This window comes from Tropicibacter alexandrii, from assembly GCF_003667315.2.
Classification (GTDB): Bacteria; Pseudomonadota; Alphaproteobacteria; order Rhodobacterales; family Rhodobacteraceae; genus Tropicibacter; species Tropicibacter alexandrii.
Window position 1 is genome coordinate 1 of record NZ_RCTZ02000009.1, and the last position, 56,878, is coordinate 56,878.

General features: G+C 64.9%; 51 protein-coding genes and 1 pseudogene (1 of these 52 cut by a window edge). 27 read left to right on the plus strand and 25 right to left on the minus strand.

The genetic code is table 11. From position 1 onward, the window contains the following. On the minus strand, positions 1–355 hold a 355-nt coding region (locus D8Z78_RS12845), incomplete at its 3' end, for a response regulator (protein ID WP_240672113.1). Next, on the minus strand, positions 352–636 hold the full coding sequence (locus D8Z78_RS12850; protein ID WP_121630676.1) for an STAS domain-containing protein: 285 nt from the start codon (positions 634–636) through the stop codon (positions 352–354). The genes D8Z78_RS12850 and D8Z78_RS12845, both read right to left, overlap by 4 nt. Positions 637–1,104: 468 nt before the next feature. Between D8Z78_RS12850 and D8Z78_RS12855 the strand changes: the two genes are divergently transcribed. The 6 genes from D8Z78_RS12855 to D8Z78_RS12880 all read left to right on the plus strand — a co-directional run bounded on the left by D8Z78_RS12855 (position 1,105) and on the right by D8Z78_RS12880 (position 5,879). Next, positions 1,105–2,148, plus strand: coding sequence for a pyridoxal-phosphate dependent enzyme (locus D8Z78_RS12855; protein WP_121630677.1), 1,044 nt, complete (start codon positions 1,105–1,107; stop codon positions 2,146–2,148). Next, positions 2,141–3,307 carry a M24 family metallopeptidase gene (locus D8Z78_RS12860; protein WP_121630678.1) on the plus strand — a complete coding sequence of 389 codons (1,167 nt, stop codon included), beginning with the start codon at positions 2,141–2,143 and terminating at the stop codon, positions 3,305–3,307. Before D8Z78_RS12855 ends, D8Z78_RS12860 begins: the two co-directional genes overlap by 8 nt. Continuing rightward, positions 3,304–4,044 (plus strand): maleate cis-trans isomerase family protein, encoded by a 741-nt coding sequence (locus tag D8Z78_RS12865; RefSeq protein ID WP_121630679.1) that lies wholly within the window; start codon positions 3,304–3,306, stop codon positions 4,042–4,044. The genes D8Z78_RS12860 and D8Z78_RS12865 overlap by 4 nt, the downstream gene beginning before the upstream one ends. A gap of 72 nt (positions 4,045–4,116) precedes the next feature. Further along, positions 4,117–5,034: a thioredoxin family protein gene (locus tag D8Z78_RS12870; RefSeq protein ID WP_121630680.1), complete on the plus strand. Its 918-nt coding sequence runs from the start codon at positions 4,117–4,119 to the stop codon at positions 5,032–5,034. A gap of 27 nt (positions 5,035–5,061) precedes the next feature. After that, the gene (locus D8Z78_RS12875) at positions 5,062–5,700 is read left to right on the plus strand and encodes an LON peptidase substrate-binding domain-containing protein (protein ID WP_121630681.1); all 639 of its coding nucleotides are present in this window, start codon (positions 5,062–5,064) and stop codon (positions 5,698–5,700) included. Then, positions 5,697–5,879, plus strand: coding sequence for a Trm112 family protein (locus D8Z78_RS12880; protein ID WP_121630682.1), 183 nt, complete (start codon positions 5,697–5,699; stop codon positions 5,877–5,879). Before D8Z78_RS12875 ends, D8Z78_RS12880 begins: the two co-directional genes overlap by 4 nt. 33 nt (positions 5,880–5,912) lie before the next feature. On the opposite strand, the gene D8Z78_RS12885 is transcribed toward D8Z78_RS12880, so the two are convergent. Beyond that, positions 5,913–6,884 (minus strand): threonine ammonia-lyase, encoded by a 972-nt coding sequence (locus D8Z78_RS12885; protein ID WP_121630683.1) that lies wholly within the window; start codon positions 6,882–6,884, stop codon positions 5,913–5,915. Between the two features lie 179 nt (positions 6,885–7,063). On the opposite strand from D8Z78_RS12885, the gene D8Z78_RS12890 reads away from it, so the two are divergent. The 5 genes from D8Z78_RS12890 to D8Z78_RS12910 all read left to right on the plus strand — a co-directional run bounded on the left by D8Z78_RS12890 (position 7,064) and on the right by D8Z78_RS12910 (position 12,641). Beyond that, entirely contained in the window at positions 7,064–7,558 is a 495-nt protein-coding gene (locus D8Z78_RS12890) for a hypothetical protein (protein WP_121630684.1), read from the plus strand. A 507-nt stretch (positions 7,559–8,065) separates the two neighbouring features. Beyond that, positions 8,066–9,079 (plus strand): amino acid ABC transporter substrate-binding protein, encoded by a 1,014-nt coding sequence (locus tag D8Z78_RS12895; protein ID WP_121630685.1) that lies wholly within the window; start codon positions 8,066–8,068, stop codon positions 9,077–9,079. 118 nt (positions 9,080–9,197) lie between these two features. Beyond that, positions 9,198–10,448 (plus strand): amino acid ABC transporter permease, encoded by a 1,251-nt coding sequence (locus tag D8Z78_RS12900; protein ID WP_121630686.1) that lies wholly within the window; start codon positions 9,198–9,200, stop codon positions 10,446–10,448. A 12-nt stretch (positions 10,449–10,460) separates the two neighbouring features. After that, positions 10,461–11,843, plus strand: a complete 1,383-nt coding sequence (locus D8Z78_RS12905) for an amino acid ABC transporter permease (RefSeq protein ID WP_121630687.1) — start codon at positions 10,461–10,463, stop codon at positions 11,841–11,843. A 24-nt stretch (positions 11,844–11,867) separates the two neighbouring features. Beyond that, entirely contained in the window at positions 11,868–12,641 is a 774-nt protein-coding gene (locus D8Z78_RS12910; RefSeq protein WP_420824318.1) for an amino acid ABC transporter ATP-binding protein, read from the plus strand. A gap of 48 nt (positions 12,642–12,689) precedes the next feature. Here the strand turns inward: D8Z78_RS12910 and D8Z78_RS12915 are convergent, their stop codons facing one another. The 4 genes from D8Z78_RS12915 to D8Z78_RS12930 form a co-directional block, all read right to left on the minus strand. Further along, complete coding sequence (locus tag D8Z78_RS12915; RefSeq protein ID WP_128910783.1) at positions 12,690–13,154, minus strand: hypothetical protein; 465 nt, start codon at positions 13,152–13,154, stop codon at positions 12,690–12,692. Positions 13,155–13,237: 83 nt separating this feature from the next. Next, a complete protein-coding gene (locus tag D8Z78_RS12920) occupies positions 13,238–14,209 on the minus strand; it encodes a sensor histidine kinase (RefSeq protein WP_121630690.1) in 972 nt (323 codons plus the stop codon). Next, positions 14,206–14,877, minus strand: coding sequence for a response regulator transcription factor (locus D8Z78_RS12925; protein ID WP_121630691.1), 672 nt, complete (start codon positions 14,875–14,877; stop codon positions 14,206–14,208). Before D8Z78_RS12925 ends, D8Z78_RS12920 begins: the two co-directional genes overlap by 4 nt. Further along, positions 14,855–16,330, minus strand: a complete 1,476-nt coding sequence (locus D8Z78_RS12930) for a DUF4153 domain-containing protein (RefSeq protein WP_121630692.1) — start codon at positions 16,328–16,330, stop codon at positions 14,855–14,857. Before D8Z78_RS12930 ends, D8Z78_RS12925 begins: the two co-directional genes overlap by 23 nt. A gap of 271 nt (positions 16,331–16,601) precedes the next feature. On the opposite strand from D8Z78_RS12930, the gene D8Z78_RS12935 reads away from it, so the two are divergent. Continuing rightward, complete coding sequence (locus D8Z78_RS12935) at positions 16,602–19,082, plus strand: M10 family metallopeptidase (protein ID WP_164932959.1); 2,481 nt, start codon at positions 16,602–16,604, stop codon at positions 19,080–19,082. 52 nt (positions 19,083–19,134) lie between these two features. On the opposite strand, the gene D8Z78_RS12940 is transcribed toward D8Z78_RS12935, so the two are convergent. The 8 genes from D8Z78_RS12940 to D8Z78_RS12975 all read right to left on the minus strand — a co-directional run bounded on the left by D8Z78_RS12940 (position 19,135) and on the right by D8Z78_RS12975 (position 28,326). Further along, complete coding sequence (locus tag D8Z78_RS12940; protein ID WP_121630694.1) at positions 19,135–20,655, minus strand: FGGY-family carbohydrate kinase; 1,521 nt, start codon at positions 20,653–20,655, stop codon at positions 19,135–19,137. Positions 20,656–20,663: 8 nt separating this feature from the next. Further along, positions 20,664–21,347 carry an HAD family hydrolase gene (locus D8Z78_RS12945; RefSeq protein WP_121630695.1) on the minus strand — a complete coding sequence of 228 codons (684 nt, stop codon included), beginning with the start codon at positions 21,345–21,347 and terminating at the stop codon, positions 20,664–20,666. Then, the gene (locus D8Z78_RS12950) at positions 21,344–22,813 is read right to left on the minus strand and encodes a mannitol dehydrogenase family protein (protein ID WP_121630696.1); all 1,470 of its coding nucleotides are present in this window, start codon (positions 22,811–22,813) and stop codon (positions 21,344–21,346) included. Before D8Z78_RS12950 ends, D8Z78_RS12945 begins: the two co-directional genes overlap by 4 nt. Before the next feature lie 119 nt (positions 22,814–22,932). Beyond that, positions 22,933–23,937, minus strand: a complete 1,005-nt coding sequence (locus tag D8Z78_RS12955) for an ABC transporter ATP-binding protein (protein WP_121630697.1) — start codon at positions 23,935–23,937, stop codon at positions 22,933–22,935. A gap of 45 nt (positions 23,938–23,982) precedes the next feature. Continuing rightward, positions 23,983–24,813 carry a carbohydrate ABC transporter permease gene (locus D8Z78_RS12960; protein WP_121630698.1) on the minus strand — a complete coding sequence of 277 codons (831 nt, stop codon included), beginning with the start codon at positions 24,811–24,813 and terminating at the stop codon, positions 23,983–23,985. A 126-nt stretch (positions 24,814–24,939) separates the two neighbouring features. Then, positions 24,940–25,806 (minus strand): carbohydrate ABC transporter permease, encoded by an 867-nt coding sequence (locus D8Z78_RS12965; protein WP_121630699.1) that lies wholly within the window; start codon positions 25,804–25,806, stop codon positions 24,940–24,942. 106 nt (positions 25,807–25,912) lie between these two features. Beyond that, entirely contained in the window at positions 25,913–27,220 is a 1,308-nt protein-coding gene (locus D8Z78_RS12970) for an ABC transporter substrate-binding protein (RefSeq protein WP_121630700.1), read from the minus strand. 164 nt (positions 27,221–27,384) lie between these two features. After that, a complete protein-coding gene (locus D8Z78_RS12975; RefSeq protein ID WP_121630701.1) occupies positions 27,385–28,326 on the minus strand; it encodes a sugar-binding transcriptional regulator in 942 nt (313 codons plus the stop codon). Between the two features lie 200 nt (positions 28,327–28,526). Between D8Z78_RS12975 and D8Z78_RS12980 the strand changes: the two genes are divergently transcribed. The 7 genes from D8Z78_RS12980 (at position 28,527) to D8Z78_RS25225 (ending at position 34,674) form a co-directional block, all read left to right on the plus strand. Continuing rightward, entirely contained in the window at positions 28,527–29,951 is a 1,425-nt protein-coding gene (locus D8Z78_RS12980; RefSeq protein WP_121630702.1) for a circularly permuted type 2 ATP-grasp protein, read from the plus strand. A 1-nt stretch (position 29,952) separates the two neighbouring features. After that, the gene (locus tag D8Z78_RS12985) at positions 29,953–30,894 is read left to right on the plus strand and encodes an alpha-E domain-containing protein (RefSeq protein WP_121630703.1); all 942 of its coding nucleotides are present in this window, start codon (positions 29,953–29,955) and stop codon (positions 30,892–30,894) included. Positions 30,895–30,898: 4 nt separating this feature from the next. After that, complete coding sequence (locus tag D8Z78_RS12990; RefSeq protein WP_121630704.1) at positions 30,899–31,696, plus strand: transglutaminase family protein; 798 nt, start codon at positions 30,899–30,901, stop codon at positions 31,694–31,696. A gap of 31 nt (positions 31,697–31,727) precedes the next feature. Then, positions 31,728–32,441, plus strand: a complete 714-nt coding sequence (locus tag D8Z78_RS12995) for a proteasome-type protease (protein WP_240672114.1) — start codon at positions 31,728–31,730, stop codon at positions 32,439–32,441. A 55-nt stretch (positions 32,442–32,496) separates the two neighbouring features. Beyond that, positions 32,497–33,264, plus strand: coding sequence for an HAD-IIB family hydrolase (locus D8Z78_RS13000; RefSeq protein ID WP_121630706.1), 768 nt, complete (start codon positions 32,497–32,499; stop codon positions 33,262–33,264). Further along, positions 33,257–34,477, plus strand: a complete 1,221-nt coding sequence (locus tag D8Z78_RS13005) for a glycosyltransferase family protein (RefSeq protein WP_121630707.1) — start codon at positions 33,257–33,259, stop codon at positions 34,475–34,477. Before D8Z78_RS13000 ends, D8Z78_RS13005 begins: the two co-directional genes overlap by 8 nt. Positions 34,478–34,545: 68 nt before the next feature. Beyond that, the gene (locus tag D8Z78_RS25225; protein WP_255446350.1) at positions 34,546–34,674 is read left to right on the plus strand and encodes a hypothetical protein; all 129 of its coding nucleotides are present in this window, start codon (positions 34,546–34,548) and stop codon (positions 34,672–34,674) included. 86 nt (positions 34,675–34,760) lie between these two features. Here D8Z78_RS25225 and D8Z78_RS13010 read toward each other — a convergent pair whose 3' ends face one another. Together D8Z78_RS13010 and lepA are read right to left on the minus strand one after the other, a co-directional pair. Next, positions 34,761–35,453: a hypothetical protein gene (locus D8Z78_RS13010; protein ID WP_128910784.1), complete on the minus strand. Its 693-nt coding sequence runs from the start codon at positions 35,451–35,453 to the stop codon at positions 34,761–34,763. A 186-nt stretch (positions 35,454–35,639) separates the two neighbouring features. Further along, positions 35,640–37,442 (minus strand): translation elongation factor 4, encoded by a 1,803-nt coding sequence (gene lepA / locus D8Z78_RS13015; protein ID WP_121630708.1) that lies wholly within the window; start codon positions 37,440–37,442, stop codon positions 35,640–35,642. Between the two features lie 816 nt (positions 37,443–38,258). Here lepA and D8Z78_RS13020 point away from each other — a divergent pair. After that, on the plus strand, positions 38,259–39,140 hold the full coding sequence (locus D8Z78_RS13020) for a hypothetical protein (RefSeq protein WP_121630709.1): 882 nt from the start codon (positions 38,259–38,261) through the stop codon (positions 39,138–39,140). Between the two features lie 4 nt (positions 39,141–39,144). Here D8Z78_RS13020 and D8Z78_RS13025 read toward each other — a convergent pair whose 3' ends face one another. Genes D8Z78_RS13025 through D8Z78_RS13035 form a run of 3 tightly spaced genes read right to left on the minus strand, consistent with a single transcriptional unit; the run spans position 39,145 to position 42,183 of the window. After that, positions 39,145–40,173: an ABC transporter substrate-binding protein gene (locus tag D8Z78_RS13025; protein WP_121630710.1), complete on the minus strand. Its 1,029-nt coding sequence runs from the start codon at positions 40,171–40,173 to the stop codon at positions 39,145–39,147. Next, positions 40,167–41,516 (minus strand): sensor histidine kinase, encoded by a 1,350-nt coding sequence (locus D8Z78_RS13030; RefSeq protein ID WP_121630711.1) that lies wholly within the window; start codon positions 41,514–41,516, stop codon positions 40,167–40,169. Before D8Z78_RS13030 ends, D8Z78_RS13025 begins: the two co-directional genes overlap by 7 nt. Continuing rightward, entirely contained in the window at positions 41,509–42,183 is a 675-nt protein-coding gene (locus D8Z78_RS13035; protein WP_121630712.1) for a response regulator transcription factor, read from the minus strand. The genes D8Z78_RS13030 and D8Z78_RS13035 overlap by 8 nt, the downstream gene beginning before the upstream one ends. A gap of 147 nt (positions 42,184–42,330) precedes the next feature. Here D8Z78_RS13035 and D8Z78_RS13040 point away from each other — a divergent pair, with 147 nt between their 5' ends. The 5 genes from D8Z78_RS13040 (at position 42,331) to D8Z78_RS24970 (ending at position 48,714) form a co-directional block, all read left to right on the plus strand. Beyond that, positions 42,331–43,299, plus strand: coding sequence for a Bug family tripartite tricarboxylate transporter substrate binding protein (locus tag D8Z78_RS13040; RefSeq protein WP_121630713.1), 969 nt, complete (start codon positions 42,331–42,333; stop codon positions 43,297–43,299). 94 nt (positions 43,300–43,393) lie between these two features. After that, on the plus strand, positions 43,394–43,825 hold the full coding sequence (locus tag D8Z78_RS13045; RefSeq protein WP_121630714.1) for a tripartite tricarboxylate transporter TctB family protein: 432 nt from the start codon (positions 43,394–43,396) through the stop codon (positions 43,823–43,825). 3 nt (positions 43,826–43,828) lie between these two features. Further along, positions 43,829–45,364 carry a tripartite tricarboxylate transporter permease gene (locus D8Z78_RS13050; protein WP_121630715.1) on the plus strand — a complete coding sequence of 512 codons (1,536 nt, stop codon included), beginning with the start codon at positions 43,829–43,831 and terminating at the stop codon, positions 45,362–45,364. Positions 45,365–45,580: 216 nt separating this feature from the next. After that, on the plus strand, positions 45,581–46,906 hold the full coding sequence (locus D8Z78_RS13055; protein ID WP_164932960.1) for a CHASE domain-containing protein: 1,326 nt from the start codon (positions 45,581–45,583) through the stop codon (positions 46,904–46,906). Continuing rightward, the gene (locus D8Z78_RS24970; protein ID WP_240672122.1) at positions 46,843–48,714 is read left to right on the plus strand and encodes a hybrid sensor histidine kinase/response regulator; all 1,872 of its coding nucleotides are present in this window, start codon (positions 46,843–46,845) and stop codon (positions 48,712–48,714) included. Before D8Z78_RS13055 ends, D8Z78_RS24970 begins: the two co-directional genes overlap by 64 nt. 3 nt (positions 48,715–48,717) lie before the next feature. Here D8Z78_RS24970 and D8Z78_RS13065 read toward each other — a convergent pair whose 3' ends face one another. Next, positions 48,718–49,635, minus strand: coding sequence for an MYG1 family protein (locus D8Z78_RS13065; protein ID WP_121630718.1), 918 nt, complete (start codon positions 49,633–49,635; stop codon positions 48,718–48,720). A gap of 164 nt (positions 49,636–49,799) precedes the next feature. Next, complete coding sequence (gene ileS, locus D8Z78_RS13070) at positions 49,800–52,784, minus strand: isoleucine--tRNA ligase (protein WP_121630719.1); 2,985 nt, start codon at positions 52,782–52,784, stop codon at positions 49,800–49,802. 409 nt (positions 52,785–53,193) lie between these two features. Between ileS and D8Z78_RS13075 the strand changes: the two genes are divergently transcribed. After that, the gene (locus D8Z78_RS13075; protein ID WP_121630720.1) at positions 53,194–53,598 is read left to right on the plus strand and encodes a group III truncated hemoglobin; all 405 of its coding nucleotides are present in this window, start codon (positions 53,194–53,196) and stop codon (positions 53,596–53,598) included. Next, on the plus strand, positions 53,595–54,764 hold the full coding sequence (locus tag D8Z78_RS13080) for an FAD-dependent oxidoreductase (protein WP_240672115.1): 1,170 nt from the start codon (positions 53,595–53,597) through the stop codon (positions 54,762–54,764). The genes D8Z78_RS13075 and D8Z78_RS13080 overlap by 4 nt, the downstream gene beginning before the upstream one ends. 85 nt (positions 54,765–54,849) lie before the next feature. Here D8Z78_RS13080 and D8Z78_RS25355 read toward each other — a convergent pair. The 3 genes and pseudogenes from D8Z78_RS25355 to D8Z78_RS13095 form a co-directional block, all read right to left on the minus strand. Next, positions 54,850–55,101: pseudogene (locus D8Z78_RS25355) on the minus strand (CBU_0592 family membrane protein); the annotation flags it as partial. Between the two features lie 144 nt (positions 55,102–55,245). Beyond that, the gene (locus D8Z78_RS13090; protein ID WP_121630721.1) at positions 55,246–55,962 is read right to left on the minus strand and encodes a VIT1/CCC1 transporter family protein; all 717 of its coding nucleotides are present in this window, start codon (positions 55,960–55,962) and stop codon (positions 55,246–55,248) included. A gap of 53 nt (positions 55,963–56,015) precedes the next feature. Beyond that, positions 56,016–56,878, minus strand: partial view of a DUF2339 domain-containing protein gene (locus D8Z78_RS13095; RefSeq protein ID WP_121630722.1) — the 3' portion only. It continues 1,879 nt past the right edge of the window; the window shows 863 of its 2,742 coding nt (coding positions 1,880–2,742); the start codon falls outside the window, past its right edge; the stop codon is at positions 56,016–56,018.

Below are 56,878 nucleotides of genomic sequence, written 5' to 3' on the forward strand. Positions count from 1 at the left end.
AAACGGTTCCCAGGGTTTCCCTTTTCCATAGCTTACCTTCCGAGCTTTTGGCTCTCCGGTAAACCCGGTCTGGTTCACGGGCTTTCAATTCGTCCGAGCTTTCGGTGGTCAGGACGAGGATCGGAACAGTGGTTCGGTTGGGGCCGCTGCGCAGGCTGTCGATGACGCCAAAGCCGTCCATCTTCGGCATGTTGATGTCGGTAATCACCACGTCCGGGTCGACATCCGGGAAAACCTCGACACCTTCCTGACCATCGCAGGCGGAGTGGAACTCGAACCCCGCACCTTCGAGAGAGACGCGCAACAAGTTTCGGATCGTACGCGAGTCGTCGATTGCCAGCACCTTTGTCGTCATTGCATCGTCTCCTGGTCGAAATGGTCGGCGGATAGCCCGAGGCGCTTCAAACCCTCGCGGAAAGAAGGTGTCATGTCGGTGACCTGAAAGGATGCACCGTCCATTGCCCATTGTTTTTCCGCGACCAGCAGCAATTGCAGCCGGTGGGAATCGAGGCGGTTGACATCGCGCGCCGAGACTGTGACCGGCGCTCCGCGAGCGTTCAGCAGAAAGGCGACGAGCGGGTCTTCACCCGAACGGGCGCGGGAAACCCCAAGCGCATGGAAATTGATATCTGGCATCGTGAAACTGCATCCCTAGTGGCACCGTTCGCGCCGATGCACGGCACGTTTTCGAAAAGCAGGAATACGCGCGCTGTCTTAACAAAGCGTTCCGGGATTTGTGGTCTCGAAAGGCACGGTTTGTACCTGTCACAGCCGGGCACGCAGGGTCCCGGTGCCACATAAATTCTTTTACATCAGGATCTTGCAGAGCATCCCAAGGTGCATGTGTGGGGCTCGGCCTCGGGTGCCGGTATAAGCATGGAAAATTGCAACTATCTGTTCCAAACTTTGCCCGGGGCTGTCTGGGCGCGCTCAGGCCACATGTCGTCGCTCGATCATGTCGCAGGCGGGGGTGATTCACGGATAGGCCTGCATCCGCTTGGCCGTCCAAGGCGCGCAGGTCGGAAAACGACGGCATATGCCGGAGAAGCCGAGATTTCCGACCGGACCTGCGCTAGGCTCCTGCGCAACGGACAGGAGAATACGATGACGCTGGACAAGCAGAGCAACCCGTTTCGGGGCACCGGGCTGGGGCTGGATTCCCCTTGGCCGATCGTCGAGGCACGGGACGTGTCCATGCTGTTGGCCAAATGCCCTGCGCATGCGCAAACGCCGTTGCAGGACGCACCCGAGCTGGCCGCGCGTCTCGGCGTGGCGCGGGTCAGCCTGAAGGATGAGCGTGACCGGATGGGCCTTGGCAGCTTCAAGGCGTTGGGGGCCGCGTTTGCCATTGCGCGCGAGGCTGCCGCGACCGGCGACGAGTGGGTCACGGCCTTGCAAGGCCGCACCTATGTTACCGCGAGCGCGGGCAATCACGGTCTGTCCGTGGCCGCCGGGGCGCGTCTGTTCGGGGCGCAGGCGGTGATCTACCTGTCGCGGACGGTGCCGGAGGCGTTCGCGCAGCGGCTCACTGCCAAGGGGGCCAAGGTGGTCCGCGAAGGTGCCGATTACGAGGCCAGCATGCGGGCCGCCGCCGCCGCGGCCGAGGCGCATGGGTGGACGCTGCTGTCAGACAGTTCGTGGCCGGGCTATACCGAATTGCCGCTGCGCGTGATGGAAGGGTATCTGCAACTTGCCGCCGAGGCCGCCGCGCAGGTCGACACGCCGCCAACGCATATCCTGTTGCAAGCGGGGGTCGGCGGGCTGGCCGCCGCCGTTGCCGCTCATGCCCGGCATGTTTGGGCAGACGGGCCGCAGATCGTCGTGGTCGAACCGCAGGCCGCCCCGGCCTTGATCGAGAGCATCCGGGCAGGGGGCGTGGTGGATACGTCCGGGCCGGACAGTTGCATGGGGCGTCTCGATTGCAAGACGCCGTCGATGATCGCCCTGCAAGGGCTGGCGCGGGATGCCGACCTGTTCGTCACGATCACCGAGGAGCAGGCGGAGCAAGCGGTGCGCGATCTGGCCGGGATGGGCATTGCGACGACGCCCTCGGGTGCGGGCGGCATCGCGGCGGCGCTGGCCGGGTTGGACCTGCCGCCTGACGCGCATGTGCTGGCCATCCTCAGCGAGGGGCCGGAGGATGCCTGAGACGTCGCTGATCTTCCCGGCCTCGGAATACCGTGCGCGCATCACGGCCTTGCAGGCGCGCATGGCGGTTCAAGGTTTGACGGCACTTTTGCTGACCAGCCCGGCGGACGTATTCTATACGACCGGGTTCCTGACGCGCTTCTGGGAAAGCCCGGCCCGTCCGTGGTTCATCGTGGTCCCCTCACAGGGCGACCCGGTTGCGGTGATTCCCGCCATCGGCGCCGACCTGATGCGCCGCACATGGATTCCCCGGATCGAGACCTGGGACGCCCCCGACCCGCGCGATGACGGGGTCAGCCTGCTGGCGGGCGTTCTGGGCGACATCGTCCCTGAAAGCGGTGCCATCGGCCTGCCGATGGGTCTGGAAACACATCTGCGCATGCCCGTGGCCGACTACGAGACGCTGCGCGCCCGCCTTGCCCCACGCCGGTTCGAGGACGCCACCGGCTGCGTTCAGAAGGTGCGAGAGATCAAGTCCGAGGCCGAGATTGCCAAGATCCGCGCCTCTTGTGCGCTGGCGGGACGTGTCTTTGACCGGGTGCCGGAGTTTGCCGGTGAAGGGCGCCCGCTGGACGCGGTCTTTCGCGACTTCCAGATTGCGCTGCTGCAAGAGGGGGCCGACTGGGTCAGTTATGTCGCGGGGGGCGCCGGGCCGGACGGCTATGGCGACGTGATCTCGCCCGCGTCGAGCGACCCGCTGCAACGGGGTGACGTACTGATGCTGGACACCGGCGCGGTGAAGGACGGGTATTTCTGCGATTTCGACCGCAACTACGCCATCGGCCCGGCCTCGGACTGTGCCCGCCGCGCGCATCACGCGCTTTGGCAGGCGACCGAAGACGTCATGGCGGCGCTGCGCCCCGGGCATCTGGCCTGCGATGTGCACCGCCTGTTCGACGAGGCGCTGCGCGGGCAGGGGGCAGAGACGGGGGGCGGGCGACTGGGCCATGGGCTGGGCGTGACGCTGACGGAATGGCCGTCCTTCACGCCGCTGGACCGGACGCCATTGCGTGCGGGCATGGTGCTTACGCTGGAGCCGGGATGCGCCACGCGCGACGGTCGCATGCTGGTGCACGAGGAAAACATCGTACTGCGCGAGGATGGCGTCGAGCTGTTGTCGCCGCGCGCCCCTGCGGACCTCCCGGAGATCGGCTCATGACGCCGTTCGCCTACGAGATCGAGGAAGACACGCGGCCCCGGCTCGGGCTGATCGTGTTGCAGGTGGACGAGACCATCGAGCAGGACTTCCGGCACCTTTTCACGCCCGACAGGGCGCGGCTGCATGTCAGCCGGGTGCCCTCCGGCGCGGAGCTGAACCCTGACACCATCGCCGGGATGGCGCATGACCTGCCCGCTGCGACACGGCTGTTGCCGGTCGCCGCGCCGCTCGATGCCGTGGCTTATGCCTGCACCTCCGGCACAACCCTGATCGGCGCGGACCAAGTGCACCAGATGATCCGCGCGAATTGCCCGGCGCGGGCGGCCACCGACCCACTGACCGCCGCGCTTGCAGCCTGCGCGCGGTTGGGCGTCACGCGGCTGGGGATCGTGTCACCCTATATCGCATCGGTGGCGGTGCCGATCCGGCGTGCCTTCGAGGCGGCTGGGCTTATGGTGCCGCACACGCTCTCCTTCGGCGAAGAGATCGAGGCCCGGGTGGCCCGCATCGCCCCCGCCTCCATCGCCGAGGCCGCCCGCGCGGTTGCGTCCCAAGGCGGGATAGACGCGGTATTCCTTTCCTGCACCAACCTGCGCACCCTCGACATCATCGCCCCGCTGGAGGCGGAGCTGGGCCTGCCTGTCCTCAGTTCGAACCAGGTCCTTGCATGGCACATGGCCGCCCTTGCCGGGATCACCGATCTGCCCGCCAAAGCGGGACGCCTGATGCAGTCCTGACATGGGCCGGGCTTGCATCCTTGAAGGCGGTACGCCATCTAGGCAGGGAAACGCCAAGGAGCGGAGGCAATCATGTTGGAATTGGGTCAGGGTCAAGGGCAGGCGCCGGCAGACGATCTGGTGAAGGACATCACCGAGGCGGAATTCATGGCCGAGGTCGTGGATGGCTCGCAAACGGTGCCGGTGATCGTCGATTTCTGGGCGCCTTGGTGCGGCCCGTGCAAGCAGCTTGGCCCGGCTCTGGAAGAGGCGGTCAGGGCGGCCAAGGGCGCGGTGCGCATGGTCAAGGTCAACGTCGACGAGGCGCAGATGATCGCCGGTCAGTTGCGCATCCAGTCGATCCCGACGGTCTATGCCTTCTGGCAGGGCCAGCCGGTGGACGGCTTTCAGGGCGCGCTGCCCGGCTCGGAACTGAAGGCCTTCATCGAGCGGGTCGTGACCGCTGCCGGGGGCGATGCCTCAGGTGGTCTCGATGATGCGATTGCCGCCGCCGAGGAAATGCTGGAGCAGGGGGCCGCAGCGGATGCCGTGCAGGTCTTTGCCGCGATCCTCGAAGAGGACCCGATGAACGCCAAGGCCTATGGCGGCATGGTGCGCAGCTATATCGCCGCCGGTGATCTGGAGCAGGCCGAGGCGGCGCTGAATGGCGCCCCGGTCGAAATTTCCAAGTCGCCCGAACTGGAGGCCGCGCATGCCCAGCTGGAACTGGCCAAGCAGGCGGCGAATGCCGGTCCCGTGGCGGAACTGACAGCCGCGGTCGAGGCCAATCCCGACGACCATCAGGCGCGCTACGACCTCGCGCAGGCGCTTTATGCCAAGGGCGACGGGCAGGCTGCCGTCGATCATCTGCTGGAACTGTTCCGCCGGGATCGCGAGTGGAACGACGGTGCCGCCAAGGCGCAGCTTTTCACCATCTTCGAGGCGCTCAAGCCGAACGATCCCGTTGTTCTCAACGGCCGGCGGAAACTGTCGTCGATGATATTTGCCTGAGCCGGTCGGCGGGCTAGCTGTCACGACATGACTTGGCTTACCGACCTGCCCGGGATGATCCCCGTTTTTCCCTTGCCCGGCGCACTGTTGCTGCCCCGGGCACGGCTGCCCCTTCACATCTTCGAACCGCGCTATCTGGCCATGCTGGACGACTGCCTGAAGACCGATACGCGGCTGATCGGCATGGTGCAGCCGATGGTCACGCCGGGCCGACCCGAAGGCCTGCACAAGATCGGCTGCGCGGGCCGTGTCACGCAATTCTCCGAGACGGAGGATGGCCGCTACATGATCACGCTGGCCGGGATTTCGCGCTTTCGGATCGTGCAGGAGGTCGAGGGCTTCACGCCTTACCGGCGCTGCGAGGTGCGCTGGGACGGGTTCGAGGCGGACCGCAAGTCGAGCGATTGCGATGACCGGTTCGACCGGCGCGCCTTCATGGCGCTGCTGGATCGCTACTTCACCGCGCGCGACCTGTCCGCCGATTGGCAGACCTTGCAGGATGCGGAGGACGAGCTGTTGATCAACTCGCTGTCGATGCTGCTGGACTTCGGCCCCGAGGACAAGCAGGCGCTGCTGGAGGCGCCATCGCTTGCGACGCGGCGCGAGACGCTGGTAACGCTGATCGAATATGCCCTGCGGGGCGGCGAAGAGGACAGGATCCAATGACCGACGCCTTGTATGACCGGCGTATGCTGGAGGCTTTGATCTGCCCTGTGACGCAAGGCCCGCTGGACTATGACGCGGCGGCGGGCGAGCTGATCTCGCGCAGGGCGTCGCTGGCCTATCCGATCCGCGACGGCATCCCGATCATGCTGGCCGACGAGGCGCGCAAGATCGAGGATTAGGCGTGCCTGTCGTAGGATGGGTGATCACCCATCCTACCCGAGCAACGCCAGCGCGCGGGCAAAGACTTCCGGCGTGACGTTGCCGCCAGAGATCGTCGCGACCACCGTGTCGCCCGCCAGCGCCTCGCCGTGGAACAGCGCCGCTGCCAGCGCCACGGCGCCACCCGGCTCTGCCACCACCTTGAGATGCGCAAAGGCCAGCGCCATCGCCCGCAGGACCTCGTCGTCGCTGACCACCAGCCCCGACGCGCACAGGCGGGACGTGATCGGAAAGGTCAACGCGCCCGGCATCGGTGTCAGGATCGCGTCGCACAGGCCCCCGGCCTCGGTGGCGTTGCCCAGCCGTACGCCCGCCGCCAGTGAGCGTGCCGTGTCGTCATACCCTTCGGGTTCCACCGGGCGCACCCGCAGCCCCGGCGCCCGCGCCTCCAGCGCCAGCGCGATCCCGGCGGTCAGACCGCCTCCGCCGCAGCAGACCAGCACATCGGCCCGCTCCACGCCCTTCTCTGCCGCTTGGGCAGCGATTTCGAGGCCGCAGGTGCCCTGACCGGCAATGACTTGGAGTTCGTCATAGGGCTTGATCAGCGTCAGGCCACGTTCGGAGGCCAGCCGGTCGCCGATCTCTTCGCGCGCCTCGCGGCCCCGGTCGTACAGCACGACCTCGGCGCCCAAGGCGCGCGTATTCTCGATCTTGGGTTTCGGCGCGTCGGACGGCATCACGATCACGGCGGGCGCCCCAAAGGCGCGGGCCGCTGCCGCAACGCCCTGCGCGTGGTTGCCCGAAGAATAGGCCAGCACGCCCCGCGCGCGCGTCTGCGGGTCCAGCGCCGACAGGGCGGACCAGCCGCCCCGGAACTTGAAGCTGCCGGTATGCTGCAGGCATTCCGCCTTGACCAGCACCCGCCGCCCGGCGAGGTCGTCCAGCCGTGGCGAGGACAGCAGCGGCGTCCGGCGCGCATGCCCGTTCAGGCGCTCTGCCGCGGCCTCGATCATCGTGATATCCATCGGTCCCCCTTTTTTCGCCGACGCTAGCGCCGGATCGATCCCCTGCAAAGCCGGATCGTGCGGCGGCTGCCCCGGTTGCGCATCGGAAGCAACAGGTTCGGCGGTTTACTGCGGAAGCGCGGTTTCGAGATTGGCGACATTCATCGCTTTGGCTAGGGTCCCGGCAAAGGAGGCGCGCCATGATTCACAGCCTTTTCCGGGGTCTGGTCCTGTCTTGCCTGCTGGCGGGGGCTGCGTTGGCGCAGACCGACGATCATGGCGACGATCACGACCATATCGAGGATTGCCCGCCGTTCGAATGGGGCGGCTATATCGATCCGGGTCAACAGACCTACGAACAAGAGGTGGTCGCCGGGTTCGACGATGGCCGGATCGTGCTCGAAGTCCGCTTCGACGCTCTTGCCGGGCCGGTGGCGAAGCACTTCATGTTTCTGGAGTTGATCGATGGCTGCGTGCTGCGGGCGGTTTCCGTCGGCAGCTACATGAAAGAGGTCGTCAAGCTGGGCAAGGACGTGGTTCATGTCGATCTGTACGAACCGGACACGCAGCGCCGGCTTGCCACGCTCGACAGCCTGCCCGAGATCGACACGATCCGCCAGCAGGCCTTGGCGATCTTCCTCGGGACGGAGCCCAAACCGGAGCCGGAGGCGAAGGGCGGCGCCATCGGCAACTGAGGGCTGAAATCGCGCCCGAGTGATTCCTTGAAATCGTTCACAAATTCACAAAATTCGGCTCGAACGGCCTTGGCCGACTCGCGTTAAGCGCGATCTTCCGTAGCGGTACTTCGCCGTATCGAAGGTGTGCGCGCTGCAATTTTGATCAATTTTTGCTCAGCGCCAAAGAATTTTGCAACACTCCCGATTCCGGGGAGGTGCATTAATAAAGCGTAAATTCAACGCGTTAATGCGGTGGCCCGGAAATGCATGCCGTGGTGTGCCGGATTGTGACCGACTTGATGAAACAAGTCGCAATTTACACCAAAGGGTCAAATGGGTAACGATTCCTCCTGATGCAGACCAAGTTTTCGCCCCGTTGCCGCGTTTTGCGGTCCGTCCTGCAGCGCGTATCATGCGCGGATGCGTCGGTCCCAAAGCGTTTGGGGGCCGGGACAATACCTGAATTCCATAAGAGATCCCCGGACCAACGGGGCATGCATCGTTTGACCAACAAGTGAGGAACCGATGAAAACCAAACTGATGACCGTTGCCGTTGCCGCAGCCTGTGCCGCCGGTGCAGCTGGCGCCGCGACTCTCGATGATGTGAAGGCCGCTGGCGTCCTGAAATGTGGTGTGAGCCAGGGTCTTCCGGGCTTCTCCGCGACCAATGACGCGGGCGAATGGACCGGTATCGACGTCGATTACTGCAAGGCGCTGGCCGCTGCGGTTCTGGGCGATGCGAATGCCGTGGAATACGTGTCGCTGTCCGCAAAGGACCGCTTCACCGCGTTGTCCTCTGGCGAGATCGACGTGCTGTCGCGCAACACCACCTGGACCATCACCCGCGATACCGACCTGGGCATCTCCTTCGTCGGCGTGAACTACTATGACGGTCAGGGCATGATGGTTCCCGCCGGTCTGGGCATCAAATCGGCGATGGAGCTGGATGGCGCAACCATCTGCACCAACACCGGCACCACGACCGAGCTGAACATTACCGACTACTTCCAGCAGCATGGCATGGAATTCCAGCTCGTCGCGCTGGAGAACTCGGACGAGGTGATCGCCGCCTACGGGTCCGGCCGTTGCGACGTGTTCACCACCGACCGCTCCGGCGTGGCAGCCGAGCGTCTGAAGCTGGCCGATCCGGACGCGCATGTCGTCCTGCCCGAGACCATCTCGAAAGAGCCGCTTGGCCCGTCGGTCCGCGCCGGTGACGAGCAGTGGATGAAGATCGCCCGCTGGGTTCTGAACGGTGTGGTCGAAGCCGAGGAATACGGCATCTCCTCCGAGAACATCGAAGAGATGAAGTCGTCGGAAAACCCCTCCGTTCAGCGTATTCTGGGCGTGGGTGACAACAACTACGGCGAACCGCTGGGTCTGGATGCCGAGTTCATCGCTCGGGCTGTCGAACAGGTCGGCAACTATGGCGAGATGTACGAGCGCAATGTCGGCCCGAACACCCCGCTGAAGCTGGACCGCGGCGTCAACGAGCTGTGGACCAATGGTGGCCTGATGTACGCTCCGCCGATCCGTTGATCGGCGCAGGCTGCCGGGTGATCCCCTGATCGGCCCGGCAGCACCGCATCAAGAAAAAGCGAAAAGGGGCGGAGGCTTGCCTCTGTCCCTTTTCCTATAAGACCAGCGGGGACACATCATGAGTTCGACAACCGACAGTGACGTTCAGCCAAAGGGCGAACGCACGGGGCTTGCCGCCCTTGTATTCGACAGTCACGCGCGATCCTTGTTCTTTCAGGCGATCCTTGCGCTGATCATCATCGGGATGATCTATCTGGCCTTGCAGAACGCGGCCGCCAACCTTGCGGCGCAGAACAAGGAATTCGGCTTTGATTTCTTTGACAGGCCATCGGACATTCAGGTTCTGACCACGTTCGGAACGTGGCTTGTGGGCTATGAGGCGGGGGAAAGCACCGTCTTCGACATCTTCATGGTGTCGATTGCCAACACCTTGATCGTGTCCATCGTCGGCATCTTCTTTGCCACGATCTGGGGCTTCCTCATGGGGATCTTCCGGCTGTCGTCCAACTTCGTCCTGCGCAGTTTCGCCACCATCTACGTGGAATTGCTGCGCAACATCCCGCTGCTGTTGCAGATCTTCTTCTGGGCGGCGCTGCTGCGCCTTGTCGCCCCGTCCGAGCGCGGCACCTACGGGACGCTTGTGCCGGGCCTGTTCCAGTTCGACGTCAAGGGCATCTACGGTCCTTATCCGATTGTCGAGCCCGGCTTCTGGATGACCATCGTGGCGTTCCTCGCCGCCTGTGTCGGCGCATGGTTCTATGCGCGGCAGGCGAAGAAGAAGCAGGACGCGACGGGCCAGCCCTCGCCGGTCTTCCGGGTGTCGCTGGCGCTGATCGTGCTGGTGCCGACCGTGGTCTACCTGATCACCGGACGCCCGATCACGCTGGAATGGCCGAACTTCGTCACCGAAGGCCCGGTCTTCCGTCGCGGATTCGAACTGGGCATCGGCAGCTACATCGCGCCGGAATTCATGGCGCTGTTCCTTGCTCTGTTCACCTACACCGCCGCCTTCATCGCGGAAATCGTCCGCGCCGGTATCCAAGCCGTGCCCAAGGGCCAGTCCGAGGCCGCCGCGGCGCTGGGGCTGACCGACGGGCAGGCGATGCGCAAGGTCATCCTGCCGCAGGCCTTCCGGGTGATCGTGCCGCCGCTGACCTCGCAATATCTGAACCTGACCAAGAACTCGTCGCTGGCCGCCGCCATCGGCTATCCGGAACTGGTCGCGGTCTTCGCGGGGACGATCCTGAACCAAGTCGGCAAGGCCATCGAGATCATCGCCATCGTGATCCTCGTCTATCTGACGATCTCGCTGCTGACCTCGGCCTTCATGAACTGGTTCAACAACCGCGTCGCGCTGGTCGAACGGTAAGGGGGCAGGGATATGCAAGAACACGAAACAGATCACTGGGTGCGCACGCACGAGGCCCCCATCCTGCCTGCTCCGGCATCGGAGGTCGGCATCCAAGGCTGGCTGTGGCGCAACATTTTTGCGTCCATGGCCGACTATTCCAGCCCGGGCAAGGCGGTCAATTCGGTCTTCATGACCATCATGACGCTGTTCACCGCCTATGCGCTGATCTGGATGATCTGGACCATCTTCGATTTCGCGGTGCTGTCGGCAACGTTTTCGGACCCCGAGGGGCTGAAGCGCGAAGCCTGCTTCGTCAATGGCGGGGCGTGCTGGCCCTTCATTCAGGCGAAGTGGTACCAGTTCATGTACGGCTTCTACCCCGAGGAAAACGTCTGGCGGGTGAACCTGTGCTTCTTCATCCTTGGGGCGGGCATCGCATGGCTGGTCTTTGGTCCCAGCCACAAGGGCAAGGTCGCGGCTTTCATGCTGATCGGTTTCCCGATCATCGCCTTCGTCCTGCTCAACGGCATGCCGATCGAGGAAGAGGGCGACCTTGGCCACCTGTTCGCGGGGGCATGGTTCCCGGTGCTGCTGGCGGCGGTGTTCTTTGCCGGGTGGTGGTTGGCCAATGCCGGACGTTTCGGCGATGTCGGGCAGGCCTTCGCCCCCGCGATGCTGATTGCGACCGGCGTGCTGGGGCTGTTTGCCTTCCTGCCGCTGGTGACCGGCCTCATCGACGTTGTGCTGGGCACCGAAGTGGTCGAGACCAACAAGTGGGGCGGCCTGACCGTGACGCTGGTGGTGGCGATCTTCGGTATCGTGATATCGCTGCCGGTGGGCATGTTGCTGGCGCTGGGGCGCCGGTCGAACGCGCCGATCATCAAGTATTCCTCGGTGATCTTCATCGAGGTGGTCCGCGGCATCCCGCTGATCTCGGTGCTGTTTTTCGCCAGCGCCATGCTGCCCTACTTCCTTGAGCCGGGCGTCGACTTCAACAAGCTGTTGCGCGCCATCGTCGGCGTGATCCTCTTCGCCTCCGCCTATATGGCCGAAGTGATCCGGGGCGGTCTGCAGGCGATCCCCAAGGGGCAATACGAGGGCGGCATGTCGCTGGGCCTGTCCTACTGGCAGCAAATGCGGCTGATCATCATGCCGCAGGCGCTGACCACCGTGATCCCGGGCATCGTGAACACCTTCATCGGGCTGTTCAAGGATACCACGCTGGTGCTGATCATCTCGATCTTCGACCTGCTGGGCGTCCTGCTGAACACCCTGAAGGACCCGGAATGGTCCACGCCCACCACCGCCTATACCGGCTACCTGACCATCGCGTTCATCTACTTCGTGTTCTGCTTCGGGATGTCGCGGTACTCGGTTTACATGGAACGCAAACTTGATCGCTCGCACCGCTGAGGAGTGGAAAACATGACAGAGACAATGACAGACGCCCCTCGCAAGAACCTTCAGGTGTCCGACGAGGTCGCCATCGAGATTCAGGGCATGAACAAGTGGTACGGCCAGTTTCACGTGCTGCGCGACATCGACCTGACGGTCTATCGCGGCGAGCGTATCGTGATCTGCGGCCCGTCCGGGTCGGGCAAATCCACGCTGATCCGCTGCATCAACGCGCTGGAAGAGCACCAGAAGGGCGCGATCACCGTCGACGGGACCAAGCTGACCTCGGACCTCAAGAACATCGACACGATCCGGTCCGAGGTGGGCATGTGCTTTCAGCACTTCAACCTGTTCCCGCATCTGACCATTCTGGAAAACTGCACGCTGGCGCCGATCCATGTGCGCAAGACGCCCAAGCGCGAGGCGATCGAGACGGCGATGCACTATCTGGAAAAGGTCAAGATTCCCGATCAGGCGGGCAAGTATCCCGGCCAGTTGTCGGGCGGTCAGCAGCAGCGTGTGGCGATTGCGCGGTCGCTTTGCATGAAGCCGCGCATCATGCTGTTTGACGAACCGACCTCGGCGCTGGACCCGGAGATGATCAAGGAGGTGCTCGACACCATGATCGAGCTTGCCGAGGAAGGCATGACGATGCTGTGTGTGACCCACGAGATGGGCTTTGCCCGTCAGGTGGCGAACCGGGTGATCTTCATGGCGGATGGCCAGATCGTCGAACAGAACGAGCCCGAAGAGTTCTTCAACAACCCGAAGAGCGAGCGCACCCAGCAGTTCCTGAGCCAGATCCTGGGGCACTGAGCGCATCGCAGCACGACAACGGGGCGGCCTTCGGGCCGCCTTTTTCGTTCAGATATCGAAGAAATCGCCGAGGTTCTGCACGATGGCGATCAACAGCATCATCCCAAGGATCGCCAAGGCCAGCCACAGCACGAAATGTGCGAGGATGGCGGCTGCGCCCAGTCCTGCGCCGTAGATCGCCAGCCGCCCGGCCTCGCGCCGGTAGCTGGAAATCGCCGCCAGGAACAAGGCCAGAACGCCGAGGAGGGGGATCGCGACAAACAGGGCCGCGCCTGACCCGGCTTCGACCAAGTCCGGTTGGGGCGGCGGCAGGTCCCGAAAGCTGCGCCACGCCGCGCGGGCCATTTCACCGGCCATTTCCCCGATCTGCGTCGGGGCAGAGGGCTGCGGGTGCATCATGGGCAGGGCGATCTGGACGAAGACCAGCACCAAGGCAAGGCCACCGGCCATGGCGGCCCATGCGCCGAAATTGCGCATCAAGGGCAGAAGGGATGGGGGCGCAGTCTGGGTCATGCGGTTAGGGTAAACAGGAAACCCGGCGCAAAAATGGCGGCTTCGGGATGACTTCGGGGTTTTGCCGCCCTCCGGCGGTCTATTCATTCGGCGGGCGTGCGTGTCGGAAGGCCCGAGGCAAAAGCGATCTCGAAACATGCGCCGCGATCGCCGGGCAGGTGCCGGATCGTCCCGCCATGCGCGGATAGCAGCGCCGAGACGATCGCCAGCCCCATGCCCGTTCCACCGCTGTCGCGACGGGTGGTAAAGAACGGGTCTAAGACCTGCGCGGCATTGCCTGCGGAAATCCCGCTGCCATCGTCCTGCACGGTCAGCGCCTGACCATCCTGCCGTATCATGACCTCGCCTGCGCCATGCTCGGCGGCGTTGCGCAGCAGGTGCGACAGCACCAGTGCAAGCCCCTCCGGCGCCAGCGGCAGGGGATGGGCCGTGCCGCCCTGTGTGACCGAGACGGGTCTGTCTTCGATCAGGGACAAGGCCTGTGCGACAGTCGTTTCACCCAGATAGCGCGCCTCGCGCGCGCGGGCGATGTTGCGCAGCGCGGTCAGTTGATCCTCCAACTGTGCGCGTGCCTCGTCGATGCGGGCCAGCAGGGCCGCATCCTCGGGTGACAGGGTGTTGCCGTCTTCGAGCAGTTCGCAGGCCGCCCGCAAAACGCTGACCGGGGTCTTGAGTTCATGCGTGACATGGTCCGTATAGGCGCGGATGGTGCTTTCGCGATTGCGCAGCGCCTCGGCCATGGCGATCACCCGCTGCGCCAGCCCGTGCAACTCGGTCGTGCCGTAATGGGCCGGGTGCGGGGCGTCCTGCCCGCGTTCCTGCGCCGCCGCATAGGTCTGCAAGGCACGGATCGGGCGCAACAGCAGGCGCACCAGCAGCCAGCCCAATCCCCCCGTTACTGCGGTGATCACCAGCGCCAGCAGCACCGCCGCCTGCCGAAAGCCGATCTCCGGGCCGAGATAGCGCAGCGCCACCAGCCCGGCAAAGGACAGCGCCAGCGTGCCCGCCAGCGCCCCCAGCAGAACAAATCCCAGCGACGGGCGCCAACGCGTCATGGCACCGGCCTCAGCCGCATGCCCTGCCCATGCACCGTCTCGATCACATCCGGCTGGCCCGCCTCGGCCAGCTTGCGGCGCAAATTGCGCAGGTGGCTGTCCAGCGTCCGGTCCGAGACGGGGCTGCCCGCCCCCCAGATTGCGTCGGTCACTTGCGCGCGCGTCCACAGCCGGTTGGGCTGACCCAGCAGCGCTTCGAGCAGGCGCAGCTCGGTGCCGGTCAAGGCCAGATCAACGCCCGCGACCGAGACCAGCCGGGCCTGCGGATCCATCCGCAAGCTGCCATGGCTCAGCGCGCGCGGCGCGGGGCCCGCGCTGCGTTTCAGGATCGCACGGATGCGGGCGATCACTTCGCGCGGCGAGAAGGGCTTGGTCACGTAGTCGTCGGCCCCCAGTTCCAGCCCGACGATGCGGTCGATCTCGTCGTCGCGGGCGGTCAGGAAAAGGATCGGCACGTCGGAGGTCGCGCGGATGCGGCGGCAGGTCTCGAACCCGTCCATTTCCGGCAGGCCCACGTCGAGCACGATCAGGTCGGGCGTCTCGCGCGCCGCATGTGTCAGCGCCGTCTGCCCGTCCGCTGCGGTCACGACCGCGTAGCCTGCCCGCTCCAGCGCCATGCGCACGAGGTCGCGAAGGCGCGGGTCATCATCGACGAGCAGGATTTTCATCGCGATCCTCCGTGGTTGCGGCGGCACCATAGGCCTGCACCCGGGCCTTGCGAAGCCCCCATTCCTGCCATGCGCCCGGCGTCGGTGCCACAAGGTCCGGGCAGAAACGGCGCCCAGCCGTGCGGGCTGCGGAAATCGGTCCGTATGCCATTGGCCCAAGCTTGCAGATATAGGCGAGGTCGGGCTCGGCGCGCGTCAGGTTCCGTTCGGCGATCTCTTCGGCGAAGTTGACGAAGGCGCAGGCATAAAGCGTCGCAACCCCCAGCATCGCGCCCCGGATCGCCAGCCACGCGTTCGGGCGACGACGGATGACCTGCCAGCCGATCAGCAGCAACACGCAGGCCGTCAACCCCATCCAGATCAGCGCGTGGATGCGCAGGTAGGTCAGCCCGTAGCTGTCGATATACAAGTCCAACCTCAGCGCCGCCGAGGCGCACAGCGCCACGTTCTGCGCAAGCCAGAGCAGCATCAGCGGCTTCAACGCCCGGTGTTCGTCCAGAAAGGGCCGCGCCAGCAGGGCAAAGGTTCCCGCCAGCAGCGCCGTGGCCAGAAGCGGGTAGGCGCCGCGATGGGCGTATTCGGCGTAGCTCATGCCCTCGGGCAGGGAGGCGCCGCCGATGAGGATCGTCACATCGGACAGGCTTTGCAGCCCGATCATGAGGTTGAAGACGCTCAGCGCGCTCAGCGTCGAGCCGGGGTTCAGCCCCAAACCGGGCAGGGCGAGGCGCGGCAGGTCGGGTTGCCCGACCGCAGCGACCGGGCGCAACAGCGGCGCGGTGAACAGCGCGATGCCCCCCCAGAACATGACGCGTGGCACAAGCTCGCCCAGATCGAAGACCCGCGACAGGCTGTCGGAGAAGACCGGGTTGGCGTCGATGAGCAGGCTGCCAAAGACCAGCGCCCCGCCCAGAGGAAACGCCCAGTTGCGCCAGAGCGCGCGCAGATGTGCCGGGCTCTTGGCCGGGGGAAGCTCCGTTTCGGTCAGGAAGGCGCGCAGACGGGCGGGCAGCGCCTGCCGTATCCAGTCGGCGGGCAGGCGCGACAGGCGGGCCAGCGTGGTCCAGACGATCTGCACCGGGGACAGGTCCGGGTTGTGAGCCAGCGCCAGCGCCGCCAGCACGGCGCCTGCCATGAACGCCAGCGACAGCGGTTGCACGAACTCCACCACCGGCAGAATCCCGGCCAGCATCAGGACCATTGGCCAGAACAACCGCCGCACCGGCAGGCCGTGCGTGGCCGCGCCCGCCACGAGGACCGCGAAGATCGCGAGGTTGAGGCCGAAGCCGTGCCCCCAGAACAGCAGGTCCGAGGCGAGCACCAAGGCCGAGAGCAGCAGGGCGCCGGGCAGGCGCTGTCCGCTTTGGACCGGATGCCGCGCCGGGATCGGCGCGTCGTCCAGCCACCACCCGTCACGGGCGAGGGCGCGGGGCAGGGAGGGTGTCGTTTCTTGCATGGATGTCTCTCCTGTAAGGTCCGGCCCGGTATGCCCCCTGCGCCGTGCAGCAGGTCGTCAGGAAATGTGCAGGAGACGTGCAGACAGCAGGCCCGACAGGGCGTCACATCGGCCTGTCAATTCTGCCCGGTTGATAAAGATTTGATGTGCATCCTCGCTTTTCGGTCCGGTGGGCGGCTTGCGTCTACCGCTCGGTTTCCGCTCTAATGGCGACCGCGCGGCGGCGGAGATTCACGCCCCGCGGATGGTCGGTAATGAGGATGCGTGCGCCATGCCCGATGATTTCAGCCAGGACACATCGACGACGGGTGTCGTTTCGATCGGCGGAACGGCCACCGGCGTGCTCGAGGTGACGGGGGACCGGGATTGGTTCGCCGTTACGCTGTCGGCCGGTCAGGCGATCGAGGTGCAGTTGAACGGCGTCTCCCTGTCGGACCCTTTCCTGCGGGTTTACGACGCCAGCGGCACGCTTCTGGTCTTCAACGACGATGCCAACGGCCTCGACTCTCAGTTGACCTACCTCTCGACCGCCGATGAGACCGTCTACATCGAGGCCGGTGCGTGGGATGATCGCTATGTCGGAAGCTACGAGATTTCCGTCATCGAGGTGGACCCGCCCGGGCCGCTCGACGCGCTCGACTGGGCGGGGCAGCTGTCCGACACATCCATCTCGGTCTATTTCGCACCGGCGGGCTATGTCGGGGCCGATGGCATCACCTCGGAGGCGTGGAACGCCTACGAGATCGCCCGCGTCCAAGACGCTTTCGCGACGATCGAGGCGGTGACCAATGTCACATTCTCGGTGGTCGGAAATGCAGGCGCGGCGGATTTCATCCTTCAGCTGGACGCGAATGGCCAGATGGATCCGGGCACGCTGGGCTATTTCTATCCGCCGGGCACGCCGAATGCCGGGCTTGGCGTCTTCAACGGCGCGGCTTGGGACCGGACCAACACCACCGGCGGGCTGGAACGTGGCGGCGAGGATTTCGTCACCGTGGTGCACGAATTGCTGCATGGCATGGGTCTTGCGCATCCCCACGATACCGGCGGCGGGTCGCAGATCATGCCGGGGGTGACCTCGGCCTTCAACAGCTATGGCGACCACCTGCTCAATCAGGGCGTCTTCACCACGATGAGCTACAATTCCGGCTTCCGCACCGGGCCGGTCGGCACGCCCAGCTTCGGCCCGGGCTACGGTCACGAGGCCGGGCCGATGGCGCTGGACATCGCCCTGCTGCAAGAGATGTACGGCGCGAACCTGACGACGGCGACCGGCGACGATGTCTACGACCTGCCGGACGCGAACCTGCCGGGCACGGCCTATGTGGCGATCTGGGATGCGGGCGGAACGGACGAGCTGCGCTATTCCGGGACGCGCAACGCCACGATCGACCTGCGCGCCGCGACGCTGGCCTACGAACTGGGCGGCGGCGGATTCATTTCGGGCGCCAACGGCATCGCCGGGGGCTATACGATTGCCGATGGTGTGGTGATCGAGAATGCGACCGGCGGCAGCGGCAACGACACGCTGACCGGCAATGATGTCGCGAACCTGTTCAGCTCTGGCGGCGGTGCGGACTCCGTCTCGGGCGGCGGCGGGGACGACACGGTGCTGGGCAATGCGGGCGCCGACACCCTGCGCGGCGGCGAGGGCGTTGACCTGCTGGATTACAGCGCCTCGGGCGGTTCCGTCACGGTCGACCTTGGCAGCAACACCGCTAGCGGAAACGACGCGGCAGGCGACGACATCGCGGGGTTCGAGCAGGTCACGGGCAGCGGCTTTGGCGATGTGCTGGCGGGGGATGGCGGCAACAACACTCTGGATGGCGGCGGCGGTTCGGATCATCTGTCGGGCGATGACGGCGCCGACCACCTGATCGGCGGCTTTGCCTCCGACACGCTTCTGGGTGGAAATGGCAGGGATACGCTGGACGGCGGCTATGGCGATGACGAGATCAATGGCGGCTCCGGTCGGGACACCGCGGTCTATGCCGGCTTTGGCGGCGGCATCAGCGTGAACCTCAACACCACCGGTGTGCAATATACCGGGGCGGCGGGCACCGACACGCTGACCAGCATCGAGCACCTCGTTGGCGGCGACTTCAACGACACTTTCATCGGCTACCATACCGACGGCGACCTGTTTGGCGGCGGCGGCTCGGACCGGCTTTACGGGCTTGGCGGGGCCGAGACTCTGGATGGTGGCGCAGGCAACGACATCCTTGTGGGGGGAGCAGGCAACGACACGTTGCTGGGCGGCACCACGGGCCGTGATGTTCTGCTGGGCGGCACCGGAAAGGACTCGCTGGTCGGCGGGGATGACCTCGACCAGCTGCGCGGCGGGGCCGACAGCGACACATTGATTGGCGGCGCCGGGCGCGATGTGCTGATCGGTGGTGACTATGTCAGCGGGGGCTTTCCCGGCGATGGCGCGGCGGATGTGTTCGTGTTCACCGACGTGTCGGAGTCCAGCGCGGGGGGCGGCACACGCGACGTGATCCGCGACTTCGAACAGGGGCTAGATATCATCGACCTGTCCGGTATCGATGCCGATGGCACGAGCGGGGGCAGCAACGAGGCTTTCACCTTCATCGGGGCGGCGGCCTTTGGCAACGTCGCGGGCGAATTGCGCGCCTTCGACATCAATGGCAACACGGTGCTGCGCGGTGACGTGGACGGCGACGGCGTCGCCGATTTCGAGGTCTTCCTGAACGGCGCCTTTACCCTGACAGCGGCGGATTTCATCTTGTGACCCAAGCCGCATCCCTCGCTGACGGATGGCGTGAGCCCTCCGACAGATGGGGTCACGTGCCGTCAAGGATGTGCAGGCTGCGGCGCTGTTCCTGCAACGCCTCGAAGATGGCGTAATCGCGGGTCATCCGGGCCTGAGCCTCGGGCTGGGGGGCAAATGTGTCGGTCTTGTCGGCGAACTGCTGCCCAGCCTGCGCCAGATCGGTCGCGAGACCTGATGCCACCGCCGCCACCATGGCCGTGCCCCGCAGCACCGCGTCGGTGTTGGTCTGCCGGACGATCACATGACCGGTCGCGTCAGCAAACAGCTGAGTCATCTGGTCCGACAGGGCCATGCCGCCACCCATGGTCAGGGCGCGACCCGGGGCGACGCCCATATGCGACAGGATCTGCCGCGTTCCCAGCGCGATCCCCACTGCCGTGCGCCAATATAGCGCGCATAGCGCGTCAAAGCTGCGATCCAGCGGCAGGCCGTGGATCACGCCGCGCGCCAGCGGGTCGGCAAGCGGCGAGCGGTTGCCGTTGAAATCCGGCAGGACATGCAATCCACGGGCAAAGCTCTCGCCCTGATCGGCGCGCAAGGCGGCGATCCGGTGCAGGATGGTCGGGTGATCGGGGCGCGGCGCGGCTTCGCGACCGGGCCAGCTGTCGATGACGAAATCGAGCGCGGCCCCCGCCGCCGACTGTCCCCCTTCGCTGGCCCAAAGACCGGGCAGGACGGCATCGCGGAACGGCCCCCAGATGCCGGGGATCGCGGTGGGCCGGTCCGACAGGGCCATGACGCAATTCGATGTTCCGGCAATCAGGCAAAGCCCGTCCGGTGCGCCAGTGCTGGCCCCCAGCGCCCCGGCATAGGCGTCTACCATGCCGGTCCCGACGCGCAGACCCGGGGTCAGCCCCATCTGCGCGGCGGCGGCTTCGGTCAGCCTGCCCGCACAGCTGCCGGGTTGCAGCACGGTCTCTGGCAGCGCCAGATCGTCGAGGCCGATGCGGGCCAGAAGGTCGGTCTGCCATCCGCCGGCATCGGGCAGGTAGGGCCATTTCGTGGCGAGCACCGAGGCCGAGGCCGAAACGGAGCCACAGGCCCGCCCGGTCAGCGCATCGACCAGATCCCGGGCACCCCGCGCCTGAGGCCAAAGATCGGGCCTGTGGCGCTTTACCCACAAAAGCTTGGCCGTCTGCATCTCGGGCGACATGCTGCCGCCGAGGTGGCGGATCAGGTCATGGCCGGTTGCGGTGATCTCGGCGGCCTCGACGGCGGCGCGGTGGTCGTACCAAGCGATGGTGTCCCGCCCGTCCGGCCCCAACGGCACGGGCAGAACCAGCGAACAGGTGGCGTCGAAGGCAAGCCCGGCGATGTCTTTGGCGGCTGTCCCGGCTGTCTCGAGGGCGGCCCGCACGGCATCGCAGGCCGCTTGCCAAAGCGTCTCGAAGCGATACTCGGCCACGCCCCCGGCCTGTTCGGACACGTCGAAACTGCGGGCTTCGCGCGCCAGCATCCGGCCGTCCGGCGCAAAGATCGCGGCGCGGGCGCTGCGTGTCCCGACATCGACGGCACAGATGTGTTGGGCCATGCTCTCCCTCAAGTCGCGGCGAGCGCGCGCAGGCAGGCGGGCAACTCTTCCATGTGGCCCATGATGGCGTCGGGGGCGAGTTTTGCAACCTCTTCGCGCAGGTTCGCCGGGCCGGCATGGGACCCGCCAACAAAGGCGATGGCGCGCATTCCGGCGGCCTTGGCGGCCTTGATCCCGGCGGGGCTGTCCTCGATCACGGTGCAACTGGCCGGATCGGCGCCCATTTCGCGGGCTGCATGCAGGAACAGATCGGGCGCGGGTTTGCCGCGCGCGACCATCGTGGCAGAGAAGATATGCGGATGAAACAGCGGCAGCAGCCCGGTGACGTCGAGCGACAGCGCGATCCGGTCGGGCTGCGACGAGGAGGCGACGCAGACCGGGCGTTCGAGGGTCTCGACCGCCGCGCGCAGACCGGGGATCGGGCGCAACTCGCTGCGAAAGCGGGCGAACAGGCGCTCGCGCAGGGCGGACAGATGCGCCTCGGTCAGGTCGCAGCCGCGTTCCGTGCGCAGCCAGCTTGCGATGGTCGGGATCGAGCGCCCAAGCAGCCGGGCATAACCCTCGGCCTCGGTCAACGGACAGCCCGCCTCGGCCAGCACCTCCAGCATGACCGAAAGCGAGATCGGTTCGCTGTCGACCAGCACGCCATCGCAATCGAAGATCACGAGGCCGGAGGCGGACCCAGCCGTCATTCGGCGAGATAGGTTTCCAGCGTGGCCGCGGTGCCCTTGGTCCAGAGCATCACCAGCCAGCGCGCAAAGGCCGCGACAAAGCCGTCATGCGCGGCAAGGTCGCCATAGACGGCCTTTTGTGTCAGCCAGATCGCCGGGTCTTCCTTGGCTTGCAGGGCCAGCGCCTGCAACGCGTCCCAGTTTGGGTCATTCGGTTCGATCACCGCGCCGCTGTCGCTGGTGCCTGCGCAATAGCGGCACCAGAGCGCGCTTTCCAGCGCCAGCCCCTCGATCGTGGCACCCTGCGCCAGCGCGTCGCGGATCACCGGCACGATGAATTTCGGCTGGCGGTTGGAGCCGTCAAGGCACAGGCGGCGGATCGTGTCGCCGATCTTGGGATTGCTGAAGCGTTCCTCGATCTTGTCGAAATAGGCGCTTGTGTCGGTCTCGGGCACCGGCGGGACCATCGGGATGATCTCGGTTTCCTCGATCTTGCGCAGGAAGGCGCGGATCAGGGGATGCTCCATCGCCTCGTGCACAAAGTGTATATTCAGCAGGCCTGCCGGGTAGGCAATCACCGCGTGTCCGGCATTGAGGATGCGCAACTTCATCAATTCAAAGGGAATCACGTCGTCGACAAATTGTACACCGGCCTCTTCGAGCGGCGGACGGCCCAGCGGAAAGTTGTCCTCCAGCACCCATTGGGTGAAGTCCTCGCAGAAGACCGGCCAGCCGTCTTCCAGTCCGAATTCGTCACGCAGGATGGCACGTTCGCGGTCGGTGGTGGCGGGGGTGATGCGGTCGACCATGCCATTGGGGAAGGCAACATTGGCGACGATCCAATCGGCGAAAGCCGGGTCCGTCATGCGCGCAAGGCCTGTCAGCGTGCGGCGGGTCACGTCGCCATTGTGGGGGATGTTGTCGCAACACATGATGGTAAAGGGCGGCAGGCCCTTGGCCTGACGTGCGCGCAACCCGGCAAGGATCATGCCGAACACGGTTTTCGGGCTGTCGGGGTTGGCGGCATCGTGCTGGATCGACGGGTGGCTCGGGTCGAAATCGTCCGAGGCATCCAGAAAATAGCCGCCCTCGGTGATGGTCAGCGAGACGATGCGGATGTCATCCTCGGCCATCCGCGCAATCGTCGCGGTGGCGTTGGCCGGTTCGATATAGTCGATCATCGATCCCAGCACGCGGGCCTCGGATGTGTCGGCCTCCTGTTCCACCAGCGTCGTCAGGAAATCCTGCGCGGCGAGGATGTCGCGGCCCCTGCGCTCGCCCTCGAAGACGCCTGCGCCAACCAGCGCCCAATCCTGCGCCAGCCCCTTGCCCATCAACGTGTCGAGATACATCGCCTGATGCGCGCGGTGAAAGTTGCCAAGGCCGAAATGCAGGATCCCGGCGGTCAGGCTGCTTCGGTCATAGCCCGGGGCGCTGACGCGGTCGGGCAGATGGGCGAGGGCGGCGTTGGACAGCGTGACGGTCATTGGATCATACCATGTGTCAAATGGCGCAGGCGCGCCGGTGTGGGTCAGGCCCCTTCCCCTAGAGAGGGCGGGGAAGGGGAGGCCGGGCATGGGATACGGTCCACGCCCGGCCGGTTCGGTCAGGCGATGCGCAGGCCCTTGTCGTCGAAGCGGTGCAGCTTTTCGGCGTCGGGTGTCAAGTAGACGGTATCGCCGTGATGGACGGAAAACTCCCCGCCGACGCGCACGGTGATGGTCTCGGCCAGCCCGGTGCCATGCACGTGGATGAAGGTGTCCGAGCCAAGGTGTTCGGACACGCCGACGGTGCCTTTCCACAGGCCGTCGGTGGTCGAGGCGGTCAGGTGCTCGGGGCGGATGCCGATGGTCGTGGCGTCATGTTTCGCGGCCTCGGGCCCGCCGATCAGGTTCATCTTGGGCGAGCCGATGAAGCCCGCGACAAAGGTGTTGCGCGGGCTGTGATACAGCTCCAGCGGGCTGCCGACCTGCTCGATCACACCGGCCTGAAGCACGACGATCTTGTCGGCCATGGTCATGGCTTCGACCTGATCGTGGGTCACGTAGATCATCGTGGTGTCGAGTTTCTTGTGAAGCTCCGAGATCTCCATCCGCATGCCGACGCGCAGCGCCGCGTCGAGGTTCGAGAGCGGTTCGTCGAACAGGAAGGCGGCGGGTTCGCGCACGATGGCGCGGCCGATGGCGACACGCTGGCGCTGACCGCCGGACAACTGGCCCGGACGACGGTCGAGATAGTCGGTCAGGTTCAGCGCCTTGGCCGCCGAGTCGATCCGGCGTTTTTGTTCGTCCTCGGGCACACCGGCCATCTTCATCGGGAAGGCGATGTTCTTGCGCACCGACATGTGCGGGTACAGCGCGTAGGATTGGAACACCATGGCCAGACCGCGTTTTGCAGGCGGCAGGGCGGTGGCGTCCTGCCCGTCGATCTCGATATGCCCGCCTGTCGTGTCCTCGAGGCCTGCGATCAGGCGCAGAAGCGTGGACTTGCCGCAGCCCGAGGGGCCGACGAAGACCACGAACTCGCCGTCTTCGATGGACAGGTCCAGAGGCGGGATGACGGTGACGTCGCCGAAGGATTTCTTGACTTGCTTGAGTTGGATACGGCCCATTGTCGTTTTCCTTTTTGCGCTACCGCTGTCGCTACTTGAGCGCGATTATTTCACCGCGCCGAAGGTCAGACCCCGGACGAGTTGTTTCTGGCTGAACCAGCCCATGATCAGGATCGGCGCGATGGCCATGACGGACGCGGCCGAGAGTTTCGCGTAGAACAGACCCTCGGGCGAGGAATAGCTGGCGATGAACGCGGTCAAAGGCGCTGCCTTGGCAGCGGTCAGGTTCAGCGTCCAGAAGGCCTCGTTCCACGCGAGGATGATGTTCAGCAGCAGGGTCGAGGCGATGCCGGGGATGGCCATCGGCGTCAGCACATACAGGATTTCCTCCTTCAGGCCCGCGCCGTCCATCCGCGCCGCTTCGAGGATCTCGCCCGGAATTTCGCGGAAGTAGGTGTAAAGCATCCAGACGATGATCGGCAGGTTGATGAGCATCAACACGATGACCAGACCGATGCGGGTGTCCAGAAGGCCCAGCTGGATGAACAGCAGGTAGATCGGATAAAGCACGCCCACCGCCGGCAGCATCTTGGTCGAGAGCATCCACAGCAGGATGTCCTTGGTCCGTTTGCTGGGCACGAAGGCCATGGACCACGCGGCGGGAACGGCGATGATCAGGCCCAGAACGGTCGAGCCGCCCGCGATGATGATCGAGTTCCACAGGAAGCGCATGTAGTTGGAGCGTTCCTGAACGACGGCGTAGTTTTCGAGCGTCCAGTCGAAGAAGAACCAGATCGGCGGGTCGTTGATCGCCTGTGCCTCTGTCTTGAAGCTGGTGAGGATGGTCCAGAGGATCGGGAAGAAGATCACCAGACCCACGGCCCATGCGGCGGCGGTGTTGATGAGCTTGCGTTGGTTTGTAACGGCGCGGGCCATGGTCAGGTCCTCTCGCTTGTTGTGTTTCGCGTCGCTGCGCGCCGCGATCCGCTGGGGAGGCTCTGCCTCCCCAGACCCCTCCGAGGTATTTGGGGACCAAAGAAGCAGGGGCGGGAGAAAGGTGTGTTATGCATCGAGGTTTTTCCCGACGATGCGCATCAGGAAGATGGCGACGATATTGGCGAGGATGATCGCGTAGACACCGCCTGCGCTGCCGAGGCCCACGTTCTGGCTTTCCAGCACGCGCTGGAAGATCAGGTAGGTCAGGGTGCGGGTGCCGAAGGCGCCGCCAGTGGTGACGAAGATCTCGGCGAAGATGCCCAGCAGGAAGATCGTCTGGATCAGGATCACGATGGTGATGGCGCGGCCCAGATGCGGCAGGATGATGTACCAGAAGCGCTTGAGCGCCGGGGCACCGTCCATTTCCGCGGCCTCGAGCTGTTCGCTGTCCAGCGACTGGATCGCGGTCAGCAGGATCAGCGTCGCAAAGGGCAGCCATTGCCAGCTGATGATCATCACCAGCGAGGGCATCGAGGCTTGGCTGAGCCATTGGATCGGCTCCGCCCCGAAGAACTTCCACATATGGGCGAACAGGCCGTTGATCGGGTCCATGAACATGTTCTTCCACACCAGCGCCGAAACCGTGGGCATGACGAAGAACGGGGCGATCACAAGGATGCGGACGACGCCTTGGCCCCACATCGGTTGATCCAGCAGGATCGCCAGCAGAACGCCCAGACAGACGGTGATGACAAGCACGCCGCCGACGATCACCAGTGTGGTCTGCACCGCAGGCCAGAACGAGCTGGACGAGACGAAGCGCACGTAGTTCTCGAACCCCACCCAGCCGAGGTCGCCACCGCGCAGGGGGAGGTATTTCTTGAACGAGAAATACAGCGTCATGATCAGCGGCACCAGCATCCAGCCCAGAAGCAGGACGACGGCCGGGGCCATCATCACGCGGGCTGCGGACCGCGACTGTTGCGTCGCCATGAGGTATCCTCCCTCGGGTTTGGGTCATCGGGCCGCGCAGGGCGGCGGGCATCATAAAGGGACAAACGAATGAGGGGGCGGCGCGTGGCCACCCCCTCGGGGGAGATTAGCGGTAACCCGCTGCTTCCATGGCTTCGTTGGTGATGTCTTGCGCCTTGGCCAGCGCCTCGTCCACCGACTGCTGCCCGGCATAGACCGCCGAGAATTCCTGGCTGACCTCGGTCGCGATGCCCGCGAATTCCGGGATCGCCACGAACTGCACGCCGACATAAGGCACCGGGTCCACGGTCGGGTTCTGCGGATCGGCAGCGTTGATCGAATCCAGCGTCATCTTGGCAAACGGGATGTCCTTGTAGTTGTCGTTCTCATAGAGCGACGTGCGGGCACCCGGGGGCACGTTGGCCCAGCCTTCGTTGGCGGCGACCAGCTCGATATATTCCTTCGAGGTGGCCCATTCGATGAACTGCTTGGCGGCAGCCTCTTTCTGGGTGCCAGCCGGGATCCCCAGCGCCCATGCCCAGAGCCAGTTGGCGCGCTTTTCCACGCCCTCGGCGTTCGGGGCCAGCGCAAAGCCGACCTTGTCCGCGACGGTCGAGTCGTTGGGGTTGGTCACGAAGGAGGCCGCGACGGTGGCGTCGATCCACATGCCGCACTTGCCTTGCTGGAACAGCGAGAGGTTCTCGTTGAAGCCGTTGGTGGCATAGCCCGCCGGACCGCTTTCCGACATCATGTCGACGAAGAATGTCAGCGCCTCTTTCCACTCGGGTTGGTCGAACTGGGCGTTCCAATCCTCGTCGAACCAGCGCGCGCCGAAGGAGTTGCCGGTCACGGTGATGAAGGCACCGCCTTCGCCCCAGCCCGCCTTGCCGCGCAGGCAGATGCCGTTGATGTCGTTTTCGCGGTCGGTCATCGCCGCCGCCGCCTCGCGGATGAACTGCCAGGTCGGGGCCTCGGGCATTTCCAGACCGGCCTTTTCCATCAGGTCGGTGCGGTACATGATCATCGAGCTTTCGCCATAGAAGGGCGCCGCATAGAGCGTGCCGTCATGGCTGAGGCCTGCGCGCATGGCGGGCAGGATGTCGTCGGCGTCGTAGCTCTCGGACAGGTCGTCCAGCGGAACGAGCCAGCCATTGGCACCCCAGATCGGGGTTTCGTACATGCCGATGGTCATGATGTCGAAGGCACCGCCCTTGGTGGTGATGTCGGTGGTCACGCGCTGGCGCAGCACGTTTTCCTCGAGCGTCACCCACTCGACCTCGTGGCCGGTCTTCTCGGTGAAATCAGAGGTCAGGCCCTGCATCCGGATCATGTCGCCGTTGTTCACGGTCGCGATGGTCAGGGTCTCGGCCTGCGCTGCAAGAGCGACAGCCGTCAGTGCGGAAGCGCCCAGAAGGGCGCGAACGGTCGTTTTCATGTGTATCCTCCCATTGGGACATAATGCTGCATGAGCAAATGCCATCAGTGCGGGCAATTATTCATTTGAGGAGGTGTTGCGTCAACCCCCCACGTGGCCCGCATGGGCAGGAGGTAGGGTAACTCTCCGTTAAGGAAAGGAAAAAATCAGGGGCAGAGTTGGCGCTAACCGAGCAGGGCGGCGGCGGTTGCCTCGTCCGTAATCAGGCCGTTGATCAGTTTCCCGTCCAAAGCGGCACGAATCGCGGGCCGTTTGCGGTGGCCATGCGCGGCGGCGATCGTGGGGTAGACAGGCGAGGCTGGCAGCGGCGCCGAGCTGACACGGGTGTTGATATCGTCGTCGATCAACTGGCCGCCTGCGTCGAAGACATAGCCGATGATTTCGCCGACAGCCCCCTTGCCCAGAAGCCGGGCCTGATCCTCGCGGGTGATGAACCCGTCCAGCACGAGCGGCGCGTCGCCTTCGATCGCGCCGATGCCGACAAAGCGGATGTCGGTATGCAGCGACAGGTCGTGATGGGTGGCGAGTGTCTTTTGCCCGAGCAGGGCGGTGCGTTCCCCGGCAGAGGCCGAGATCACCGGGACCGGCATGGGAAAGGTCGGGGCGGTGACCTTTTCCGCCATGGTGAAGAGCACGTTGTACAGCGCGGTCGACCCATCGGGCGAGATGTTCCCGGTCAACGAGATGATCTTGTGCCGGGCGCAATCCAGATGCGGCAGGTGGTCGACCGCGCCGCGCAAGGTCCGCCCCGTGCCGATCCCAAGGATCAGCGGGTCGGGTTTGGACAGCCAGCGCTCGATCAGGTGGCCGGTGGCGTGCGACACGGCGGTTCCCGTCGCGGCGTCACTGGCCAGTTGCGGCACCACCTCGCAGATTTGCAGGCCGTAGCGCGCTTTCAGATCCCGGGCGAGGTCCATGCATTGCGAGATCGGGTGGTCGATGCGGGTCTTGACCAGCCCACCAGCCACCGCCTGACTGACCAGCCGCTGCACCGATTGCCGCGACAGCCCCATGATGCTGGCGATCTCGTCCTGTTTCATGCCACCGATATAGGCCAGCCACGCGGCACGCGCCGCGTCGTCCAGCTTGGTATCCCTTGAACTCATGCGTCTTTCCCGAAAATCCGTGCTGCATACTGAGCATCCGCCCAAGGTTTGACAAGCATGCCGAGATGATTTGGATTCTGCTTAATTTTTAAACGATTGGATCATTATTTGGGCGGCGTTGGCCGTCGTCGACGGTAAATGCTTGTGGAACCGTGCGCGGGCGATGGAAACTCCGGTAAGGGCATCCGCAGGATCAGGCCATGAGCGACACACCGATCTTTGATGAAATGTGGGGCAGGGATGACACCCTGCGTGCACCGTATCAGGGCTTTCAGACCTGGTTTGATGGCGAAGAGCCCCGGCGGCTCCGGGCAAAACAGCGCGAGGCGGAGGAGTTGTTCCGCCTCACGGGCATCACCTTCAACGTCTATGGCCGGGCCGAGGCCGAGGAACGTCTGATCCCCTTCGACATCATTCCGCGCATCATTTCAGGGCGCGAATGGCAGAAATTGAGCAAGGGCATCGAACAGCGTGTCCGCGCCATCAACGCCTTTCTGTACGACATCTACCACGGGCAGGAGATCATCAAAGCGGGCCGCATCCCGCGCGAGATGATCTCCAAGAACGAGGCCTTCCTGCCGCAGATGATGGGGGTGGAACCTCCGGGTGGCATCTATACCCATATCGTCGGCATCGATCTGGTGCGCACCGGGGATGACGAGTTTTACGTGCTCGAAGACAACGCCCGCACGCCCTCGGGTGTCAGCTACATGCTGGAAAACCGCGAGACGATGTTGCAGATGTTCCCGGAACTGTTCTCGCAGAACCGCGTGCAGCCGGTGCAGAACTACCCGGTCGAACTGCTGCGCTCGCTGGCGGCCTGCGCGCCTGCGGGCACCGAAGGCAAGCCCTGCGTCGCGGTGATGACGCCCGGCATCTTCAACTCCGCCTATTTCGAGCATTCGTTCCTGGCCGACCAGATGGGCGTCGAACTGGTCGAGGGGCATGATTTGCACGTGGTCGATGGCCGGGTGCAGATGCGCACCACGCGCGGCTACAAACCCATCGACGTGATCTACAGGCGGGTCGATGACGACTTTCTCGACCCTTTGAACTTCAACCCCGAAAGCGCGCTGGGCGTGCCGGGGATCATGGATGTCTACCGTGCGGGCAGGATCACCATCGCCAACGCCCCCGGCACCGGGATTTCCGATGACAAGGCGGTCTACAGCTACATGCCCGAGATCGTCGAATTCTACACGGGCGAGCGGCCCTTGCTGGAAAACGTGCCCACATGGCGCTGTTCCGATCCCGAAAGCCTCGCCTATGTTCTCGACAACCTCGCCGATCTGGTCGTCAAGGAGGTGCACGGGTCCGGCGGCTACGGCATGCTGATCGGCCCGACGGCGACGAAAAAGGACCTGTCGGATTTCCGCAAGAAACTGAAGGCGCGGCCCGCCAACTACATCGCCCAGCCGACGCTGAGCCTGTCCACCGTGCCGATCTTCACCAACAAGGGGCTGGCGCCGCGCCACGTAGACCTGCGCCCCTTCGTGCTGGTCAGCCCCGACGATATCCGCATCGTTCCGGGCGGGCTGACGCGGGTTGCATTGAAGAAGGGCTCTCTGGTCGTCAACTCCTCGCAAGGGGGCGGCACCAAGGACACCTGGGTGTTGGAGGACTGACATGCTGGGGAAAACGGCCAATGGCCTGTATTGGATGTACCGCTATCTCGAACGGGCCGAGAACACCTCGCGCTTGGTCGAAACCGGCCAGCGCATCGCGCTGACGCGGCTGGGCTCGACCGAGAACGAATGGCGCTCGGTCATGGAAAGCGCGGCGATGCTGCCGGGATACGAGGCGGCGAACGGTGAAGTGACAAAGGACACGGCCATCGACTGGATGCTGCGGGCGACGGACAACCCGTCATCGGTCATGTCGTCGATCGCGTCGGCGCGGCACAATGCAAGACTGGTGCGCACGGCCCTGACGGGTGAGGTCTGGAACGCGGTGAACGGCGCCTACATGCGTGCCCGCACCCTATTGGCGCGTAAGGTGAACGAACGCGATCTGCCGGGAATCCTTGGGGAAATCCGGCAGGGCACGGCGCTGGTGCGCGGTGCCACCCACGGCACCATGCTGCGCAACGACATCTACGATTTCGCCCGGATCGGGACATTCCTTGAACGCGGCGACAACACCGCGCGCATTCTGGACGTGAAATATTACGTGCTGCTGCCCTCTGTCCGATCTGTCGGGTCAGCAGTGGACAATGTGCAATGGGAAACGATCCTGCGCTCGGTCTCGGCGCGGGGCGGGTTCCGGATGGAGTACGGCTCGACGCTGGACCCGCGCGACATTGCGCAATTCCTGATCCTCGACCGCCGGATGCCGCGCAGTCTGGCGTTTTGCACGCGCAAGCTGCGGGACAATCTCGGGTATCTGGACAATGATTACGGCACACGCGCCGAAAGCTACCTGAAGGCGGACCATATCGAACGCTCGTATCTGAGCCACGACATCGATGCCGTGTTCGATTTCGGTCTGCACCAATTCATCCAGAAGGTCGTGGGGCTGTATGCCGAACTGGGCGCCCAGATCGAACGCGACTACCGCTTCTACGAGTGATGCCATGCGCCTGAAGATCCGCCACACCACCCGCTACCGCTTCGACCCGCCCGCGCGCTTCGGCCTGCAACAGGTGCGCAAGACGCCCAAGGATGGGCATGGCCAATGGGTCATCAACTGGTCGACGACACTGACCGGCGCGACGCGGCAGCTATCCTACGAGGATCACCACCACAACGTGGTGGAACTGATCAGCTTTGACCGCGACGTGTCCGAGGTCGAGATCACCTCGGAAGGCGAGATCGAGATTCAGGACAATGCGGGCGTGATCGGGCGCCACACCGGGCCCTCGCCGCTGTGGCTGTATGAACAGGGCACGCCGCGCACGACAGCGGGGCCGGGGGTCAAGGCGCTGCTGAAGAAGGTCGAGGGGGCCGACGCGCTGTCCCGCCTGCACGCCTTGTCGGCCATGGTGGGCGAGACGGTCGCCTACGAGGTCGGCGCATCGCAGCCCGACTGGACCGCCGAGGACGCGCTGAGCGCGGGCAAGGGCGTGTGTCAGGACCACGCCCATGTCTTCATCGCTGCGGCGCGTGCCATGGGTCTTCCCGCGCGCTACGTGTCCGGCTACCTCATGCTGGATGACCGCGTCGACCAGGACGCCATGCATGCCTGGGCCGAGGCGCATGTGGACGGGCTTGGCTGGGTGGGCTTCGATCCGTCGAACGCGATTTCCCCCGATATGCGCTATGTCCGCGTCGCGACGGGGCTGGACTATAGCGAGGCTTCGCCGGTACATGGCTTGCGGATGGGGCCCGGCGCGGAACTGCTGGACGTCCAGATCGCGGTGGCGCAGCAATAAAAGGCCGGGAAAAATGACCTATTGCGTGGGAATGATGCTGGATCGGGGCATCGCCTTCATGTCCGATACCCGCACCAATGCCGGGCTCGACAACATTTCCACATATCGCAAGATGACCATCTGGGAAGAGCCGGGCGAACGGTCCATCACGCTGATGAGCGCGGGGAACCTCGCCACGACCCAAGCCGTCGTCAGCCTGCTGGAAGAACGCACCAAGGCCCCGGATGACCGCAACCCCTCGATCATGGCAGAGCCGTCCATGTTTCAGGTCGCCCGGCTGGTGGCGGGCACCCTGCGCGAAGTCATCGAGACCCACGCCCAAGGCGGCCAACGCGCCGACAGCGCCTTCAACGCGACGCTGATCCTTGGCGGGCAGATCAAGGGCACGCCGCCCCGCCTGTTCCTGATCTACCCCGAGGGCAACTTCATCGAAGCGGGCAGCGACACGCCCTTCTTCCAGATCGGCGAGATGAAATACGGCCGCCCCATTCTGGTGCGCGCCTATGATCCCGGTCTCGACTTTGCGCAGGCGATGAAGCTGCTTCTGGTCAGCTTCGACTCGACGCTCAAGGCGAACCTGACCGTGGGCGCGCCCTTCGACTACCATTTCTACGAGACCGACAGCTTTGCCACCGGGCGTCGGGGGCGGGTCGAGTTGAACGACCCCTATTTCCGCAAGATCAGCACCGATTGGGGCGAAAGCCTGAAAGCGGCGCTGGATCAGCTGCCGGATTACCCGGACTGAGGCCGCGCCCGGCGGTCCCGGTCTGCAACAGGCGCCCGCGCGCCGGGAGAGACATGTGAGACTGCTGGTTTTCAGCGATTTGGACGGAACCCTTCTGGATCACCAGACATATTCCTATGACCCCGCGCGCCCTGCGCTGGACCGTTTGAAACGTCTGGGTAGTCCGCTGATCCTGAGCACCTCGAAAACCGCCGCCGAAGTCGCCCCCCTGCATGCCGAGCTGGGTCTGGGGGACGCGCCCGCCATCGTCGAGAACGGGGCAGGGCTGTACCGTCCCGGCGAGGCCGCGCAGGATGACAGCGCCTACAGGCGCTTGCGGGCGGTGCTGGCCGATCTGAACGCCCCGTTTCGGGGCTTTGGCGATATGACCGATGCCGAGGTGGCCGAGGTCACGGGCCTGCCCTTGGCACGGGCGGCGCTGGCCCGTCAGCGGTGCTTCTCGGAACCGGGGCTTTGGCGCGGCGATGATCTGGACGCCTTCACCGACACCCTGTCCGACCACGGCATCACGGCCCGCCAAGGGGGACGCTTCCTGACGCTCTCCTTTGGCCGGACCAAGGCCGACGCCCTGCGTGAGGTCGCGCAGGACATGCGCGCCGACACCACCATCGCGCTGGGCGACGCGCCCAATGACCTCGAAATGCTGAACACCGCCACCTATGGCGTGATCATACGCAACGCCCACGGCCCCGGTCTGCCGACCCAGCCGGGCGAGGCCACCGGCACCATCCGCCGCACGCAGGCCCCCGGCCCGACGGGCTGGAACGCGGCCATGACCGACATTCTGACTGAGCTGACCGAAAAGGGGGCCTTCGATGGCTGACTTCCACCAGAACGGCAATATCGCGCAATTCCACAACCTGCGCCAACGCCCGATCGAGGAACTGGTCTACGAGATCGAGACCTTTGCCCAGACCCGCAAGATCAGCCTCGTCCTGCCCTGCCTCTATTCCGAACTCGAAGGCCCGGCGATGGAGAACATCGTCGACGAACTGTCCAAGGTCACCTACCTGCATCGCATCATCATCGGCCTCGACCGCGCAACCGAAGCGCAATACCGCCATGCCCGCGACTTCTTTGCCCGGCTGCCGCAGAAACACGTCGTCATCTGGAATGACAGTCCCCGGATGAAGGCGCTGGAGGCACGTCTGGATGCGCTTGGCCTCGCCCCGCCGGAGCCGGGCAAGGGCAAGAACATGTGGTCCTGCATGGGATACCTGATCTCTTGTGCCGACAGCGCCGTGATGGCTCTGCACGACTGTGATATCGTGACATATCAAAGGGATATGCTGGCGCGGCTGGTCTATCCGGTGGTCAATCCGAACTTCCGCTACCAGCTGTCCAAGGGCTACTACCCGCGTATCGGCGACGGAAAACTGAACGGGCGTGTCACCCGCCTGCTCGTCTCGCCCCTGCTGATCGCGCTCAAGAAGGTGGTGGGGGACCGCGACTATATCGACTACCTGCGCAGCTTCCGCTACCCGCTGTCGGGGGAATTCGCCCTGCGCACCTCGCTGCTGCCCGACCTGCGCATTCCGTCCGATTGGGGGCTGGAAATCGGCGTCTTGTCAGAGGCTTGGCGCAATCTGGGCCGCCACGCCGTCTGCCAGGTGGAAATCGCCGACGCCTATGACCACAAGCATCAGACCGTGTCCGAGGAAGACGCCGCCACCGGCCTCAACCGCATGTCCACCGACATCTGCAAGGCGATCTTCCGCAAGCTCGCCGCCGATGGAACCATCATGACGGCCAACACGTTCCGCACCCTCAAGGCCACGTACTACCGCTGCGCGCTGGACCTGTTGGAGTTCTACGACAACGACGCCAAGATGAACGGGCTGACGGTGGATCGCCACCGCGAGGAAAAGACCATCGAACTGTTCGCCGAGAACATCATGGCCGCCGGGCATACCTTCATGGCGAAGCCCAACGAGGCGCCGTTCATCCCCAACTGGTCCCGCGTCAACGCCGCCGATCCGGAACTGGTTGCCGAATTGAAGGCGGCGGTCAGCGCGGACGAAGCGGACTACGCCTGAAAGGGGCTGGTTGCGCGTTTCGCGCGGGCGTATGAAGCGGGATCGAGTGGCACGATCTGGGAGGACTCATGCGCGCTTTTCTATCGGACATCTGGCACCGCCTGAACCCCGCCGAACCCTCGGCTTGGTATCTGGTGCGGTTCATGTTGGTGACGCTGGTGCTGTTCGGCGTGGCGGCTTGGATTGGGCATGGGTGAGGGGCATGCACCAATAGGTGCTTGTATTGGGCATGCCATTGTCAACACCGGGCCAAGCAATGGAGCTCATAATTCAGGTTAGCGTCTTACTTAGAGGCTGCTTCGCTTCTCGTAAGGCGTATGGCTTTAAGTACCAAGGAAAATAGGCCCCAGTTTACTTGAAGGTGCTGGCGCTTGATGAACTCCTGTTCGAGAGCTTTTGATGCCATAAATAGGTCCTTCACAAACTGACCAGACGACTCCAATTCCTCTCCTAAATATCGCAATTTTTTTAGAGGTGTAAACGAGTGGGCGAAATTGTCTCTTGTCTGCTTTAACTGCCGTAGAAGCGTGTCAGTGTCCTTATCAATAACTCTACGCTCTTTAAGTTCCTTAAGGCGATCCGAATATGACTCGGTTGCAGGAACGTAGTTGATGTCTTCGAGCGCTTTTTCAGTTTTAGAGAGAAAGAAAACCGCATATTCGCAAAATGTGAAGCCTAATCGGACAGAGCTATCGTTTAGAGAAATGGCCTCACCCAAAATCGTTTCGTCTCGCCGTGCTGAATTAAGCAATGAAAACGAAAGTTCTCCGTACTGCCATCTTATGTCAACTACCGGGCCAAGTAAGAAAACTCTTTCGAATAGTACAGACGCTTCTAGAGCAGGGTAGATATCTCTGTCTATGTTATCGCGATCTGACCCGGATACGAATAAATCGCTTCGGGAAAGACAGAAATTTCCTCCAGATGCCACCGCCAATGTTTCCAAGGTCTCAGTTGCAAAATCCAAATCGAACACCTGCCAGTTAGATCGCACTCAAAAGTATCGATCACAATGCAGTGTTTATTTAGTTCTGTCAAAAGGATCGGCAGGTAATCGTGCGTTATGTATCGCTCGGTGAGCTTCGCCGCAATCCAGTTGTGGGCACGCGGAACCTGCTTCGCAGAACCCGCTTTCGCCCACTCGCACCGAAACTGGACAGCCTTAGCTGTCCATTTTCAGTGCGGAAATAAACGCTTCCTGCGGGATTTCCACCTTCCCGAACTGGCGCATCTTCTTCTTGCCCGCCTTCTGCTTTTCCAGCAGCTTCTTCTTCCGGGTCGCGTCGCCGCCATAGCACTTGGCCGTCACGTCCTTGCGCAGCGCCGACAATGTCTCGCGCGCGATAACCTTGCCGCCAATCGCCGCCTGAATCGGGATCTTGAACATGTGGCGGGGGATCAAATCTTTCAGCTTTTCGCACATGGCACGGCCACGCATCTCGGCGCGGTCGCGGTGGACCATCATCGACAGCGCATCCACCGGCTCGTCATTCACGAGGATCTGCATCTTGACCAGATTGTCCTCGCGGTAGCCCTCCATCTGGTAATCAAACGACGCATAGCCCTTGGTCACCGATTTCAGACGGTCGTAGAAGTCAAAGACCACCTCGTTCAGCGGCAGGTCATAGACCGCCATCGCGCGCCCGCCCACATAGGTCAGGTCCAACTGCAAGCCGCGCCGGTCTTGGCACAGTTTCAGCACGTCGCCGAGATAGTCGTCGGGGACCATGATCGTCGCCTTGATGCGCGGTTCCTCGATATGGTCGACCTTCGACATGTCGGGCATGTCGGCGGGGTTGTGCAGGTCGATCTTTTCGCCGTCTTTCATATAAAGGTGATAGATCACCGAGGGCGCGGTGGTGATCAGTTCGATATTGTATTCCCGCTCGATCCGGTCGCGGATGACCTCGAGGTGCAAAAGGCCAAGGAAGCCGCAGCGGAAGCCAAAGCCAAGCGCGGCAGAGGTTTCCATCTCGTAGCTGAAGGAGGCGTCGTTCAGGGCCAGTTTCTCGATCGCGTCGCGCAGGTCCTCGAATTCATTCGAGTCGACCGGGAAGAGGCCGCAGAACACCACGGGGACCGAGGGTTTGAAGCCGGGCAGGGGCGTTTCGCAGCCCTTCTTTTCGGTGGTGATGGTGTCGCCGACCTTGGTGTCACGGACCTGCTTGATCGAACCGGTGAAAAAGCCGATCTCGCCCGGGCCCAGTTCCTTGACGTCCTGCATGGCGGGGCGGAAAACGCCCAGCTTGTCGACGCCGTATTTCGCGCCGGTCTGCATCATGCGGATGTTGTCGCCCTTGCGGATGGTGCCGTCCATCACGCGGATCAGGACGACGACGCCAAGGTAGGGGTCATACCAGCTGTCGACCAGCATCGCCTTCAACGGCGCGTCCGGGTCGCCGCCATGGGGCGGGGGCAGGCGTTTCACAATCGCTTCCAGCACGTCGGGGATGCCGATGCCGGTCTTGGCCGAGATCAGGCAGGCGTCAGAGGCGTCGATGCCGATGACATCCTCGATCTGTTCGGCCACACGCTCGGGCTCGGCCGCGGGCAGGTCGATCTTGTTCAACACGGGGACGATCTCGTGATCGGCGTCGATGGCGGTGTAGACATTGGCGAGCGTCTGCGCCTCGACCCCCTGGGTGGCGTCGACGACCAGCAAGGACCCCTCGACCGCGCGCATGGAGCGGCTGACCTCATAGGCAAAGTCCACGTGTCCGGGGGTGTCGATCAGGTTGAGGATATAGGTCTCGCCATCCTTGGCGGGATATTCGATGCGGACGGTGTTGGCCTTGATCGTGATGCCGCGCTCGCGCTCGATGTCCATGGCGTCGAGCAGCTGCGCCTTCATGTCCCGTTCCTGCACGGTGCCGGTGAGCTGGATCAGCCGGTCGGCGAGCGTGGATTTCCCGTGGTCGATATGAGCGACGATCGAGAAGTTGCGGATGCGGTTCAGAGGGATCATGAGGGCTGTCCTGAAGGGCAGAGGTTTGATCCGTGCATATGGCGTGAAAGGGGCGGATTGGCAAGGGTTGTGAACGTCGTGCAGAGGGCCACGCCCGGTCGCCGATGTTGCGCCATTGGTCCGAGCGACAATGGCGACGGGTGGGCGTTTGGAACGATTGTGGGTCACAATGGGCTTTCGAGTGGCGATCTCGCGCGTGCGGCGTCCGACCTCGCCGGAACGCCCTCCCGCGGGGAGGGGTCCGAGGCGGTCCGCGCAGCGGCAAACGGTCCGGGGGAGCGTTTGAGGCTCGGACGGGCATGGCCCGGTCTGACGCCCGCGCCGGGGCCTGTGGCGGGCGCTTGTGCTTTGGACCCGTCGCGGTAAGGTTGCACGGGGCAGGTGTGAGAGGGGCCGGTGGAGTTTAAATCGCAGAATGGCTTCAAGGTTTGGATAGAAGCGCAGCCAAAAGCGGTTTGCGTCGCGATGGCGGCGCGTGCGGCGCTGCGCGTTTGGCCGCTGCTACAAGCGCGACGGTTTTCGAAGGCCAATGAACCGTCACAGGATCCGGAGCGCACCAGTTTGACCTCTGCCTGCTGCCTAATGGTCAGCGTTGCTGCTACTCAATCGCCAGACCAGCGCCTCGTCGATCGTGCCTTCCACGCGATCTACAGCACACCCACTGTAAGAACAGGAATCATGCACGCAGCCGCCGCCGCGGCGTTTGCGGCATCAACGGCTGCTTCCAACGCAAATAACGCATTTGGCTACGCCGCAGATGCGGTAACTATGGCGAACAACGCGGTGGCCGTTATAGTTGAAGGAAAAGGCGCAGCCATGATTGCGCATCGCGCCGCCGCCTACCGTGACGCCGATTTCGGCGCCGAAACCATGCTCCACCAAGACCTCTGGCACGGGCAGGGCTGGCCCGAGGAATTGGACCCGGCCAAGCTTGGCCCCTTGCTTCTGGACGACCCCGATTTCGCCTTTCTGCGCCGCTGGTTCTTTGCCATGGCCGAGGGCAAGCCGCTGCCCATCGACCTGATGACCCGCATCGCGCTGGAGATCGACCAAGACGTCTGGGACAGCGGCGATCCCAAAGCCGCCGCCGCCGCCATCGCGAAGATCGAGGACGCGTGGAACGCCGAGCAGGCGGCCAAGGCCGGGCGCGCGCCGGAGTTCGAGCCGAAGGATGTCTCGCGCCTGTTTGTCTATCCGCAAAGCGTCATCGCTTCTGTGAGCCACACGTCGCAGACGATCACCCAGAATTTCTACCAGTTTCAGGCCGCGACCAAGGATTGGCTGAATGAAACGCCCGAATTCCTCAACGCGTTGGAGGCGATCCCCGCCAGTCTCGACCGGATCGGGGGTATCCTTGCCCATCAGGCGCAAAGCGCGGCCAGCGAACAGGCCCTGCGCGAGGAAATCGGGCGGCTGAAGGCGCGCGTGGCGCAGCTTGAGGCCGACCTTGCGGCGGTGAAATGCGCGCCCGAGGTGAAGGAAAAGCCGTGGTTCAAGGAGGTCAAGATCCTTGGTCCTGCGGTGGGGGCGATGCTCAGTGCCGTGGGCGTGGTCTACTGGCACGTTTCGGATGACGAGACCGGCCTGCGCCAGCGCAACGAAAATATCGCGCGTCAGTGGGATGAGTTGTGGGGCGAAGCCGAGCCGAAACAGTCGGAACGACAGGTTCAGGGTGCAAGGATCGCCGACAAGCGATAGCCCCTCACGGCACATCCCCGGGGGCGAATGTGTCGGCCCAGAACTCCAGCAGCAGGTTCCGGCGGGTCTGGTCCAGACCCACCAGCAGCGAGGGTGACAAGGCGATGGAGCGGCGGGCGCTGGGGGCGAGGCCGGTCTCGGTCACGTCCATCGAGGCCACCAGACCGGCCTGTTCCAACAGGCCCTGCGCTTCGGGGGTCAGGAGGTAGTCCAGCAGCGCCTTGGCCGACGCCGCTTGCACCGCGCCGCGCGGGATCATGTAGGCGCGCGACAGGATCAGCGTGTAATCCTCGGGCAGGATCATGCCGACTTCCGGCCGCGCGGCGCTGGCCACATAAGACCCCAGCACGTTGTAGGCGACGATATAGCGGCCCTCGGCCACGCCCGCGATGATCTCGGCGCTGCAACAGGTGGCGACGGCGTCGACGCGGGCGAAGCCTTCGAGCAGGGCGCCGAAGGTCGTCGCCTCGTTGCTGTCGCTGAAGGCGAACAGAAACCCAAGGCCCGAGGCGGCAATGTCATAGGTGGCGATGCGGTTGCGGTAGCGGTCGGGGTCGGCGCGCAGGGCGTCGAGCAGGGCAAAGCGGCTGCGCGGCACCTCGGCCCCGGCGAAGGCCGCGCGGTTATAGGCGATGGCGGCCGGTTCCAGCGTGATCCCCCACAACTCGTCGCGCCAGCGGCGGGTGTCGGGCAGGGCGGCGGTGACGGCAGAGCGGTGCGGCTGGGCGCAGGCGGCGTTGACCAGCCAGACCATCTGCTGCACCGCCGAGGACAGGACCGCGTCGGCGGGCGTGCCCTCGCCCCGGCACTCGGCCCTGCTGCGGGCAAACAGCGCGTTCGATCCCCATTGCTCATAGGTCACGGTCAGATCGGGACGCAGTTCTGCAAACCGGTCGATCACGGGACGGATGATGGCGATATCGGTGGTCGAGCGGATCAGGAAGGGGGTCGGCCCGCTGCCGAAACGCGCGACCGCCTCCTGCGAGAGGGCGGGGGCGGACAGGCAGATCAGCAGGGTGAGCCATTTCAGCATGTGCGGTCCTCTTCGCCGGGGAGCACCAGCGCGATGGTAAAGCCGGTCTCGTCGGCGGTCATGTCCAGCCGCCCGCCAAAGGCGGCGGCGACCGCGTGGACGATGGACAGGCCGATCCCGGCGCTGGTTTCGCCCGACCCGGCAGACCGGTTGAAGCGGGTGCCGAGCCGGTCGCGCACGGCGGGCGCCGGACCGGGGCCGCTGTCGCGGACCCAAAGCCGGGCCTCGGGGCCGATGCGATCGGCGCCGATGGTGATCGGCGATTGACCGTGGCGGACGGCGTTGCCCAGCAGATTGCGCCCGGCCTCGCCCAGCGAAAAGGCGTCGGCGCGCACGGTGACCGGATCCTCGCCGATCTCGAGCCGGATCGACAGGCCGGGGTGGTCGTCGCGCTCGATCATCTCAAGCGCGATTTCGCGCAGGTCGACGACGCGGCGTGGCGCGCTGTCGGTGCGGTGCACCACCAGAGCGCGGCTCAGCAACTGGTCGAGCAGGGTGCCAAGGCTGCGCGTGCGCCCCAACAGCCGGTCCAGCGCGCGGCTGGGGCGGTCGCTTTCGGCCTGTGCGGCCTCGGCCTGCACGCGGATCGCGGCGACGGGAGTGCGCAGTTGGTGCGCGGTGTCGGAGATCAGGTTGCGCATGGCGTCCAGCTGGCCTTCGAGCCGCGCCATGAAGCGGTTCAGCGCCGTCAGCGGCACCTGCAATTCGTGCGGCAGATCGTCGGTGGGGATGGCGGTCAGGTCATAGGGGTCACGCGCGGCGAGGTCTGCGGTGATGGCATCGAGCGGGGCCAGCGCGCGGCGCACCACCGCCCATGCAATCAGGACCAGCGCCAGCCCGGCCAGCGCCATCGGCCAAAGCGCATCGCGGCTGAGCGTCAGGGCCATGGCCTGCCGCGCCCGCAGGGTTTGGCCGACGATGACATCCACCGGCCCGGAGAAATCCCGTTCGACAAAGCGCCGCGTGACCTGAACGAAGCGCGCGGGCTCGCCGTTCAGCGTGGCGTCGAAGAAACCGGGCTGCGCGGCGATCAAGGTGTCGGTGTCGATCCCGGTGATGCGGGTACCGCCGGGGCCGCGGACCTCGTAATGGATGCGGTCCTCGGGGGCCTGCGCCAGCAATTCGAAGGCCGAGACCGGCAGCACCACCAAGGGCGCGCCGTTCTGGATGCGAATCGATTCGGCGATGTCATTGGCCGCGCCCAGCAGGATGCGGTCATAGCTTTGCCGTGCGGCCTGTCGTCCGTTCCACCATGTGGATGCGGCCACCAGCACCCCGCCCAGAACGAGGATCGTCAGCACCGCCCAAAGGACGCGGGTGGCCAGCGCGCGGGGTCTAGCCATCGGCTGGCCCGATCCGGTAGCCCACGCCGCGCTGCGTGGCGATGGCCACATCGCTGCCCGCAAAGCGTTTGCGCAGCCGGGCGATATACAACTCGATCGCGTTCACGCCGACATCGGCATCATCGAAGCCGTAAAGGGAATCGTACAGTCGCGCCTTCGAGATATATTGCCCGCGATGGCGGATCAGCACATCCAGCATCGCGGCCTCGCGCCGGGTCAGGTCCAGCTGGCGGCCGCCCAGCTGCGCGCTGCGGTCCTTGAGCACATAGGTCAATGATCCCAAGGTGATGACCTCTTCCTTGCGGGCGGCGTCGCGGCGCACCAATGCGCGCAGGCGGGCCTCCAACTCGCGCTGGTCGAAGGGTTTGCCAAGGTAATCGTCCGCCCCCTGATCCAGCGCCTCGACCCGGTCGTCGACCTCGGCCAGCGCGGTCAGCATCAAGACCGGCGTGCGGTCGGCGCTGGCGCGCATCTCGCGCAGCAGGTCAAGGCCCGAGCCATCGGGCAGGTTGATGTCGAGGATGATCGCGTCATAGCGCTGCACCGCGCGGCAATCGCGCGCGGCCTCCAGCGTTTCGGCCAGATCGCAGGTCAGTCCGGCGCGGCCCAGATGGGCGACCACCCCTTCGGCGAGATCGACCGCGTCCTCGACCATCAGGATTCGCATCATGCCCTCTTTTTCAGCGATGACAGGTTCGTGACAGCTATAGTGGTTACACATCCCCAACCCGCAAGAAAGGCCCAAAGGCCCGGAGGAGGCGGGGAGACATGCCCGGGCGTGGGAGTGCTCCGGGCAGACTTTATGGAGGACACAATGAAATTTGTCGCAACCCGCGGCGCGCTTGCCGCTGCCCTGCTGTCGCTTTCGACCTTTGGCGCATCCGCGCAGGAATGCATCGCCCCCGCCAACCCCGGCGGCGGCTGGGACTTCACCTGCCGTCAGGTCGGCAAGACGATGCAGGATCTGGGCCTGATCGACAGCACCATGCAGGTCGTCAACCTCGCCGGTGGCGGCGGTGGCGTGGCCTTTGCCGAGGTCGTCAACAAGCGCGGCGATGACAATGACCTGATCGTGGCCGCCTCGACCGCGACCGCGACCCGTCTGGCGCAGGGCGCCTATCCGGGCAACTCGATGGATCAGGTGCGCTGGCTGGCCACCATCGGTGCCGATTACGGTGTGATCGCCGTCGCCGCCGACAGCGAGGTCACCGACCTGACCGGGCTGCTCGACCAGATCAAGAATGACCCGACCTCGGTCTCCATCGCCGGTGGTTCGGCCGTGGGTGGCTGGGATCACCTCAAGGTTCTGATCGCGGCGAATGCCTATGGCATCGACGACGTCCGCTCGGTCAAATACATCGCCTTCGATGGCGGCGGCGAAGCCGTGACCCAGCTGCTGGCTGGTTCCGTGCAGGCCTTCACCGGCGACATTTCCGAGGCCAAAGGCTTTGTCGACAGCGGTGACATCCGCGTTCTGGCGGTGCTGTCGCCCGAGCGTCTGCCCGGCGAATTCGCCGCGTTCCCGACCGCGCGCGAACAGGGCGTGGACGCCATCGGTGCGAACTGGCGCGGCTTCTACGCGCCGGGCGGCATGAGCGATGAGGCCTATAACGAGTGGGTGTCGAAGATCGCCGACCTGTACGCGTCGGACGCGTGGAAGGAAACCATGGCCGCCAACGGTCTGGCGCCGCTCGACCTGCAAGGCGACGCCTTTCAGGAATTCGTGACCAACTCGGTCGCGCAGATCCAGTCGATCTCCAAGGAAATCGGCATCATCAAGTAAGTCCACACTCACGGGACACTTGACGGGGCGCCGCGCGACATGTGCGGCGCCCACCCCCTTACCTGCCCCCCTGATACCCGAAAAGGAGATTGCCATGAGCGATCGTATCTTCGGTGTCGTCGGCCTGCTCCTCGCCATCGGTTACGTCTTTGCCGCGCTCGCGATCGAGGAAAGCTTTCTGTCGGATGCCGTCGGCCCCAAGGCCTTCCCCCTGTTGCTCGCCGCCGTTCTGGGCATTTCCAGCCTCGTGATCGTGCTGCGCCCCGATGCCGAACCGGACTGGCCCTCGCTGGGCCGTCTGGTCGAGATCGCCGCCGCCGTGGTCGTCATGATGCTGTATGCGCAGATGCTGCCCGTGGCGGGGTTCGTTCTGGCGACCGCCTTTGCCGCCGGATACCTCGCATGGCGTCTGGGCTCCGGCCTGATCGAGGCGGTGCTGACCGGCATCGGCACCTCTGTCGGCATCTATGTCATCTTTCATCTCGTCCTCGGCCTGTCGCTGGCCAAGGGCCCGTGGGGGTTCTGATCCATGGACCTGCTTTCCAACCTTGGCGATGGGTTCGCCATCGCGCTGACATGGCAAAACCTGCTGCTGGCGCTGCTGGGCTGCTTTCTGGGCACGGTCATGGGCGCGCTGCCGGGCCTTGGCCCGTCCAACGGCGTGGCGATCCTGATCCCGCTGGCCTTTACGCTGGGCCTTGGCGCGACGCCCTCGCTGATCCTGCTGACATCCGTCTATTACGGCGCGATGTATGGCGGGCGGATCTCGTCGATCCTGCTGAACATTCCCGGCGATGAACCGGCGATGATGACCTGCCTCGACGGCCACCCGATGGCGAAAAAGGGCCTCGCGGGCGAAGCGCTGAGCCTATCGGGCATTGCGTCTTTTGTCGGTGCGTTCTTTGCCACATGGGGGCTGATCCTGCTGGCGCCGCAGCTGGTCAAGATCGCGCTGCTGTTCGGCCCGGCGGAATATTTCGCCCTCTTCGCGCTGGCCTTCATGACGCTGGGCGGGGTGTCCTCGACCAACCAAGCCAAGTCCGCCTTTGCCGCCGCTTTGGGTCTGGGGCTGGCCACCATCGGCGTCGACACGCAAACCGGCGTGCCGCGCTTCACCTTTGGCGAGGTGCACCTGTATGACGGGCTCGACTTCCTTGTGGCCATCGTCGGGCTGTTCGCCTTGTCCGAGGTCTTCATCTTCCTCGAAAACCGTCATGGCGGGAACGCGGATGGATCGAAGCTGAAGATCGGCAAGCTCTACCCGCCGATGTCGATGATCAAGCAATGCATCCCCACCATGCTGCGCACCTCCTTCCTCGGGTTCCTTGCCGGGGTGCTGCCGGGGGCTGGCGCGTCGCTTGGGTCGTTCATCAGCTATTCCATGGAAAAGCGTCTGGTCGACAAGGAGGGCACCTTTGGCACGGGCGATCCGCGTGGCGTGGCCGCGCCCGAGGCGGGCAACAACGCGGCCGCCGGGGGCGCGCTGGTGCCGATGCTGGCGCTGGGCGTGCCGGGGTCGGGCACAACCGCCGTGCTGCTGGCGGTGCTCTTGAGCCTGAACATCACGCCGGGGCCGCTGCTGTTCACGCAGAACCCGGACGTGGTTTGGGGCCTGATCGCGGCGCTGTTCATCGCCAACTTCATGCTGCTGGCCATGAACATCCCGATGGTTGGCCTGTTCACCCGCGTGCTGATGGTGCCAAGCCGCATCCTGATGCCCATCGTGGCGATGGTCAGCTTTGTCGGCATCTACGGCATCTCGGGGTCCAGTTTTGACCTGATGGTGATGATCGGCTTTGGCGTGATGGGCTGGGTGCTGCGCAAGTTCGACGTGCCCTTGGTGCCGATCATCCTTGGCACGCTCTTGGGCAACGCGATGGAAAACAACCTACGCCGCGCCGTGACCATCGACAATGGCGATTGGTGGACGCTGGTCGACACGCCGCTGGCGCTGAGCCTCTGGGCCATCGCGATCATCGGCTTTGTCCTGCCGCTGATCATTGGCCGCAAGGTCAAGGCGGGCATGCACGCCAAGCGCGATGACGAAGGCTCGATCAGCGATTGAGCCCATCGGCCATCCCCGCCCGGCGCGGGGGTGGCCTTGCCTGGTTAACTATTTATTAACATTTGTGGAATGGATTTTTTACCGTCAGCCCCTATCACTCCGGACATAAGAGGTTAGTGTGAAATCCTGGCAGACGCCACACGCAGCCACAGTCGGAGACAGCATGACAGGGCAGACCAGAACGCCGACGGCAGCCGCGGCCTAGAAATGCGAGGCATGAGGGTCCTTCGGCTCGATTTCCTGCTGCCAGCACTGGTGCTGGCGCTTGGCGTCGTGGCGTCCGTGCTGTTCATGAACGTGCAGCGCAGCGCCCAGTCCGAGCGGCTGATGGCCGAGACCCAGCTTGCGGTGTCCAATTTCGGCGCGCGGCTGGAAACCCACATGGCGGCGCGGCTCAATGCTGGCCTGCTGCTGGGGCAACGCTTTCTGAGCCAGAACAATTTCGACGCCGAGTCCTTTCGCGAGGAAACCCAACTGCTGCATGAACTGTTCGGCGATTTTCAGGCGCTGAACTGGGTCGATGCCGATGGCGTCATCCGCATCGTCACCCCTGTCGAGGGCAATGCCGCCGCGCGCGGTCTGAACCTGCGCAGCCTCGCCGTGCCCGCGCTGGCGCTGCGCCGGGCTGAACTGACGGGGCGCATGCAGGTGACGCCGCCGCTGGAACTGGCGCAGGGCGGCACGGGCTTCGTCGCCTATGTGCCGATCGTGGTGGACGGTGCCCCGCGCGGCTTCATCAACATCGTGTTCCGCGCCGCGCCATTGATGCAGAACGCGCTGGGCGAGAACGACGGGCTGCCCTACGGGTTTCGGGTCATCGACGGGCAGGAAGTCCTGTTCACGCATGGCCCCGAAGAGTTCGGCGGCCCCGGGCTGGACGAAACCCGCATTCAGGTCGGCGACCGGACGTGGCGGCTTCAGGTCGTGCCGCTGGCCGAGCGCATGACCGCGATGAGCGGCCTGATCGACGAGGCCACGCTGATCCTTGGCGGGCTGGCCTCGATGCTGCTGGCGATGCTGAGCCGTATCGCGATGCTGCGGCAGGCCTCGCTGGCGCAAAGCGAGGCGCGCTTCAGCGATTTCGCCTCGGCCAGTTCGGACTGGTACATGGAACTGGACGCGAAGCTGCGGACCTCGTGGTTTTCGGAGGGTGTCGAAAGCTATTTCGGCGCGCCGCGCCAAAGGCTGCTGGGCCGGTCCATCGACTGGTTCCGCGCCCCGGCGGGGGACGAGGCCGCATGGGCGGCGCATATGGCGGACCTGCGCGCGCATCGGCCATTCCGCGATGTGGTCCATGCCACCATCGCCCGCGGCAAGCGGCGTTGGCTGCGGGTGTCCGGCGTGCCGCAATTCGACAGTGCCGGGACGTTCACGGCTATCGTTGCGCCGCCGTGGACACGACCGAACTGGTGCAATCGCGCAGCGAGGTCGAGCAGGCCAATACCCGCCTGTTTGCCGCCGTCGAGAACCTCAACGAGATGTTCAGCCTGTGGGACAAGGAGGACAGGCTGGTCTTTGGCAACCGCATCTTTCGCGAGCTGAACGCCAACAACGCCGAGAACATCGTGCCCGGCACGCGCTTTGTCGATTATCTGCGCGGCAGCATCGCTTGCGGCGACGTGCCCGATACCGGCCTGAGCGACGAGGAGTTCCTCGCCTATAGCCTGAGACGGCGGCACGACCCGCGCGCCGAGCCCTTCGAGGTGGCGCGCAACGACGGCACCATCCTGCGCCTGTTCGAGCAGAACCTGCCCGATGGCGGCATCGTGACGGTCGGGCAGGACGTCACCCGCCAGCGTCAGGACGAACGGGCGTTGCGCGCCTCGGAAGAGCGGCTGGCGCTGGCCAGCCAACAGCTGGCGATCTGGGACTGGGACCTCGAAACCGACAATGTCTACATGTCGCCGGGCTTTGCCGAACGGCTGGGCTATGCACCGGACGAATTCCAGCAGATCAAGGCGGATTCGGTCGCCAGCATCATCCATCCCGACGATGTCGACGGCTATCTCGCCAAGCTGCGCGCGCATCTCGACGATCCGACCAGCGGCCTGACAAGCGAGCACCGTTTCCGCACCCGGTCGGGCGAATACCGCTGGTTCCTCGCCATCGGTCAGGCCGAGACCGGGCCGGACGGGCGGGCCATCCGCTCGACCGGGGTGCTGACCGATCTGACCGACCGGATCGAGTTGGAAGCCAAGTTGCAGCATGCCCAGAAGATGGAGGCCATCGGTAACCTGACCGGCGGCGTCGCGCATGATTTCAACAACCTGCTGGCGGTGATTCTGGGCAATCTGGAACTGATCAAGGACATCGCGGAGAGCGAGACGATTCGGGGCTTCGCCGATGCCGGGATCACCGCGACGCAGCGCGGCGCGGACCTTGTGCGGAGCATGCTCAGCTTTGCCCGGCGTGCCCGGCTCGATCCGCGCCTGACCGATCTCAACGGCCTGATCAACGAACCGGCGCTGTGGTTCTCGCGTGTGCTGCCTGAGCATATCAAGGTCGAGGTCTCGATGGAAAGCGACCTGCTGCCCGCCCGCGTCGACCCGTCGCTGACCCAGAACGCGGTGCTGAACCTCGTGTTGAACGCCCGCGACGCGATGCCCGAGGGCGGCACGCTGACCCTGCGCACCCAGAACGTCACCATCGGCGAGGGCGAGGTGGACGTGGATGGCGAGGCGGTCGCGCCGGGGCCTTACGTGGTGCTGGAGGTCGGCGATACCGGGCCCGGCATCGACATGAGCAATCAGAACCTGATCTTCCAGCCGTTCTTTACCACCAAGCCGCCGGGTGCCGGGTCGGGCCTTGGCCTGTCGATGGTGCATGGCTTCATGAAGCAGTCGGGCGGCATGGTGCAGGCGGTTTCCGAACCGGGCAAGGGCGCGCGCTTCCGGCTGTATTTCCGGGCCGCCGCCGACCAGCTTGTGACACGGGCGCCCGAGCAGCGCCGCCTCGAGGCACCAGGGGCCAGCCGGGCGGCGCGGCTTTATGTGGTCGAGGACGAGGCCGAGGTGCTCAAGGTGCTGGTCGCCACGCTCGAAGGGGCGGGCTACGAGGTGCGCGCGGCGACCTCGGGCGACGAGGCGTTCTCGCTGTGGAACGCGGCGGATGACATCGACGTGCTGATCACCGATATCGTCATGCCGGGCCAGTTGCAGGGCACGCATCTGGTGCAGGCGCTGCGCGCCCGCCATCCGCGCATGCCGGTGATCTTCCTGTCGGGCTACACGCCTGAAAGCGCGATCACCGAGGATGCCACGGTGCCCGGCGACATCCGCCTGACCAAGCCGGTGAACCGCGCCGAGCTGATCGCCGCGGTCGAGGCGGTGCTGGCCTTCCGGCTACGCTAAGCGTCAGGACAGGCTGGCGACGGCCTTGTGCGCCATGGCGAGGACCGCCTCGCGCGTTTCGGCCACTGCGATGAACCGGGCATTGTGGCAGAACCGGGCGCCCGCGACGCCGCAGGCCCGTTCCAGCGCGGCGTCGGTCAGCCCGGCCCACGCCTCGGGCAGGTCAGCGCGGCTTTCGAACGTGTCGCCGCCCTTGCGGATGGTGTTCAGCGCCCAGTCGCCGTCGCGCGGGTGGATTACGAACAACAGGTGGTCGGCGCCGGTCCGTTCGATGGCCGAGCGGAAAGGCATGCCCATCGGCAATTCGAGGATCGGCGAGGGGCCAGCATCGGCGATGGCTCGGGTGACGATCGCCTCGGCGCGGGTCTTGGCGGCGCGCGTTCGGACCGCCGCCTCGACAAAGGCGCGCGCCACGGGCAGCGCCGCGGCAAACGCATGGTCATTGGCATCGGCACCGCGATCGTCGAAGACGGGCTTGAGTGTTTCCAGCAGCACCGGCAGGGTCATACCGGCCAGCGGACCGGCCACTGACGGTTCGAGCGCGCCGTTGTCGAGCAGGTCGACCGGCACGACAAAGCCCCGGTCGATGCGGTGATGCACATCGTCGATATCCGCCTCGGGCACGTCCAGCGCACGCAGGTAGGCGTGGCCGAAATGCCGCCAGATCAGCCCGAACGAGCTGTAGGGCGTGTCATCATCGCGCAGCGGGTTGGGCCGCTGGTGGTGGTCAAAGATCTGCGCGTCCGGATCGTAGGCCCGCCCCACATCGTAGATGATCCGGCCCGCAGCGGGGGTGATCCAGTCCGGATCGCGGCTGCGCACGAGGGTCGCGTCGGGGAACAGCCGGGTCAGAACGACCGAGGACAACAGCTCATCCGCATGAAAACCGCCGGAATGGGTGACAAGATGCGTGACGCTCATTTCGTGCGGACCTTCTGTGCGTTGCGGGACGCTAACGCGGTTGGATCAATCGGTGCAAGCGCAATGCGACCCTTGCGGAAGGGGCGCGACATCTGCCGCATGTCACCTCGGATCGGAGCGCGCTTGAGGAGGGGCAGCCCGGGGATGACCCCGGGCCACGTCCGTCAGCTTAGCGCGTCGTTGCAGCGCTTACAGGTGCCGGGATGGGCGTGGCGACCCACATCCGGCAGGATCTTCCAGCAGCGCTGACACTTCTCGCCCTCGGCCTTTTCAAAGACCACGCCCACGCCCTCGATCTCCGGCATGCGGAAGGCGGTGGACGGGATCGGATCGGCGGTCAGGACAATGTCAGAGGTGATGCAGACATCCTCGAATGCCACTGTTTTCAGCGCGTCCAGCATGGCGTCATCGCGCACATGCACCACCGGCGCGGCCTCGAGGCTGGCCCCGATGACCTTGTCGGTGCGCTGCACCTCCAGCGCGGCGGTCACGGCGCGGCGCGCGCGGCGGACCTGCGCCCATTTCGCGGCCAGCGGCTCGTCCCGCCAATCGGCGGGCGTCTCGGGGATGTCCACCAGATGCACCGAACTGTCATCGCCGGGGAAGCGTTCCAGCCAGACCTCTTCCATCGTGAACACGAGGATCGGCGCCAGCCACGTGGTCAGGCGGTGGAACAGGATATCCATCACGGTCCGCGCTGCGCGACGGCGCGCGGTGTCGCCGTCGCAATAGAGCGCGTCCTTGCGGATGTCGAAATAGAAGGCCGACAGTTCCACGGTGCAGAAGTTGAACAACTGCTGGAACACGCCTTGGAAGTCGTACTCCGTATAGCCCTTGCGGACGGTGTGATCCAACTCCGCCAGACGGTGCAGGATGTAGCGTTCGAGTTCCGGCATGTCCGCCGGATCGACGCGCTGCGACTCGTCGTAATGCGCCACCGCGCCCAGCAGGTAGCGCATGGTGTTGCGCAATCGACGATAGCTGTCGGCCACGCCTTTCAGGATTTCCGGCCCGATGCGCAGGTCGGCGGTGTAGTCGGACTGCGCCACCCACAGGCGCAGGATATCCGCGCCATATTGCTTGGTCACGTCCTCCGGGGCGATGGTGTTGCCCAAGCTCTTGGACATCTTGTTGCCCTTGGCATCCAGCGTGAAGCCATGGGTCAGCACGCCCTTATACGGCGCGCGGCCCTTGGTCCCGCAGGCTTGCAGCATCGAGGAATGGAACCACCCGCGATGTTGGTCGGTGCCTTCGAGATACAGGTCGGCGATGCCATCGGCCACGCCATCCTCGCGGTCGCGCAGCACAAAGGCATGGGTCGAGCCAGAGTCGAACCACACGTCGAGGATGTCAAAGACCTGCTCGTACTCGTCCGGGTTCACGAGGTTGCCGAGGAAACGCTCCTTCGCCCCCTCTTTATACCACGCATCCGCGCCCTCGGTCTCGAACGCCTCGTTGATGCGCTGGTTGACTTCTTCGTTCTTCAGCAAGAAGTCCGGATCGGTCGGCAGCGCGCCCTTTTTGGTGAAGCAGGTCAGCGGCACACCCCAGGCACGCTGGCGCGACAGCACCCAGTCGGGGCGGGCTTCGATCATCGAATACAGGCGGTTGCGCCCCGTTTGCGGCGTCCATTTCACCAGTTGGTCGATGGAGGTCAGGGCGCGTTCACGGATCGTCTTGCCATAGGTGTCCTGCCCGTCGCCAACCTCGCGGTCGATGGCGGCGAACCATTGCGGCGTGTTGCGGTAGATCACCGGCGCCTTCGACCGCCACGAATGCGGGTAGCTGTGGGTCATGCGACCTCGGGCGATCAGCCCGCCGACACTGACCAGCTTGTCGATCACGGCGGCGTTGGCCTTGCCCTCCTTGCCCTTGCGGTCAAAGACCTGAAGCCCGGCGAACAGCGGCACATGCGGCAGGAATTCGGATTCCTCGCCGACATTGTGGGTCATGCGGTCCATCCAGTTGCGGGCGACGAAGCACTCATAGTCCTCCTGACCGTGGCTGGGCGCGGTATGGACAAAGCCGGTGCCCGCATCGTCGGTGACATGGTCGCCGTCGATCATCGGCACGTCATAGTCCCAGAAGCCATCTGCGCCCTCGATCCCGCGGAACGGGTGGGCGAGGGTCAGGCTGCCCAGTTCAAGGGCTGTTACGTCGCACACGCGTCTATACATGCCAGCCTCAAGTCTCGCCTTGCCGAGCACCTCGTCCGCCAGCTTGTCGGCGAGGATGTAGGTGTCGCCGACCGAGACCCACGACTCGTCCGGAGTGCCGGTTACTTCATACAGGCCGTACTGAATGTCGGGCCCATAGGCGACCGCCTTGTTTGAGGGGATCGTCCATGGGGTTGTGGTCCAGATGACGACTCTTGCGTTCAGAAGACGTTTCAATCTATCAAATATGTCGGCATCGCGATTCACTGAAGTCGCGACAGGACCAGCAAATGTCCCCGTTTTCACCACCTTGAACGGCACCCAGATCGTGTGGGACTTGTGGTCGTGGTATTCGACCTCGGCCTCGGCCAGCGCGGTCTTTTCCACGGGCGACCACATGACGGGCTTGGACCCCTGATAGAGCGTGCCAGTCATCAGGAACTTCTGGAATTCCTCGGCGATCACGCGCTCGGCGTGGAAATTCATCGTCAGATAGGGATCGGCCCAGTTGCCGGTGACGCCCAGACGCTTGAATTCATCGCGCTGGATGTCGATCCAGCCTTCGGCGAACTTGCGGCATTCCTGACGGAAGTCGACGACGGGGACCTCGTCCTTGTTGCGGCCCTTGGCGCGGTATTGTTCCTCGATCTTCCACTCGATCGGCAGGCCGTGGCAATCCCAGCCCGGCACATAGCGCGCGTCGCGGCCCAGCATCTGCTGGGAGCGGACGATGAAGTCCTTCAGGACCTTGTTCAGCGCGTGGCCGATATGCAGGTGGCCGTTGGCGTAGGGAGGGCCGTCATGCAGGATGAAGGGCGCGCGGCCCTCTTTCTCGCGCAGGCGGTCATAGACGCCGATCGAGGCCCAGCGGTCGAGCCAGCCGGGTTCGCGTTTCGGCAAGCCCGCGCGCATCGGGAAATCGGTTTGCGGCAGGCAGAGGGTGTCTTTGTAATCGGGTGTTTCGGCTTGGTTTTCAGGCGTGTCGGCGCACATGTCCCGTGTCCTTTGGGTCGTCTGTCATGATGTGGGGGGTGTGGCGGCGCGGTGGTCCATACGCCTTGTCCCGGCGGCTCGTGTCGTCAGAGCGCCGGGCATGTAATTCGAATGATGATCAGGTGCCGTGTCATCATGGGCGCCTTGTAGCGCGGGGGCGAGAGCGCGTCCAGTAGGTGAGACGTGCTGCGTTGACACAGGCGGGGCAAATTCCTTCGAAGGAATTTGACAAGATTTTTCGAAAAATCTTGGGCGCGGGTTGAGGCGGTCGCACCAATCGTTTGACAGAGCGCCGGTGGGACCGGGGCAAGCAAGATTTTTCGAAAAATCTTGCACGGCGCGACGCTGCGGCTTTGCGTCCCTTGCAGGCGCGTCTGCGGCGGTCAAGGATGCGGCAAGGAGGTGCCCCATGTCCCTGCCACCGAAATTCGACGTCAGCCGTGCCGAGATCGAGCGCGTCGTGGCCACGTTCTACGACCGGGTGCGGGGGCATCCCGGCCTTGGACCGGTCTTTGCCGTCCACGTGGATGACTGGCCGTCGCACGAGGCCCGGGTGGCGGATTTCTGGGCGAACGCGATCCTCCACGAGCGCAGCTATGACGGCAACCCGGTTGCCGTGCACCGGCAGGCGGGCAATGTGCGCCCGGGCATGTTCGAGACTTGGCTGGCGCTGTTCGACCGGGTGCTGGCGCAGGAACTGCGCCCGGATCAGGCCGAGGCATGGTCGGCATTGGCGCATCGCATCGGCGGCAGTCTGCGTGCCGGGGTGGTTGACCGGATGCGCGCGCAGAACGGCGCGCCGATCCTGCGGTGAAGCGTCTGGAGATCGGAATCGCAGGCGCCGGGATCGGTGGGCTGGCGCTGGGCGCCGCCTGCGCGCAGGCGGGCCACCGGGTGCGCCTCTTCGATCAGTTCGATGCCCCTGCGCCGGTCGGGTCTGGCCTTGTGGTTCAGCCCGTCGGGCAGGACGTGCTGGAGCGTCTGGGCGCCGGTCCGGCGGCGATGGCGCTGGGCAACCGCATCCACAGGATGCTGGGCCACGACGCCCGGCACGGGCGGCCGGTTCTGGATGTCTCCTACGACGCGCCGGGCCAGCCGCGCTTTGGCCTTGCCATGCACCGTTCGGCCTTGTTTCAGGTGCTGCTCGACGCGGCGCTGTCAGCTGGGGCGGAGCTTGTCGCGTCGGCGCAGGTGACCGGCCTCGAGGGTCGGTGCTTTACCATGGGCGCGCGGCGCGAAGGCCCGTTCGACCTTCTGGTCGACGCCTCGGGCGCGGGCTCTTGCCTGTCGCCGATGAAGCCGAGAGCGCTGGCCTACGGCGCGCTTTGGGCGACGGTGGATTGGCCCGACACCGACTTACCGGTGAACGAGTTGCGGCAATGCTACCGCCGCGCCAACCGCATGTTGGGCGTGCTGCCCATCGGGCAGCTGGCCGGGGGCAGCAGGCCAAAGGCCGCGATCTTCTGGTCGCTGCCAGCGACCGCGTACCCGGATTGGCAGGCGCAGGGCCTGCCCGCGTGGAAGGCCGAGGCCGAGGGCCTCTGGCCCGATTTCGCGCCCTTCGCCGCACAGATCACCGACCCGGCGCAGATGGTGATGGCGCGCTACGCCCATGGCACGCTGGCGCGCCCTTGGGCCGGCGATGTTGTGTTCATTGGCGATGCGGCGCATCGCGCCAGCCCGCAGCTGGGGCAGGGGGCGAACATGGCGCTGCTGGATGCCTGGGCGCTGGCCTGTGCCCTGCGCGAGGCGCGGGGGGACGTGGCATTGGCGGTGTCGTGGTACGGACAGGCGCGGCGCTGGCACGTGCGCGCCTACCAGCTCATGAGCTGGCTGTTCACTCCGCAATACCAGTCTGATAGTGTCGTGTTGCCGTGGCTCCGCGACGCCGTGCTGTTCCCGGTGTCGGTGCGCGGTCCCGTCCCGCGTATCCTGACGCGGCTGGTCTGCGGCGACCTGCTGCCTCCCGTGGCGGAATGAGCGGCTCGATCGGCGGGTCCTCGTGCGGGTGCCAGCGCGCGGCGGCCTGATCCGCCCGCCTGTCCGAGGCGCGTCTGACCAGCCGCAGCAAGATGGCGATGCAGCCCATCACGATCCAGAAGCTCTGGATCAGTGCCGAGGCGAGGTTGAACTCGGCGCTCAGGCTGATCAGCACGAGCCCCGCCGCCAGCGTATTGCCGCAGAAATAGCGCAGGCTGTCGCCGGCCCAGACGCCAAGGCAAAGCGCTGCGTAGACCGCGACATAGGTGACGAAGCCCGCGACGCCGATCCAGCGAAAGACATGGGTGAGGGGCTCGGGAGAATACATATCAAGCATGGCACACCACAAAATAAGCAAAAACGGCGGCCCCGAATACGTCGGGCCTGTCTGAAGAAAGGTAGGGAAACGAGCCGACGTTCATTGTGATCCGGCTCACGTCACAGTCGGGTTTGCCGGACTGGTCCAGTCAGGCATCTGGGATCACACGGTAAAAAATGTCCCGACCCCGTAGGCGATGCCCGCTGCCGTGCCGCCGATGGCGACGGTTTCCAGCGCAGATCGCCACCAAGGGGCGAGCGACCACAGGCTCTTGAGCGCCCCAATGGCAAAGAACGTTACCAGAGTCAGCCCGGCGGACAGGCCGAACGCCCCGCCCAGCGACAGCAGAAACGGCACGAGCGGGATGATTCCCGCCGCGAGAAAGGCGGCAAAGGTGACCAGCGCGGCCTTCATCGGGTGCGGATCGGCAGCGCCCAGCCCGTATTCGCCTTCGAGCATTGTCTCGATCCAGCGGACGCGGTTGCGGGCGATCTGGTCGGTGGCTTGGTCGAGGGTGTCGCCGGACAGGCCCTTTTGTTCGAGGATGGCGCGCAGTTCCAGCCGCTCGCCCTCGGGATAGAGGCGGATATGGCGGTCCTCGACGGCGCGCAGGCGGGCGATGTCGTCCAGTTCCGCCTTGGTCGCGGCATAGTTCCCGGCGGCCATGGAAAACCCGTCCGCCAGCACGTTGGCCACGCCAAGGGCGACGATCACCAGCGGTGACAGGCCCGCCCCGGCGACGCCCGCGACGATGGCAAAGGTGGTGACCGAGCCGTCGATGGCGCCATAGACCGCGTCGCCAAGGTTCCCACGCCCGCGCTGCGGGGCGCTCAGGCGGCGGGCGATCTCCTCGGGGGTGTGGCCGTGATCTGTCTGCATGGACCGGTCATAGCGTGGCGCAGCCGTTCAGGCCAGACGCAACCGGGGGCGGCCTAGGACCCGCCCCCCTTCGCGGCCCGCAGGCCAATCCAGCGGTTGAGCCATGCCAGCCCCGCCAGCGACAGGCCCAGAAGCAGGAAGGAAAACACTCGCACCAGCCCGGTCAGCCCGGAAATGTCGATCAGGAACACCTTGGCCACCGCCAGCCCGATCAGCGCCACCCCGGCGCGCCGCAGCCGGTCGGACCGCCGCGCCAGCGCCTGATAGAACAGACCTGCACCGCAGAGCAGCAGTGCGACAGTATAGCTATACAGCTCTGGCTGGGTGACGCCGTTTTCCAGCCCCATCGTCTCGGCCCCGCGCCACGCATGGCGGATCGCCAAGCCCGCCCAAAGCGCGGCCAGCGCCAGACCGACTCCGGCAAAGCCCCAGCGCAGCGGGCGCCACAGGCCCCGCAACCGCACCGCGCCGGCGACCAGCAGCAGGCCCGGCAGCAGGTAGGCTGGTGCGAGCGTGTTCAGCACCGGCCAGCCCGGCACCCGCTGCCCGTCATAGGGCAGAAGCGGGTTTGCGAACACAACGGCCAGTGTCAGCGCCCCCAGCGCAAAGAGCCCGAACAGACCGGCCAACCCGATCCGCAGCGAGCGCAGCGCGCCGCCGAGGCGCAGCCGGTACAACTGCGCCATCATCAGTACCAGCCAGATGGTCGCGTTCAGGCCGAAATGCCAGTGGCTCTTGACCCCGTCCCAGCCCGTGGCGGACTCGATGCCGCGAAACAGCAGCAACGACAGGGTGACGCCCGCCGCCGACCACGCCCCGCTTTCGAGGAAGACGCGCGCCCGGGTGCGCGCGGACGGCAGCACGACCAACGCCGCCAGCAGCGCCGCCACGGTGCCGGGATAGGACAGCAGCACCT

Coding starts and splice junctions, on each gene's coding strand:
- D8Z78_RS12850 (WP_121630676.1), bottom strand. CDS start 636: ATGCCAGATATCAATTTCCATGCGCTTGGGGTTTCCCGCGCCCGTTCG.
- D8Z78_RS12855 (WP_121630677.1), top strand. CDS start 1,105: ATGACGCTGGACAAGCAGAGCAACCCGTTTCGGGGCACCGGGCTGGGG.
- D8Z78_RS12860 (WP_121630678.1), top strand. CDS start 2,141: ATGCCTGAGACGTCGCTGATCTTCCCGGCCTCGGAATACCGTGCGCGC.
- D8Z78_RS12865 (WP_121630679.1), top strand. CDS start 3,304: ATGACGCCGTTCGCCTACGAGATCGAGGAAGACACGCGGCCCCGGCTC.
- D8Z78_RS12870 (WP_121630680.1), top strand. CDS start 4,117: ATGTTGGAATTGGGTCAGGGTCAAGGGCAGGCGCCGGCAGACGATCTG.
- D8Z78_RS12875 (WP_121630681.1), top strand. CDS start 5,062: ATGACTTGGCTTACCGACCTGCCCGGGATGATCCCCGTTTTTCCCTTG.
- D8Z78_RS12880 (WP_121630682.1), top strand. CDS start 5,697: ATGACCGACGCCTTGTATGACCGGCGTATGCTGGAGGCTTTGATCTGC.
- D8Z78_RS12885 (WP_121630683.1), bottom strand. CDS start 6,884: ATGGATATCACGATGATCGAGGCCGCGGCAGAGCGCCTGAACGGGCAT.
- D8Z78_RS12890 (WP_121630684.1), top strand. CDS start 7,064: ATGATTCACAGCCTTTTCCGGGGTCTGGTCCTGTCTTGCCTGCTGGCG.
- D8Z78_RS12895 (WP_121630685.1), top strand. CDS start 8,066: ATGAAAACCAAACTGATGACCGTTGCCGTTGCCGCAGCCTGTGCCGCC.
- D8Z78_RS12900 (WP_121630686.1), top strand. CDS start 9,198: ATGAGTTCGACAACCGACAGTGACGTTCAGCCAAAGGGCGAACGCACG.
- D8Z78_RS12905 (WP_121630687.1), top strand. CDS start 10,461: ATGCAAGAACACGAAACAGATCACTGGGTGCGCACGCACGAGGCCCCC.
- D8Z78_RS12910 (WP_420824318.1), top strand. CDS start 11,868: ATGACAGACGCCCCTCGCAAGAACCTTCAGGTGTCCGACGAGGTCGCC.
- D8Z78_RS12915 (WP_128910783.1), bottom strand. CDS start 13,154: ATGACCCAGACTGCGCCCCCATCCCTTCTGCCCTTGATGCGCAATTTC.
- D8Z78_RS12920 (WP_121630690.1), bottom strand. CDS start 14,209: ATGACGCGTTGGCGCCCGTCGCTGGGATTTGTTCTGCTGGGGGCGCTG.
- D8Z78_RS12925 (WP_121630691.1), bottom strand. CDS start 14,877: ATGAAAATCCTGCTCGTCGATGATGACCCGCGCCTTCGCGACCTCGTG.
- D8Z78_RS12930 (WP_121630692.1), bottom strand. CDS start 16,330: ATGCAAGAAACGACACCCTCCCTGCCCCGCGCCCTCGCCCGTGACGGG.
- D8Z78_RS12935 (WP_164932959.1), top strand. CDS start 16,602: ATGCCCGATGATTTCAGCCAGGACACATCGACGACGGGTGTCGTTTCG.
- D8Z78_RS12940 (WP_121630694.1), bottom strand. CDS start 20,655: ATGGCCCAACACATCTGTGCCGTCGATGTCGGGACACGCAGCGCCCGC.
- D8Z78_RS12945 (WP_121630695.1), bottom strand. CDS start 21,347: ATGACGGCTGGGTCCGCCTCCGGCCTCGTGATCTTCGATTGCGATGGC.
- D8Z78_RS12950 (WP_121630696.1), bottom strand. CDS start 22,813: ATGACCGTCACGCTGTCCAACGCCGCCCTCGCCCATCTGCCCGACCGC.
- D8Z78_RS12955 (WP_121630697.1), bottom strand. CDS start 23,937: ATGGGCCGTATCCAACTCAAGCAAGTCAAGAAATCCTTCGGCGACGTC.
- D8Z78_RS12960 (WP_121630698.1), bottom strand. CDS start 24,813: ATGGCCCGCGCCGTTACAAACCAACGCAAGCTCATCAACACCGCCGCC.
- D8Z78_RS12965 (WP_121630699.1), bottom strand. CDS start 25,806: ATGGCGACGCAACAGTCGCGGTCCGCAGCCCGCGTGATGATGGCCCCG.
- D8Z78_RS12970 (WP_121630700.1), bottom strand. CDS start 27,220: ATGAAAACGACCGTTCGCGCCCTTCTGGGCGCTTCCGCACTGACGGCT.
- D8Z78_RS12975 (WP_121630701.1), bottom strand. CDS start 28,326: ATGAGTTCAAGGGATACCAAGCTGGACGACGCGGCGCGTGCCGCGTGG.
- D8Z78_RS12980 (WP_121630702.1), top strand. CDS start 28,527: ATGAGCGACACACCGATCTTTGATGAAATGTGGGGCAGGGATGACACC.
- D8Z78_RS12985 (WP_121630703.1), top strand. CDS start 29,953: ATGCTGGGGAAAACGGCCAATGGCCTGTATTGGATGTACCGCTATCTC.
- D8Z78_RS12990 (WP_121630704.1), top strand. CDS start 30,899: ATGCGCCTGAAGATCCGCCACACCACCCGCTACCGCTTCGACCCGCCC.
- D8Z78_RS12995 (WP_240672114.1), top strand. CDS start 31,728: ATGATGCTGGATCGGGGCATCGCCTTCATGTCCGATACCCGCACCAAT.
- D8Z78_RS13005 (WP_121630707.1), top strand. CDS start 33,257: ATGGCTGACTTCCACCAGAACGGCAATATCGCGCAATTCCACAACCTG.
- D8Z78_RS25225 (WP_255446350.1), top strand. CDS start 34,546: ATGCGCGCTTTTCTATCGGACATCTGGCACCGCCTGAACCCCGCCGAA.
- lepA (WP_121630708.1), bottom strand. CDS start 37,442: ATGATCCCTCTGAACCGCATCCGCAACTTCTCGATCGTCGCTCATATC.
- D8Z78_RS13020 (WP_121630709.1), top strand. CDS start 38,259: ATGATTGCGCATCGCGCCGCCGCCTACCGTGACGCCGATTTCGGCGCC.
- D8Z78_RS13025 (WP_121630710.1), bottom strand. CDS start 40,173: ATGCTGAAATGGCTCACCCTGCTGATCTGCCTGTCCGCCCCCGCCCTC.
- D8Z78_RS13030 (WP_121630711.1), bottom strand. CDS start 41,516: ATGGCTAGACCCCGCGCGCTGGCCACCCGCGTCCTTTGGGCGGTGCTG.
- D8Z78_RS13035 (WP_121630712.1), bottom strand. CDS start 42,183: ATGCGAATCCTGATGGTCGAGGACGCGGTCGATCTCGCCGAAGGGGTG.
- D8Z78_RS13040 (WP_121630713.1), top strand. CDS start 42,331: ATGAAATTTGTCGCAACCCGCGGCGCGCTTGCCGCTGCCCTGCTGTCG.
- D8Z78_RS13045 (WP_121630714.1), top strand. CDS start 43,394: ATGAGCGATCGTATCTTCGGTGTCGTCGGCCTGCTCCTCGCCATCGGT.
- D8Z78_RS13050 (WP_121630715.1), top strand. CDS start 43,829: ATGGACCTGCTTTCCAACCTTGGCGATGGGTTCGCCATCGCGCTGACA.
- D8Z78_RS13055 (WP_164932960.1), top strand. CDS start 45,581: ATGAGGGTCCTTCGGCTCGATTTCCTGCTGCCAGCACTGGTGCTGGCG.
- D8Z78_RS24970 (WP_240672122.1), top strand. CDS start 46,843: ATGTTCAGCCTGTGGGACAAGGAGGACAGGCTGGTCTTTGGCAACCGC.
- D8Z78_RS13065 (WP_121630718.1), bottom strand. CDS start 49,635: ATGAGCGTCACGCATCTTGTCACCCATTCCGGCGGTTTTCATGCGGAT.
- ileS (WP_121630719.1), bottom strand. CDS start 52,784: ATGTGCGCCGACACGCCTGAAAACCAAGCCGAAACACCCGATTACAAA.
- D8Z78_RS13075 (WP_121630720.1), top strand. CDS start 53,194: ATGTCCCTGCCACCGAAATTCGACGTCAGCCGTGCCGAGATCGAGCGC.
- D8Z78_RS13090 (WP_121630721.1), bottom strand. CDS start 55,962: ATGCAGACAGATCACGGCCACACCCCCGAGGAGATCGCCCGCCGCCTG.